We start from the raw sequence: 57,671 nt of genomic DNA on the forward strand, positions 1-57,671 counted from the left end.
CGCCAGCGTTCAATCTGAGCCATGATCAAACTCTTCAATTAAAGTTTTTTGAGACTAAGTCTCGGCTCAATGAATTCTGATTACATTATGCAGACTCGGAAGAATCTACATCCTGTTTGTTACATATTGCTATGAACACTCATCGTTACATTGATAATAATTTTGATTGCCACATTCTTTACAAGAAAGAATGTCAGCAATTTCGATTAACTCAACACCTGTGAGTGTCCACACAGATTTACTTGTTTGATTGTTAAAGAGCGTTGACCGTGTTGGTCAGGGATGCGTATTCTACACTTCCCGTTGTCAGCGTCAAGTGTTTTTTCAAACTTCTTTTCGCCGTTGATTTAAGGTGGTTAAAACCGCTTCAAATCAAGCTGAATCAGTGTTGGCTAGTGCCTGTTGCCGTGTCAGTGGATGCGCATTATAGGGAGATTATGAAACCGTGCAAGGGCTTTTTTAAACTTTTATGACAAATGGGGTTTAAGCGTTTATTAATTAACCACTATGATTTAATTATCTTCAATTTTGCAGTTTAAAGGCCTAGTTTGCCTCTTTCTATTACGAAATAGAAAACGGTTTTTATAATCTAGTTCCCTTTCTATAAGGCTATCTTTACGCTTTTATGGTCAAGTATATTGATTTAGCTATTGGTTTTATCAGTCAATTAGCCTATTTTATTTTGATTAAAGGATTTTAGGCTCCACCATCTAGGAATGTTTATGCTTAGTTTACGTTTGCTGTATTTAGTTTCGTTTGTTTGTTTTTCGCAGTCAGCTTTAGCAACTGTTATTTATACTTGGGTAGATAAAGACGGTGTTTCTCATTATAGCCAGCAACCACCAGCAGATGTTGACTCTAAAAAAGTATACAGCGAGGACATTGAGCCCGCTCAAGTCGGTTATGTGCCCGTAAAATCTGTCAGTTCTTCTTCACAGTCTAGTACTAGTGAAATGGATTTAGCTCAAAAAGCTGCATTAATCAAAGAGCGAGATGCTGAACAAGCGGCTTCAATTTGTGAAAGTGCCAAACACAGCTTAAATGTATTAAACACATATCAACACTTACATCGCAAAGATGCTGATACAGGTGAAGAGATAGTCATAACTGAAGAAGAACGCTTGGCTCAAATTGAAAAGAACGAAGAACGTAAGCAGCTTTTTTGTCAATAATATATCAAGTTTATTAGCTGCAATAATAAAAGGAGCCAATGGCTCCTTTTTAATTAACTATTCATGACACCTAATCAAGGTATATATCATCTCTACCTGCTGCACTAGTTCAGTTTACGTGAGCAGGTTATTCTGCTTTACCAACTGTATACATCGATTTAAACGTGCCACTATTACATGTCTCAGTTCCTGACTTCCAACCATTATCAAATGCATCAATGCCATCAAGTGTTTTATCCTTCATGGACTCGAGTGTCTCATTTGATTTCTTTTGTGCTAATGCGCTGGTGCAACCTGTGTTGTAGCCAAAGTGGTATAAGCTATTATATTCAACATTACCGACTTCGATAATTTCACCTTCTTGTTTTTCTGGTGAACTAGAACATCCGGTTGCAGCTATTGAGAGTAAAGCAAAGCCTAATACGACTGATTTATTCATGTTATATCCTTCTACTTGAAATCAGGTTGCTATTCATAAGGGAACATATTGAAGTTAGTAGATCAATTCACTTGTCGCAAGCTTATGGGTTCAATGCCTACTGTAAAGTTATAATCCAATAAAAAAGGAATGGTATTTACCATTCCTTTTATTACTGTCGCTGACTATTTATTGGGTAAACGTCAGTAGTCCATCGTTGACATCAATCATAATCGGTTTACCTGGGAGTAGTTCACCTTTTAATAAGTGTTGTGCTAATGGGTTTTCAATTTCTTGTTGCAGTGCTCGTTTAAGCGGTCTTGCACCATACGTTGGATCAAAGCCAGCTTCGGCAATTAACGCCAATGCATTTTTAGAGATTTCCATGGTGAAATCCTTTTCAGCCAAGCGTTGTTTCAAGTTCTGCAACTGTATCTCTGCAATATGCGCTATATGCTCTGCAGCTAACGGATGGAATACCACGGTCTCATCAATACGGTTTAAAAACTCTGGTCTAAAGCTCTGCGTCACCACATTCATTACGGCCGATTTCATCTGCATATAGTCTTGAGAGGCTGAACCTTCCTGAATAATGTCAGAACCCAAATTAGACGTCATGATGATAACGGTATTTCTAAAATCAACAGTACGGCCTTGGCCATCCGTTAAGCGACCATCATCTAGCACTTGCAGCAAAATGTTGAATACATCAGGGTGCGCTTTTTCTACTTCATCTAACAAGATGACTGAGTAGGGTTTACGGCGAACAGCCTCAGTTAAGTATCCACCTTCTTCGTACCCCACGTAGCCAGGAGGTGCGCCGACTAATCTTGAGACAGTATGCTTTTCCATAAACTCTGACATATCGATGCGAACCATTGCTGATTCGGTATCAAATAAGAAGTTAGCTAATGATTTACACAGTTCAGTTTTACCCACACCGGTTGGCCCTAAGAATAGGAATGAACCAATAGGGCGATTCGGATCGGCAAGTCCAGCTCGGCTACGTCTTATTGCATTTGATACCGCTTCTACAGCTTCATTTTGACCTATCACTCGCTGATGTAGTGCATCTTCCATTTGCAGTAACTTATCACGCTCACCTTCTAGCATCTTAGAAACAGGTATTCCTGTTGCCTTTGAAAGTACTTCGGCGATTTCTATATCTGTGACCTTGTTACGCAATAACGTCATATCTTGCATTTCTGCTTGCGAAGCCAAATCGAGCTGCTTTTCTAACTCAGGAATACGGCCGTATTGTAATTCTGACATGCGAGTTAAATCTCCCGCACGTTTTGCGACTTCCATATCCATACGAGATTGCTCTAAATCAGCTTTAATATGTTGCGTACCAGCTAAGGCTGCTTTTTCTGTATGCCAAATTTCATTCAGTTCGCTGGCTTTTTCTTCAACTTGCTTCAGCTCAACTTGTAAATGCGTTAATCGTTTACGACTTGCTTCATCTTCTTCTTTGGCAAGTGCTTGCTCTTCAAGCTTAAGCTGGATAGCACGGCGATCTAATCTGTCTAACGCTTCAGGTTTTGAATCTATTTGCATTCTGATACTTGATGCCGCTTCATCGATCAAGTCGATAGCTTTATCTGGTAGCTTTCTATCAGAGATATAACGATGCGACATACTTGCGGCGGCAACAATGGCAGGATCGGTTATCTCTACATGGTGATGTAATTCATAACGCTCTTTTAATCCACGTAAAATTGCAATGGTATCTTCAACGTTAGGCTCTTCCACCAGCACTTTTTGAAAACGACGTTCAAGTGCTGCATCTTTTTCAATATATTGGCGGTACTCATCTAACGTTGTTGCGCCAACACAATGTAAATCACCACGAGCAAGTGCAGGTTTTAACATGTTACCTGCACCCATTGCTCCTTCGCCTTTACCTGCACCAACCATGGTATGCAGCTCATCGATGAACAGAATGACTTGGCCTTCTTCTTGAGCTAACTCATTTAATACCGCTTTTAATCGCTCTTCAAACTCACCACGATATTTAGCACCAGCAATTAACGCGCCCATATCTAATGACAGTACACGCTTATTCTTAATGCCTTCAGGAACCTCACCATTAACAATTCGTTGAGCTAAACCTTCAACAATGGCGGTTTTACCGACGCCTGGCTCACCAATGAGCACTGGGTTATTTTTACTACGACGCTGTAACACTTGAATTGTGCGACGAATTTCTTCATCACGACCAATCACGGGATCGAGTTTGCCTTGCTCGGCACGCTCAGTAAGATCCACTGTATATTTATTTAAGGCTTGGCGTTGATCTTCCGCATTAGGATCATCAACTTTTTGTCCACCACGAATTTGTTCAATGGTGGTTTCCAATAGCTCTTTACTGGCGCCTGCATCTTTCAAGCACTTGGTTAATGCATCACTTCCTTCAAGCGCGGCCATTACAAATAGTTCAGATGAGATATATTTGTCTTTACGTTTTTGAGCTAGCTTGTCACAAAGGTTAAGTAAACGAATTAGGCCCTGAGATAACTGAACATCTCCCCCAGTACCTTCCACTTGTGGCAATTTTTCTAACTCTTGGCTCAAAGAAGAACGCAGCGCACTAACATTTATACCCGCTTGCGTTAGTAAAGGGTGAATTGAGCCAGAATCTTGGTTTAATAACGCCATCATCAAATGAGTAGGTTCAATGAACTGATGATCACGCCCTAATGCTAATGATTGCGCATCTGAAATAGCGATTTGAAATTTGTTGGTCATACGATCAAGTCTCATACGTCCTCCTAATCAGTTTAATAAAAACGAAAGATTTGATAATTAAAATATGGGGATGTTTATGAAATTTTCAATCGTGGGAATAAAATTCTGCAGATTTAGTGTTAGATTAATTGATTAAGATCAAATCGATAAAACAGATTAAGATTTTAACCAAATAAAAGAAGCCATTCGTCCTGTTTGTTGATCTCGGCGGTAGGAGAAATAATCAGGGTTAGTAAAAGTACACACATTTGCACTATAAATGTGTTTAATTCCTTGTTTAGATAAACGCATGGTTGCAAGCCCACATAAATCGGCTAAGTATTTCACGCCATGTGGTTTAAACCATTGCTGAGCTTCAATATCTTGTTCAACAAATTGTTGCTTTACCTCTGCACCCACTTCAAAAGCATTTGGACCAATTGCTGGTCCCAAATAAGCAATTATGTCACAAGCTTCTGCATTAAAGCGCTTTATTGCAGACTCGATAACCCCATCACACAATCCACGCCACCCTGCATGCACAGCAGCAATTTCAGTTCCTGCTTTATTACATAGCAACACAGGCAAACAGTCGGCGGTCATGACGGCTAATGCCACTTTGGCATGATCAACATAGCTTCCGTCAGCTTTGGGAGGAATAGACTGAGGTGAAATATTGGCAGGACTTACTGTTGAGTAATCGATAATAGTAGTGCCATGAACTTGATCTAACCAAGTGACTGGCACATTAATCGCTAAGGTTTGCTGAATTAAAGCTCTATTAGCCAAGACATCTTGAGGGGCATCGCCTACATGTAAGCCTAAATTTAAGCTATCAAAAGGCGATTGACTTACACCGCCATGACGGCCTGTCATGGCGATGCCGATATTGTCAGGTATTGGCCAATTTACGTGAAACACGCTATCCCCTTCGCAGCGAATACTTATAAATACTCGATTGGGTTTTCTTCAGTATCTTGACGTAACGCTCTGGTCAGCATTTGCATATCTTCAGGGATAGGCGCTTGCCATGACATGATTTCATGGGTAAATGGATGAGCAAGCTCCAAACGTACTGCATGTAGCGCCTGACGTTCAAAGTTTTTCAAAATATCAAAAAACTCTGGGCTAGCTTTTTTAGGCGGACGAGGGCGACCACCGTATACAGGATCGCCAACCAACACATGACCTATGTATGACATGTGAACACGAATTTGGTGAGTACGCCCCGTTTCTAAGCGCAATCTTAAACGCGTATGAGCACGGAATTTTTCAGCAACACGATAATGAGTAACAGAAGGACGACCGCCATAACAACTGCCATTTGTGTACGGCGCGTTTCATGACGATCAATCGGTTCGTCTACTGTTCCGCCAGCGGTCATCATCCCAATCACAATCGCTTCGTATTCACGTACAATATCGCGCGCCTGAAGTGCTGCAACTAAATGGGTTTGCGCTTCAACCGTTTTAGCAACCACCATTAAACCAGTGGTGTCTTTATCTAAACGATGCACAATACCAGCACGTGGAACATGTTCAATCTCAGGGCAATGATGTAATAGCGCATTTAATAATGTGCCATCAGCATTACCAGCACCAGGGTGAACAACCAAGCCAGCTTGCTTATTTACCACTAAAATATGATCGTCTTCGTAGACAATATTTAGGTCAATTTTTTGTGCTTTGTCTTTTACTTCTTCTTCGAGCGTTGCTTCTACCGCAATTAACTGCGATTCTAGTACTTTCTCACGAGGCTTATCGACAACAACGCCATCGACTGAAACTGCACCAGATAGGATCCATTCTTTGATGCGTGTACGGGAATAATCAGGGAACAATTCAGCCAAAGCTTGGTCTAATCTTAAACCGGTTTGGATTGCTGTGATCTCGCTTTTTAGGTTAATCTCTTGTGTCATAGGAACCGTACCCCTTTTTTGGGGTCCAAAGTGAATGTGCTATCTGTTACAATCGGATTGTTTTCTATTTTACAGTGAAATGGAAAAATTCTTAACAACAACTTATAAAAGAATTGAATTTACATATGTATAAATTAGCCAAAGGCGCCGCCCTAGTATTGTTTTCATTAGCTTTAACAGCATGTAGTACCTCTAAAGGTTTTGAAGATGAAGACCTCAGTGGCAAGTCTCCAGAGGGACTTTATGCTCAATCTAGAACCTCAATGGAGCTAGGAAACTACTCTAAAGCAGTTAGAACACTTGAAGCATTAGACTCTCGTTACCCATTTGGCCCACATAAAACTCAAGTTCAATTGGACATGATTTTTGCTTATTACAAAATGGATGACGTCGCATCAGGTATTGCAAATATCGATCGTTTTATTCGTTTAAACCCAACGCATCCAGATATTGATTATGTCTATTATATGCGTGGTTTAACTAATATGCAGGCAGATAATTACCTATTTCACGATATGATGAATATCGATCGAACTGATCGTGACCCTAAAAATGCACAAGACGCCTTTAAAGATTTTGATCGTTTAATCAAAAGCTATCCAAACAGTAAGTATACGGCTGATGCTCAGCAACGTATGCAATACCTTAAAAACCGTTTAGCACAATACTCGATTAAAGTGGCTGAGTATTATATCAAAATGGAAGCATGGAGTGCTGCAGCTGTTCGTGCACAATCTGTGATGGAGCAGTTCCCTGGCACACCAGCAACCGAGCAAGCTTTAGAAATTATGGCGCAAGCTTATGGTGAATTAGGCCAAGAGCAACTTCAACAGAATACATTAACGGTTATCGCTGCTAACTATCCAGATAGTGACTTACTCAAATAACAGTCAAGAATCATATTGCTGATTCTACGTTAATATAAAAAGCCTGCTATATATCGCAGGCTTTTTTGTTTTGAAGATTACACATGATGATAAACAAAACCGCCATAAAGGTATTTAGTGGCTTCGGCACCGAGTACCGCCACCTTGTCACCTGCTTTTAATCGTCCTGAATGAATCAACCTCGATAAACTGACCCAAATAGCGGCTGAACCTAAATTACCAAGATGCTTGGCGTCATTGATCACTCGCTCTGGTGAAATACCTAATGCTTTTGCCATAAGCACATCAATATGTCCATTGGCCTGATGAGGCAAAATATATGCAAAATCATCTAGCTGATAGCCTCGGCTTTGCAATGCTTGCCAACCTAACTCAAACAACTGACTACCTTGCTCTCTCACAGCTTGGGTGTTGTGATGGAATCGAGCCATTTGTTTTGTCCCGACATCATTAGCCCCGCCATCAAGATAAAACCCTGGTGGTTTTTGATGTCCAATTTGACCTAAATAAATATCAGATATTTTGGCAGCCTGTTCATCTTGAGGCCCTAGTACTACTGCAGCTGCACCATCCCCCATTTGTACATAATTAACCAATTGTTCGGTATCGATAAAGTCGTTATCCATATCAAAATAAACCGAGCCTGTTTCTACCCCTACTATTGAAACGGGTTGCTGATTCACAGCGCAAAAGGCCGACGCAATTTGTAATCCGTTAGCAAATCCCGTACAAGCCTGTCTAAGTTCTAAATAGGGACCATGAAATGCCATTGCATCTGCAAGCCATGCTGCATTAGGGGGGACTTGTGTATGAGGTGTGCATGTGTGGCTGAGTAAATAATCTAACGCTTCAATATCAAGGTTTGCATTCACTAAAGCTTGAGTCAGTACTTGCTGACTAAGCTCAATACTCGAAGGAGATGTTGAACTGGTTGGGGTCGATAGATCTCTGACTAAATGGCGCCCCTCAATACCCAAACGCTTCGCAATGGTTTTAGCTTTTCGCGCTGTAAGTCTACCGCACTGTTGAGACAAGGCATTTAGTAGCGCTTCATTATTGATATTTGCATTAGGCAATTGATGAGAAATGCCTAATAGTGATAGGTCATGCTGCGCAAATTTTACTGCCATTTTTCCTCCAATTTATGTTGGATAGCATCTAAGCAAACCCCCATATTTTCAAATGAGTGATGTTGGCTGGTGAGTAATTGAAAAAGCTCATGTGTGATTAAAGATTGTTGCTGATAAAAGTCGTCATTTGTCGCCCCTAATTCGATGGCATGATGACGGCTAATGTATACATGCTTGGCTTCGTCTTTTTTAATCAAGCCACATAACACACTAAAAGGGTGCTCTCCTCCAAGTTTGCTGGTTTCGAATGCTTGCATAATTTGGGTGACACATGTATCTAAAATAGCAATACGAACAAAGTGTTGACTGTAATCATTTACTCGACCTAAACCACTATAAAACCTTTTTGCCAACCGTTGAACTTGGCGGGTATCTTCTATGTATGGAAGCTTATCCGATACTGTTTGCAAGGCTATATCGTGACGACACTCGTCAGACTCGACTTCCATTAGTGAAGTCACTATCTTGCCATTCCTTTGTGATATGTCTGTTGATAACGTTTTATCTAAGTCTTGAACATGTAATCTAATAATTTCTTGATTAAAGACCAACTGAGCCGACTGTTCACCACACAGTAATAGGGGTAATAAACGTGCCATTGATTCCGTTTGGTTATCAGAAAATAAAAGTGGGGTTTGAGCCTGAAGATTTATCCAATCTTGAAGCCTAAGTGCATTATTACCTTGAGTAACCTTTGGCAAAGCTTGCTTGCCAAAACAACGTTTAATCTTAATTGTCATTAATGCTTTGTCTCCGCAGTTGATAAATAACAGGCAATACGAAAACATCAAAGATCCATGCCAATAGAATCACCATACAAGACAACAAACTTAGCTGTGCAATAGGCGCAAAATCTGACGCTAATCCAATGCCAAAACCCAGTACTAAAGTTAAACTGGTAAAACAAATCACCGGAATAACGCCCGCATAATGCATCCAAAAAAATTGCAGATAAGTTGCACGACTTTCGATATCAGATGTTTGTGGCTCAGGTAACTTCAACAGCAAATGCAAAGTATCATCAACAATAATCCCAAGCATGATGCCTAATACGACCGCACTGCCAATACTGATATACCCACCAACCAGTTGCCAAATAGCGAACACCCAAAGCAAGGGCAAAAAGTTAACCATTAACCCCACCAAAGCAAAGTATGGGCTTTTTTTCAAAAAGCCTAACACTAGGCTTAGGGCCACTAACGCAATACCAAATGACCACAACATACTGTTTGCGTTATGAATGGATAAATGAGCGAACAATAAACTACTGCCTAATGCTGGGCTTACTGATAAAGCGGTTTTATTTGCAGCAAGCCATGCAGTTGTTTTGGCTTCGAACGCTAACATTTGCTGCGCAGTGAGGGAGGTTAAATAAACGGTGATTAAACTCGATTGATATTGTGATGAGATTTCTGCTTCAAGCCCGATATCACTGACGCTATGTTGTGTCATGATCCGTTTAAGCTGACTTTGCGATAATCCGGCACTTTTTACCCAATCACCAATATGGGTGACATGGTTAACTTCTGGCTGTTGTTGCAAAAAGCGAGCAAATTGGAATAAAAAGCCCAGATATTGCTTGTCATACATAGGAACAGAACCAGTCCCCACCTCAAAATACAATAGATTTATGCCAAAAAAATCTTGCTGCATAGTGAGTTTAGATTGAGTAAAGGGGTTATCGTCAGGAAAGTAATTAAGCGGATCATCATTAAGCTCAAGTTTACTGGCACTTAATAAGGCCAATACTGAAACGAGTCCTACCACCATGAGAATTGACTTTGGCAATAACGCCGCTCGTTTGGCTAGCGTCACCACAGGATTAACAAAGACATGTAACTTGCCATCAGAATAGTTCTGATTAGCCTTGCTCACGATAGTCACCAATAAACTGTGACAAAGTAGATAATGGCAAGCCACGGCAATGGCCACTAATATCCCAAAAACTTGTATCGGTGGTGAAGGACTAAAAGCGAGTAAGCCAAAACCCAATATGGTCGTCAGTGTTGCGTACAGTAGGGGTTGTTTATTATGTGAGAAGCTAAAAATTAGCGGATTATTGTCACCCGCTTTTATTCCAGCTTGCCAGCCAAGGTATAAATGCGCGGAGTAAGCCAGTGATAAGGTTATAATTATCACTGGTATAAATGCACTTATCGCTGCAATAGTAAGGTTAAACCAACCTGCGACTCCAAGTACTATAGCTAAGGTCACTGCACAGTTAAGTGCGATAGCAAAAAGCCATAATCTAGCTTGAATAAAAAATAATGCCATTAGACCGATAATGACAAATAGGCTGGGTGCAAACCAACTTAGGTCATGGCGTAACACCTTGGCATATTGCCAATTGAGCGCCTGTTCACCTGACAACAAAACCTTTACAGCACTTTGAGCTTGATTGAATTTAGGCACTAGACTCGCTGTCGCTGCCTTTGCTGACCAAAATGACTCAGAGATAACTTGCAAACGATCAATACTTTCCAAGCGCCACAGTGCCTCTGTTGAATATTGCTGCATATCGTTTTGACTAAACTCAATACTCAAGATAATAGCTTTACCATTGTCAGATAACACCAAAGGTAAGCGAGGATGTTGTTTATAACTTAAAAGCAGACTATCGCTTATTGATTGATTTTGACTTGAAGATTGCGAGTGAGTTAATGATTGAGTGAGTGCTTGCTTCTGCCCCGTAACCACAGAAGACTCGTTTACAAGTGGCAGACGTTCAATAAATGCAGCATACCCCCCTATCGCGCTGATATGCTGATCAGATTGTAAATATTCAATAAAATCAAGTAATCAACTTTGCTGCTCAGGTTGTCGCCAGTCTTGCTCATTTTCCAATAAAAACAGTAAACCATCTTCGCGGACAAATGTTTGCTGAAGTTGATTTAGTCCAACAAATCCTGCGTCATCATGGGCAAAATAGTCGTAAAAATTGACATCAAGATCAATCTTCGTTGCCCCAATGATACTGAGCAGCACCAATAGCAATACGGTAGCCCACACCCCCAAAGGGTGTTTTTGCGAGCCAGCGATTAATGACAATTGCCAATTCAAATGACTATTTCCTCATACTGCTATTAAGTTTTCTATTCAGTTACCTTAATAGACCTTATAATCTTGTTTTATTGTTCAGCAAGTTACAAAAAAGTTAATAGTTAATGCGATAAACTGATATTTCCAAACATGCTAGCAGGAGTATTCAGTACCAATCCCTTAACGCTAGTCAGCATAAAGCCTCGATACTCTCCCTAATGAACCCATACGTAGCGTTTTCCCAGATAGACTTATTCATAGATGCTTTATTAACAAATAGCTTATGATTTAGGCCTTTTGTGGAAATCTTGCTCAAACAAGCCAAAAAAAACAGTTATCAATAAAAAAAAGTTGACTCCAGACCGCAAAAAACGTTTAATTGCGTCCGTCGCCCGAATAGCTCAGTCGGTAGAGCAGAGGATTGAAAATCCTCGTGTCCCTGGTTCGATTCCGGGTTCGGGCACCATATTTAGATTTGGTGGCGAAAGCGACCAAATAACAAAAAAGCCTCGCAATGCGAGGCTTTTTGGTATCTGTTATTAATTGCAGTAAAACTGACAACTACCCTCGCCGGCTTTAGTCATAATAACCCTAGGCAACCATTAAGCTGCCTACAGTTTGGTGATGAGTGAGTTAATCATCTACTCACCTAACACTTTAGGTGCGTGAAACAAGCTCGTCTTTGTTGAGATTCTCTGTTAGCGAATTACCTGTTAGAAACGTCTTGTTAGAGTGCTTCTTAATAACTGGTTGTTAGCTATGCAGGTTCAATATAATCAACCAACATCTGCACAGTTTGGTTTCCCCTAAACTCATTTACATCCAATTTATACGCAACTCTGGCGTGCTTAATTGTGGCGTCAGGCCAAGTTTGTAAATCAACATTGAATGCAATAGCATCCATCATTACTGAGCCGCACTCGGTTTCTAACACCAATTTTAAATGTTTCTCCCCCACGATACGTTGTTGAATCACGCTGAAATAACCATCAAATAATGGCTCTTCAAAAGACTGTCCCCAAGGACCAGATTCTCGTAGTAAGAAAGCCGTTTCTAGGTTCATCAACGCTATCGGCAACTCACCATCAGATAAGATCTCACCCGTTAATTGTTCAGGCTTTAACAACTCACGTACGGCTTTATCGTATGCTGACTGAAATAATTCAAATGCATCAGCACGTAGTGATAACCCCGCCGCCATCGCATGACCACCAAACTTGATAATCATCCCAGGGTGGCGGCTATTAATAAGCTCTAACAGGTCTCGCATATGCAAGCCTTTTATTGAACGTGCAGAGCCTTTAATTTCACCCTCGCCAGCATCAGCAAATGCAATCACAGGGCGATGATATTTATCTTTGATTCTTGAAGCTAAAATACCAATCACACCTTGATGCCAGTCATCCTGAAACAAAGCAAGTCCCCAAGGTAAATCTGATTCATCAAGGCTTAATGTTTGCAGACTTTTTAACGCTTCTTGTTGCATTCCCGCTTCAAGCTCGCGACGCTCACCATTTAAGCCATCAAGCTCATCAGCCATTCGCCTTGCTAACATCATGTCTTCACATAACAACGTCTCAACACCCAGCGCCATCTCATCTAAACGACCGGCAGCGTTTAATCTTGGCCCGACAGCAAATCCAAAATCTGATGCAACAATACGTTGTGGGCTTCTTTTTGCGACTTCCAGTAATGCTGTAATACCAACACGACAACGCCCCGCCTTAACTCGTTGTAAACCCGCTTGCACCAAAATACGATTGTTACTGTCAAGCGACACCACATCAGCAACCGTGCCCAAAGCAACAATATCAAGTAAGGAGCCAAGGTTAGGCTCAGCAATGTGTTGCTGCTGATACCAGTCTCTTTGGCGCAGCTCTTTTCTAAGCACTGACATCAAATAAAACGCAACGCCAACCCCAGCAATAGACTTACTGGCAAATTCACAACCGTTTTGGTTAGGATTAACTATCGCATCAGCATCGGGGAGGGTTTGTCCAGGTAAATGGTGATCAGTTACAACCACCTGCATACCTAATTGTTTCGCGGCTGCAACACCTTCAATGGATGAGATGCCGTTATCGACCGTAATCAATAACTGCGCCCCTTTAGACTGAGCAACGGCAACAATTTCAGGACTTAATCCATAACCATAATCAAAGCGATTTGGAATAAGGTAGTCAACATGCTTGGCTCCCATCATTCTTAATGCAATCAAACACACACTGGTCGATGTTGCGCCATCAGCATCAAAATCTCCCACTATCAAAATCGACTTATCAGCAGCTATCGCATCAGCAATGATCTTCGCCGCAGTGTCAATGCCGAGCATGGTTTCAGGTCTAAGTAACTTCGACAAACTCAGTTCGCAGCCTGCTAAATCGACTCCACGTCGAGCATATAACTGTTTTAGTAATGGATGCATAGATTGCGGTAAATGACTGTCATCTACCTGAGTTCGGCGAACAATTTTGTGGGCCACAAACACACCTTATTTTAGTGGAGTAATCGACACGTTAAGATAACAAAAAAAGGCGAGCCAATGGCTCACCTTTTTCGGTTAAAACGATTATTCTAAACCTGTCGGTATTAGAGATTAGTTTTAATGGTATTTAATAATGCTGACGGTGGTTGGTAACCCGGCACTAACACCCCGTTTTCTAAAACGATTGCAGGTGTTCCATTGATACCAAATGCTTGACCGAGGCGGTATTGCTCCTCAATGTTTGCATCGCAGCTTGCAGCTTTTACATTGCCACCCGTTTTAGCATCAGTCATAGCTTGTAGCGGATCTTTAGCACACCATACCGCTTCCATTTCTTGGGCATTTGCTGATGGAATACCTGCACGAGGGTAAGCTAAATAACGAGCTGTAATGCCTAAATCGTTATAACCGTCCATTTCTTGGTGTAACTTACGACAATAACCACAATCCACATCAGTAAAGATGGTTACGACATGTTTTTCATTTTTCGCTTTGTACACCAACATGTCGTCTTCAAATGGCTTGAGCATATCAACACGAGGGCCCGCTAATGCAGCCTCGGTTAAGTTTTGCATACCATTCTTTAAATCATACATATTGCCATGTAGTAACTTAGTACCATCTGGAGAAACGTACAAAATGCCACGGTCAGTCAAGGCTTGATACAATCCGTCAATCGGTGATGATTGAATTTTCAATACATTAACGCCAAGCACATCAGAAACCTGCTGTTTCAGCTCTGCTTCATTGGGAATATCTGAGGCTGATGCGGCATGTAATAGTGGCGCAACAGCAAGGGTCATAGCAAAAGAGAATGCTTTTGTTAACTTCATTAAAAAATCCTATTTGATAAAACTGATGAGTCAGCTAATTACATAGACCAGAGTTTGACGGCAAAAGTTACAGAGAATGTCATATTAAAGCAACTATATCCCGCTCATTGCTGGCGATATGTATCAATTTTTATGTAACAAGAGACATCATGCACAACGCATTAGCCCCTTGGATGATGCTCACTATGTAACTGCTGTAGTCGAGCCTTGGCAACGTGGGTGTATATTTGCGTGGTAGATAAGTCGCTGTGTCCTAATAACAACTGAACTACCCGTAAGTCAGCGCCATGATTGAGTAAATGGGTAGCAAATGCGTGCCTTAGGGTATGCGGAGATAAATGACTATTGATGCCAGCTCGCACTGCATAACGTTTAATACGATGCCAAAAAGTCTGTCTTGTCATCATTTGTCCACGTTTGGAAGGAAACAAAACATCGCTTTGTTTATTGTTCAGTAACGTAGGGCGTGCAGCTAGCAAATACTGCTCTATTTCGGAAATGGCTAATTCACCAAGCGGCACTAAACGTTCTTTGCCGCCCTTACCGACAATGCGCACTAAACCTTGTCTAAGGCTAATTTGCTCTAAGGTTAAGCTGACCAGTTCAGTAACCCGAAGGCCTGTGGCATACAATAACTCCAGCATGGCTTTATCACGGCACTCTATTGGGTCGTCAATATCGGGCTCTGCGAGTAAAGCATCTATTTGGGTTTCGCTTAATGCATCAGGTAGTTTACGCGCTAACTTAGGTGACTCAATTAAGCTAGTTGGGTCGATATCAATCAGTTGTTTTACTATCAAATAACCATAAAATCGCCGTAAACTGCTCAGCAATCTTGCCGTTGAGGTTTTAGCAAAATTTTCAGCCACTCGATAAGCTAAATAATCTCGAATCACTAACTGATCAACATTAATGAGTTGATGTTGCTGACTTAACACATATCGCTCAAAATGACGTAAGTCAGTTCGATAAGAGCCTAACGTGTTATCACTTAACCCTTTAGCCGACCAAAGGTCATCTAAAAATGCATCAATAAGGGGATCTGCTTGGTAATTATCAGTCACAAAAATTCCTAAAAAAACGGCGCCACTTCACCTGAAGTAACGCCGCTCTAGTGTAACTAAATTTAGTTTACAAAGACAAAACTAAGCTCATAGGGATAATCTAATCATCACCATAAAGATTTGTCTGTCACCTTTATTAGCTTGTTGCTGCCGTTGCGTTTTTCGCTGGGACAAATAAACACGCAACCATGGCAATACCAACTGGCAGTAACCAAGCCATACCTTCGCTATGCAGTGGCATAAAGCTTAAAAAGTCAGTGTTCATTCCTGCCGCTTTTAAACCATCGAAAATACCAAAGAATAGTGCAACGGATAACACAAGACGATGCGAAAATTCTGGGCGAGCAAAACGTTCAGTTAAAAAGGTGATTGCCACTAATGCAATTGCCACAGGGTAGATGGTCATCAACACAGGAATACTGATGTTAATTAGCTGAGTGAGTCCCACGTTCGCAACGGTTGCACATACGACACTGAAAAAGATAACGAAAGCTTTGTAAGACACTTTAGGCATGAGTTCGTTAAAGTATTCAGAACACGCTGTAATTAGACCAACTGCAGTGGTTAAACAAGCGATACTGACTACCGCTGCTAATAATACTGTACCCATAGTGCCAAACTCATGGGTCACATAATTTGTCAGAATTTGGCCACCGTTTTCAGCGCCTTTAGCAATATCACCCGCTGTAGCACCTAAATAAAATAGTGAAATATACACAAACGCTAACCCTGATGCTGCAATGATAGCTGCACGCACAAGATAGCGAGTCTGGGCTTTAGATTCTGTGACACCTTTCTTACGTAAAATATCAATAATCAACATACCAAAGATCACTGAGGCAAGTGTATCCATGGTGTTGTAACCTTCTAAAATGCCTTTAGAAAGTGGGCTGTCAATATAGTCACCAGTAGCAGCACCGATCGCAGCGCTTGGCGTAGCAATCACAGAAACGGCTAAACCAACAAGTAAAAAGATTAAGATTGGGGTTAACACTTTACCGACACTATCGAGTAATTTACCAGGGTAAAGTGATAGCACCATTGCGATGACAAAAAAGGCTACAGTATAGAGCAACTGCGCTTTGTTCAGTGTCAATGCACCTAGCTGGATCATCGCATCGGCATTATCTAAAAATGGGCGAGCACCAATTTCAAATGCAACTAAACCTGTGCGAGGAGCGGCAAACGCAGGGCCAATGATAATGTAAATTGAGACAGCAAGTGCTGTAGCAGCAAAAGCAGGTAGCATCGCCATGACTTTACCATTCGCTTTAGCGACAGCGATAAGACCTGCTAGAGGTAAACCTACAGCAGTGACCAGAAACCCAATCATCGCTAGCGTCATATTCTCGCCAGCTAACATGCCTGCAAAAGGTGGAAAAATTAAGTTACCTGCACCTAAGAAAAATGCGAATGTCATAAAGCCTAAGCCTAATGTATCGCCAATACTCATATTATTGTTTTGCACTAAACGCCCCATCTTGTTGTTTTGTTTTTTAACAAACTTAAGTGATTCACTGCTAATTAGCTACTGCTAATCAAAAACGACCTGTAAGAATGTAAACTTATAAATACACTTCATCTCATTAAAAACTACTCACAAATGGTTATAAAAAAGCCATTTTTCAATTTTTCGAATACCCATTTGTGAGTCGTATTTCATTTTTTGCCATTTAAACGCGTTAAACACGACTAAACGGGTAGGAACTAATAGCAAAACATCTATCGATAAACAAGCGCAAACCCAGCAGAATAGCAAATTAGCTGTTATCAGAAACGAAGCGTAAAGCCCACAAAACATTCCCGCTACAGAGTAACCACATCAAGCTAAAAGCACAACAAAAAAGCAACACCAATAAAATTGGGAAAAAACCGTAAAACCGTTACCATAAGCCGTCAGCCATATAAGCGAAGTATTCATGCCTTTTACATTTAAACAGTTTCATATTGATGATAGTCATTGTGGTATGCCCGTTAGCACAGATGGGGTCATATTAGGTGCTTGGGCTGCATTGCCTGATACGCAAAAAATACCTGCAGCACAACTATTAGATATTGGTGCAGGGAGTGGCTTGCTCAGCTTAATGCTCGCTCAGCGTATGAATAACCAAGATTGTAAAATCAGCGCGGTAGAGTTAGAAGATGGCGCTGCTGTTGATTGCAAGCAAAACTTTAGTCAAAGCCCTTGGTCAGAGCAGCTTTCGTTACATCACATGAGTATCCAGCAATTTTTGCTTGAACATCAGCAAAAGCGCTGCGCTCTTTTCGATACAATTATTTGTAACCCGCCTTACTTTGAACATGGGCCTCAATCAGACTCAAGTCAGCGTGCTACAGCAAGGCACACAAACCGGCTCAGTTTTAAAACCTTGCTCAGCCATATTCAACAATTAATGACACCATCTGGACAAGCGAGCTTGATTATTCCTCAGCAAAGCAAGGCTGGGTTTATGCAAGCGTTAGATGACACACAGCTGTCGCTGTCAAAGCGAACGACTATTCGCACCGTTGAAAACAAAAGTCCTAGCCGAATTTTATTGCAACTTAGCCACCAAGCTAGTTTGCATCGCTTAATTCACTCTGATTTGATTATTGCGGATAAACAAGGTCTGTACACTCCAGAGATGAGCCAGTTGTGTCGCGACTTTTATCTGAAACTTTAGCGAGAGTTTCATCATATAAAAGTCATTTAAAACCGATTCCTTGCTCGCTGAGATCCAGAACTTAGGTTATAATGTCCGGCTATCAATCAGTGAGACCCAAAGCGCATGCTATTTGAAGATTTTGATCTAGACCCACGCCTATTAGACTCTCTAAAGGCTATGGGACATTTAAGCCCTACTACCGTTCAACAACAAACATTGCCAATGGCGATGGAACAACGGGATATTTTAGCTAAAGCGCCTACAGGTACAGGTAAAACGGCAAGCTTTTTATTGCCGGCATTACAACACTTGATTGACTTCCCTCGCCGCTTTAACGGTCAAGCTAGAATTTTAATTCTGACGCCTACTCGAGAGCTGGCCAGCCAAATTCATCGTTATGCGTCTCATTTAGCGACCGATCTTGATTTAGATATCGGTATTATTACCGGCGGCGTACCTTACGGTCCTCAAGAAGAGCAACTTGAAGAGAATATCGATCTATTAATTGCGACGCCTGGTCGCTTGATGGAATATTTAGATAAAGGTCAATTCGAAGCGACAGAAGTTGAAATGCTCATCATTGATGAAGCAGGCCGTATGCTTGATATGGGCTTTTCATCAGTGGTTGAAACCATTGCTATTGAAGCGCAGGGCCGCAAGCAAAACATGCTGTTCTCCGCCACGCTTGAAGGCAGTGGTGTTGCTCGTTTTGCACATGTTTTACTTGAAGATCCTGTAACCATTGATGTTGATTCACCTCGCAGTGAAAAAGCGAAAATTCATCAATGGATACATTTAGCGGATAACAACGCCCACAAGTTTGCCTTGTTGTGTAATTTGCTCCAACAAGAGTCCGTTAAGCGCACCATCGTATTTGTTAAAACCCGTGAAGTTGTTGCTAGCTTAGAAGGCTTGCTATTAAAAGCAGGTATCCCTTGCGCTTTCTTACGTGGTGATATGGAACAAAAGAAACGTTTCCAAGCGTTAAGTAAGTTCAGTAAAGGTGACGTGAATATTCTTCTTGCGACTGACGTTGCAGCACGGGGAATCGATATTGACGGTATCACTCATGTAATTAACTTCGATATGCCTCGCTCTGCTGATGCTTACGTACACCGAATTGGTCGTACAGCACGTGCAGGCGCAAAAGGTACAGCTATTTCGTTAGTTGAAGCCCACGACATGCGTATTGTGAGTAAAATTGAACGTTATATCGAACAACCGTTAAAACGTCGCTTTATTGATGGCTTAAGACCTACCCATAAAGAGGCCAAAGTACCAGGCAAGAAAAAAGACAAAAATAAGTCTGCAGCGAAGAAATCTAAAAAGCCTAAAAAGAAGAAAAAATAAATTTTAATTAACGAAGCCTTAATGCTAAAGCCCTGAATATTTTCTATATTCAGGGCTTTTTTATGGCAAAAAATCCATTTGATAGCGCATTAAACTAGCCTCAAAGTGAAATAAACTTTATGAAACATTTAATTTACATCTAACACTTTTTCTCTACTGGTAACTCTGTTAATTTAGAGCCTATAGCACTCTAATAACTCACAAAAATCTCTTTTTAAAATGACTGTTCGAGATTGAGTTATATAAAGTCACCATTTTCGATAGATAAGTATGGATACGCCCATCAATGAAAAGACTGTTAAGAATTCTTTCTCCATTCATCATTTTATTTGTTTTTATTGGCCTCGCCGTTGTTTTATTCAGTACTCGTCAGGCTCCTGAGCAAAAAGAAGATCAACAAAAAATCCCTGTCGTCGATGTGCTCACTGTTGAACAAAAGACCGTGTCTCTCAACTTGCCTTCCTATGGTGTTGTTAGCCCCAAATATAAAACCCAACTCGTCACTGAAGTACAAGGTCGATTAATCAGCCTTGATCCCAGTTTTGTTGCTGGCGGCATTGTTAGACAAGGTCAAGCTTTAGCACAAATAGAACCTTCAGATTATCAAGCAGACTTTATTCAAGCTGAAGCCACATTGGCACAAGCTAACGCTGCGCTAAATGAAGAAATCGCTCGTGGTGAAGTAGCAAAAATTGAATTTAAAGATTTTGATAACGGTTTACCGCCTGAGTTAGGTTTACGTATCCCGCAATTGAAAAAAGAACAAGCAAATGTCAAATATGCTAAAGCCGCATTAGCTCGAGCTCAGCGCAATTTAGAAAGAACCGTTATTCGCGCACCATTTGATGGCATTATCAAAGCGCGTAACGTTGATTTAGGCCAATATGTTTCTCTAGGTACTAATTTAGGCGAGCTCTACGATATCAGTATCGCAGAAGTGCGTTTGCCGCTAACCAATAATGATTTAGCTTACTTAGAGTCGGTTGATAACCCTGACACGTTAGTGACGTTAAGCGCGTCACTTGCGGGTAAATCTTTTGAATGGCAAGGTAATATTGTCAGAAGCGAAAACGTGATTGACGAGCAAAATCGAATGGTTTATCTCGTCACAGAAGTGAAAGATCCATACCTGCGAAATAACCAATCTTCCGATGAACTCCCACTCAAATACGGCAGTTTCGTCACCGCAATTATCAAAGGCAGAACAGTAGACGGCATTGTTAAACTGCCGCGTTATGTTGTTCGCCAAGATCAAGTTGCCATTGTCAAATCGGACAACACCATTGAAATTAGAAAAGTAAACATTGTACGAACTGATATCGAAAATGTGTTTATTAAAGATAGTCTTGCAACTGGTGAGCGTGTTTCGATTACTGACATTAGTAACCTAGTGTCTGGCCAAAAAGTAAAACTACTTGGTGAAAACTCAGATAGTGATGACCTTGCGCCACAAGATGCACCTGACAATATTGATGAAATATCATTAGCAGGTGAGCAAAATGGATAATAAAAAAGGAATTATTTCTTGGTTTGCCCGCAACAGTGTTGCCGCCAACCTATTGATGTTTGCCTTACTTATTGGCGGTTTATTCAGCTCTTTTTTGATCAACAAAGAGGTATTCCCTAGTTTTGAGCTTAATCTTCTCAATATCTCTGTAGCCTACCCTGGCGCAGCTCCTCAAGAAATTGAAGAAGGGATTAACATCAAGATTGAAGAGGCCATTCAAGATATTAGTGGTATCAAAAAAGTCACTTCAGTTGCCAGCGATAGCGTTGGAACGGTAACCATTGAAGTCGATGATGGCTACGAAGTGCAGCAAGTACTTGATGAAGCTAAGTTGCGTCTTGATGCAATTGCCACATTTCCAGATAACATTGAAAAACCTAACATTTATCAAATAAAGCCTGAAAACAACGTCATATGGGTGTCAGTTTATGGTGATATCAGTCTTCATGAAATGAAGGAAATGGCTAAAGTTATTCGAGATGACATCACAGGCTTACCTGCTGTTACACGTGCCCAAGTGACAGGGGTTCGTGATTACGAAATTGGCATTGAACTGTCAGAAAACAAATTACGAGAATATGGTTTAACTTTCTCTCAAGTTGCGCAGGCGGTTCAAAACTCATCGATTGATTTGCCTGGGGGCTCAATACGAGCACAAGATGGTGACATCCTGTTGCGAACTAAAGGCCAAGCTTATACTGGCGAAGACTTTTCTCAGATTGTAGTGACCACACGACCTGACGGCAGCAGAATTATGCTTCCAGAGGTTGCTACGATTAAAGATGATTTTGAAGAGCGATTAGAATACACCCGCTTTAATGGTAAGCCCGCAGCCATTATTGAAATTACCAGTATTGACGATCAAAATGCTTTGGCTATTTCAGAGCAAGTCAAAACCTATATTGCCGAGCGTAAAGAAACCTTACCCGCTAACATCAAATTAGATACATGGGGAGATTTAACCCATTACCTCGAAGGCCGATTAAACATGATGCTATCAAACATGTTTTATGGTGCCTTATTGGTATTTCTCATTTTAGCGTTATTTTTAGATCTTAAACTGGCGTTTTGGGTCATGCTCGGTTTACCCGTTTGTTTCTTAGGTACGATACTGCTCATGCCAATTGAGCCGTTTAATATGTCGATTAACATGCTCACCTTATTTGCCTTTATTTTGGTGCTGGGCATTGTGGTTGATGATGCCATTGTCATCGGCGAAAGTGCCTATACTGAAATCGAAAAGCATGGTCAGTCACTTGATAATGTCATTACTGGCGTGCAGCGCGTAGCAATGCCAGCAACCTTTGGCGTTTTAACCACCATAGCGGCATTTATTCCTATGATTATGGTGTCGGGTCCAATGGGAGTGATATGGAAGTCCATTGGCATGGTGGTTATTTTGGCTTTGGCTTTTTCTTTAGTGGAATCTAAATTGATTTTGCCTGCGCATTTGGCTCACATGAAAGTAAAAAAGAAGCGCCCTCCCACCAATTTCCTGTCTAAATTTAAAGTCAGCCTTAACGAAAAGCTGCAGTACTTTATTCAACATAAATACCGTCACTTTTTAGGCCGCTGTATTGAGCAGCGTTATAACGTGGTAGCGGTATTTATTGGGGTACTTATTTTGTCATTAGCTTTGCTTGCTAGTGGTAAAGTACGCTGGGTTTTCTTCCCCGATTTACCGTCAGATTTCATTCAAGTACAGCTTGAAATGGAAGAAGGCAGCTCAGAACTCAATACCCTTGATGTCGTGCAAAAAGTGGAAGAAGCCTTGTACGCCATGAATGATAAATATGCCCGAGAAACGGGTGAAGATGTGGTTAAACACAGTTTTATCAATATGAGTTCTCGAAGCTCAGCTTTTATCTTTGCTGAGTTATCTAAAGGGGAAGACCGAGAAATCGATGGCGTTACCATTGCAGAAGAGTGGCGCAAACAGCTGCCAGAGCTATTGTCTGTCAAAAAACTCAATATTGCTGCGAGCACGAACGAGTCAGGTGGTGACATTTCATTTAGATTAACCTCAAATGACTTAGCTCAGCTCTCTGAAGCCTCGAAAGAGCTCAAGCAAGAGCTCGCAACATATGAAGGTGTCTATGATATTTCAGACAATTTCTCATCTGGTAGCCAAGAAATACGCTTGAATATTCGCCCTGAAGCAGAAGCTCAAGGACTGACGCTTTCTGATTTAGCTCGCCAAGTTCGTTATGGATTTTATGGCTATGAAGCCCAACGTATCTTGCGAAATAAAGAAGAAGTTAAAGTGATGGTGCGCTATCCATTAGAGCAACGTCGCACCATTGGCCATCTTGAAAACATGCTGATTCGTACCCCTCAAGGTGTCGCTGTCCCCTTCTCTACTGTTGCAGATATTGAATTAGGGCAATCTTTTGCTTCTATTACCCGTGTTGATGGAAAACGAGCCATCACCATCAGTGCTAATGTGAATAAAAACACTGTCGAGCCATCAAAAGTGGTGGGCGAGATCCAAGGGGAGTTTTTACCTGAGTTAACCGAGAAATATCGAGATGTGAATGCATCACTCGATGGCGGAAGCCAGGATGAGCAAGATGCTATGTTAGGTCTAGTACAAGGCTTCTTTTTTGCGATGTTTACCATTTATGCCCTAATGGCAATTCCGCTTAAATCATACACCCAACCGATGATCATTATGTCAGTGATCCCCTTTGGTATGATTGGCGCCTTATTCGGGCATTTCATTTTAGGCATCTCAATGAGTGTATTGAGTCTGTGCGGTATCGTGGCACTGGCGGGGGTTGTGGTCAATGACTCATTGATTTTAGTCGACTTTGTTAACCGCTCTCGTAAAGAAGGCTATTCATTACTTGAATCAGCAATAAACTCAGGGTGCTATCGATTTAGGGCCATCATTTTAACCTCTATGACGACCTTTGTCGGCTTAGTGCCTATTTTGCTTGAACGAAGCTTACAGGCACAAATTGTTATCCCAATGGCCGCATCACTAGCATTCGGGATTTTATTCTCGACCGTGGTCACGCTAATTTTAGTACCCGTGCTTTACATTATTCTTGATGATGCGAAATGTTTAGTTAGACGCATTTTCAATTGGTGGTGGCAACCTAAAAACGACGATGATGAAGCTTATAATTAACTGTTATCGGTAAGACTTAGTTACATTTAAAAGGGAGCTTTGCTCCCTTTTCATCATTACATTAATACAGAACAAAAGTCCGCATCTATACTAAATTAGCATTACAGATGTAAATTTTTAGGTATTGCCCAACTTACGGTTTTCAATTTCCCTTGCCAATTTTCTATCGTTAACCAAGCTCTATGATCTGCTTGAATTACTTTAGGTGCAATAGCATGTACTTCTTGTCCATGCTGACTTCCGTGCAAAATCCCTGCGTCAGCATCCTGCATATCAGTAAGTGATAAGGGTGCTGCACCAATATTAAAATAAGCCTGTCGAATATCGGCAACTTCACCCTGACTAAATATTAATAAAAAGTCTTTAGTGTACGTCCCGTCATGCATATAAGGTGAATCAAGGTTATATGGCATTGGCGTGACTTCGAATGAACCTATCGACTTCGTGCTCCAAGCATCTGGAAACTGTGGGAATAAGTTTTTATACAAGAAAAAACAACTTAAAATAAGCACAAGCCCGTTTACTTTATACTTGTAGCGATCCCACATACTGTTCGATAAACGAGCCATTATTTTCCATCCTGTTGAACTAAATGAGTTGCAGGTACTTTAGAGAAAATAGACCTTTGATTATCAGTATCTTTAGCGGCTTTCACTGTTCGACCACCCCAGATTAAAAAACCTGTTATGGACATCCCTGTTAATAAGGCGCCAAATATAAACCAAATAATTTTTGTCCACAGTCCACCTATATTGCCATAATGTAAAGGGTTGGCGATATGGGATAAGGTTTGTAACGCATTCATTTTCTCAGGGGATCTTTCGCTCTCAACCTTGCCATTCCAAGGATTGACTGTCACTCCATAAGAATACTGATCATAAAAGATTCCATCACCTTCACCATAAACTTTATATGTATCCCTAAAGTGCTCAGGTAGCATAATGTAAGTGCTTTTGAAGTTCGGAAATTTCTGTTCTGCAATGTTAACCGCGTCAGCTAAACTGTACGGCCTAACTGGAGTATCAGCTACACCATATGGAAGTTGACTAACTTCAACTACAGGGGCATGAGCTTCAATTTCAATATCATTTTGCCACATAATGGCTTGGGCTAAATACCATAAGCCCGTGATGCTCATGAGTATTAAAAACCACATCGACCACACTCCCGCTAACCGATGTAAATCAGCTAAAAACGTTTTCTTTCCTTGATGTATTCGTAACTTAGGTTGGGTGTACGATCGCCAAAACTTTTTATAAATCATTAGGCCAGAAACCAGTGCCCCCAACATAACAAACGCCATGAAACAAACAAGGTAATAGCCAATGCTATAACCATTTTGCCATGGAAAAAAAAGCCAAGCATGCAACGAGCGCATAAAAGATTTAAAAGTAAGACCTTGGATAACCTCTTGAATTTCACCTGTATATTGATTTACATAAGCGATGGCGTAAGGTTTATCGCTATCGGTAAATATAACCGTATTGGCTATATAAGATTCAAAACTCATTACCGTAGAGATACTGGCTGTCGGATATGCTTTTTGAACAATATCAACCAGTTGAGATTTAGGCTTTTCAGCTAATTGTTGAGGATTACTTGCACGCGAGTCAGGATTAGTTAACCAAGTCAATTCATGACTAATGACTGATATCGTTCCGGTTAGGCAAACGAAACAGAATATTATCCAAATGGGTAAAGAGAACAAACCATGAAGCTTGAACCAAAATCGATTACTAAGTTTTGCCATGTTAATTCCGAAATTTATGCAACTAAACACTTAACAGTCAAAGTACAAAGCCTGACGGGAAATTCCACGCCAGACTTTGATTATCAAGAGCGACTTGCTCATTTACCACATATACTTAATGCTACCAACGATGCTACGTGATTCACCGTAATAGCAGTACCAATTACAAGCCGATATGTATTCATCATCAAGTACATTATTCACGGTGAGTTGTGCACGCCAGCTAGTATTGATGTCGTATTGGAGCGATGCATCCCATATCCAATAAGCCGGTACCTTGATGGTTTCAGTTGTCACGGTTGAGTCTTCAGAATCATAAGATGAACCAACGTATCGAACCCCTGTAGCAACACGTACTTGGGGCAACATTTGGTAATCGAGATACACTGATGCCTGATGACGTGGGATCATCGGAGAACGCTTCTCGCCTGTATCGTCATTATTATCGATGTGAGAATCTGTATAAGTGTATGATGTATTAACTTTAAGTTCGTCAGTAACTTGTACTACAGCTTCAAACTCAATACCTTGCGAGACCATTTCACCTGTTTGAGTAGCACCAAATAACCAATTCCCATCAGGATCTTGAGCGCTTGTACTCACAAGGGCATTGGTTTGCTTTAAGTTATACCAAGCCAGATTAAAATAACCATCCATATAATCAGGTGTATATTTAAAACCAACTTCTGTTTGCTTACCCTCTAACGGCTTATAAAGTTCGCCTGTTATTTGATCAACCGTACTGATCACTTCAAATGACTCAGCGTAACTCACATAGGGAGTGACACCAAAATCACTGCGATACATTAATCCTGCATTAAATGAAAACTCGTTATCGACACGGTCATATTGCTTATTGTTGGTCAAATCTTCGTTCTGAGTATCTACATAATCATAGCGTCCACCCACAATACCAATCCAGCGGTCATCTAGTACAAGTTGATACTGACCATAAGCACTCAACTGATTCTTATCAATACGGCGCTCTAGGGCATCACTTGTGTCTAATGGATCAGAATTCCCCGGAGTGAAGTTGAATGGATCAATAATGTCATAGGCATAATTGTCCAACTCTTTACCTTCATTTTGGTGGCTTTGAACATCGAGTCCTAATAGCAAGGTTTGTTCTGTGCGATCTCCAGACCAGTTACCAATAAATCGATTATCGAGAGTGATGCTTTGTAACGTTCCCTCACGATATGTCACTCCTCTAGCATAAGTATCGCCAGAAGGATCTCCCCAGTAAGGCGTCGACATAATGTAAGTACTATTTAACAGCAAGTCGTTATAAGCGTAATTGAAATTTTGCTCAAAATCCCAAGTATCATTAATGATATGCTCTAGCTGAAAACCAGCAGTCACTTGGGTTCTGCGGCTGACATCATAATCTGGCTCGCCAAAATTAGTTGTTGGATCAATTTCACCACGAGTGTCATCCACTTGCGTACCAATCGCAGGAAAGAAACCATTCGTAGGCGTGCCATCATCATGAATGGCAGATGCTAATAAAGTTAACGTCGTGTCTTCCGACAAGTCCATTTCTAAACTTGGCGCGATGTAATAACGAGTATTCTCAGTATCATTAAGTTCACCGTCTGCCTGACTAAACTTACCCACGACACGAAAACGCTTATCGTCACTAATCTCATCCGAAACATCGAAAGCAACACGAGCAGTATCTTTATTACCTATTTGAACATCCACTTCTCCTGCGGGTTCAAGTTTAGGCTTCTTTTGCACTGCATTCACAACGCCACCAGGAGGTGCTTCGCCGTATAAAATTGAAGCTGGACCTTTGAGTATTTCAACTTGCTCTAATCCATAAGGTTCGAGCATCCATACATAGAAGCCATCTTTAAATAAACGGCTACCATCAAGGTAAGTAGCGGCCTCGAAACCGCGAACAGTTAACCAGTCTGTATCGTTATCAGCTCCATAAGGCGAAGACAACACACCTGAGGTATAGCGAAAACTTTCATCCAGCTTATTAACATTACGAATTTCAAGATCATCTCGTTCCACAACAGACACAGATACAGGTGTCTCGGCCATTGGTGTACGGATTTTCAGGGCTGAAGCTGTAACTTGAATTTTTTCCATTTCAGGCAGATCTTGTTCAGCGTAAGCTGAATTACTGCTAAATAGAGCGAGGGATAATGCTAAATACACAGGAGAAAGTTTCTCTGCTTTGACTGGTAACATGATAGAGGTATCTCATAAATCACTACGATAATTTTGAGAAGCATTATCATTAAGATTTATAATCATAACAAGGCGATTTTTGAGGCGGCGTTCACAGAAAACGAACAATATCTCAAAAACAACGTCAATTAATAATTTTACGTTAACTAGTGTAATAACTGACAATAAATTTTAGTAATCATATACAGCTTTTAGTTGACCTTTCACAGCTCAGTCTTCGCAGAATTAATGACCACAGTTTGTTCCCAAATCTGCTCCATAGGCTAATAAAAATTGCTTAAATTGCGAGTTAATAAACGGATATCCCTTTAAAAACGCTTTAAAATACCAAATTGGCTTTTGTTTTAGGTTTTAACTTACATGCACAACTCAGCAAAAAATCATAAACTTACTGTAGATCCAACGTCTATTTCTACAGTAACAGAACCAAATCATCACTCATCAACATTGGTTTATGACATCCGCGATAGCCGCTACCTCAATATCACTGGTCGCTGTACATTACGATGTCAATTTTGCCCTAAGCATAATGGTTCAAAGCAAGTTCATCAGTATGAGTTGTCGCTTAGTGCACAAGTGAAGCCAGAAGACATCATCCCTTTGCTTGGTAAGGTAACGTCCTTTGATGAATATGTGTTTTGTGGCTACGGTGAACCCACCCTTAATTTGCACACCTTAATTGTTGTCGCAACCCATATCAAAGCCGCAGGCGGTAACGTTAGAGCGAACACCGATGGATTAGGTAACTTATTTCATCGCAGAAATATTTTGCCTGAGCTTGCTCACTGTGTTGATAGTTTATCAATCTCGCTGAATGCCAACACTGAAGCCCTGTATATTCAACACTGTAAGCCTAAACTAAAAGGGGCTTATGAAGCATTACTGGAATTTATTAGCCTAGCACCAGATTACATTGGACAAGTGCAAGTATCTGCAATTAATGGGCTTGAAAATGTCAATATTGAGCAATGCAGGCAACTTGTTGAACAACGAGGTTGTGAGTTCAAACAACGTGAGTTAGATGTCGTCGGTTAGTGCTGATTTATGTTAGTAATAAATTAGTTAAAAAAGCTTTACTGAGGTCAACCTATTCACGCTTTCGTGATAACATCACCTTATCAAGATTGTGAACCTAAGTAAGCGAATGTTTAAAAGACAAACCAACAAAAATGTCTCAAAATTTCTGCTCATTTCTGCGCAAGATATTCAATGGAGTCGTCAACAAGTACTGGCATTATTAAGCCAAGTTTCTGTGATGCTCATTAGTATTGTCATTTTTACCACTCTGTTATTAAGTTTAGGTGAACGCAGACTACAAGAAGATTGGGCAGCTAAGCGCTACAGCGAACTGCAAACCGTTGGAACACTCGCCTCTGATAAAGTTAACTTCCTGCAGTTTCGCACCCAAGCATTTTCTAAAGCTGAATTGATGAATCAGTATTTGAGTAACCCTTCTGAGCTACAAAAAGAAAAGTTACTTAAAAACTGGGATGGCTTATTGACCCATATTCCAGAATTATTGGGGTTAAGCTTATTTGATCCACAAGGCAATCCAAGACTTAAAACCACTAATGCTTTTGATAATGTTGCCTTACCTACAGTGGTAGTTAGCCATGATAAAACCATGGGCGGCAACGACATTTATTCGTCACAAATTCAATTTGTGTCAATCAATGGCAAGCTAATTCCCTACGTTTACCAACTCGCTTGGATTGAAAACCCAGACCAAAGTATTCGAGGGTATTTGGTCACTTATAACTCCATCTCTGAAGTATTACAGACAATTAAACCAGCCTTTTTTAATCATCATTCACCGTTGTTATTATTTGGCTCACAAGGCATGTTATATGCGGGTGCATCACAAGAGCAGCCCCTCAAAAAAATTCCCACAACCTTAGGCAGTAGCATACAACAAACCTACCCAGAACTGTGGCAACAAATGGCCAATACCAATTTTGGCCAATATCATAACGAACTGGGTACTTTCGTATTCTTAAAAGTGGAATTAGCAGCAAATAATTCAGCGATTAGAGAATACTATTTAATGTCATATATTCGCCACGAAGACATTGCCGCTAGGTTTGAACAATGGCGTTATATATTAATCTTTTTCGGCGTCCTGATAGGCTCGCTTGCCACTGCGCTGTTATATACAAGACATCGATACCAGCTAGAGAAAAATGCCAATGTGAATAGCATTAATTTAGCCAGTAGTTTATTTAGAAACCAGCAAAGCTGCTTAATTGTTAATAGTAGCGGCCGAGTATTAAAAGCAAACCGTCAGGCAGCAAAAACGCTATCTGTTGAAATTGAAGCATTATTAGAAAGACGTTTACAACGAGTACTACAACTTGAAGATGATGTTTATCAATCCCTCACTGACGCCATGGAAAATGGTAAGCATTGGCAAGAAATCGTTAGCATTGATGAAGATAGTTGTACTATTACCGTGTCGGCTCAACCAGGTAAAACCCAATTAAAAAGCGAGCGCTACTGGGTTGTAACCTTTGAAAATATTACCGAACTAACCTCAGCTAAACAGCAAGGCTATTTTTATCAACTGCTATCAGAAAGTAATGTCGCGACAGCATTAACTGATACCAACGGTCAGTTGCTCAAGTTTAATCACAAGTTCAAAAAACTATTAGATATCGAAGCCGACAGTCAAGACAATGTGATGGAACTACTCGGAAAAGAGTTCTCTCAGCAATGGGCCGATATCAACAGCCGATTAAGTTTACAAGGTAAATGGAAGGGGCAAATATTTGCTGATGCTGATACTCGCTTTGCCAATAGTTTGAAAGCCAGTATTCAAGCTGAGCATAATCTTGATGGCGAGATTGAATATTTAGTGGTGACACTGCAAATACTCAAATTACAAAAATCATTACAACAACTTCCTAGCCAGCAAGCGCCGTTAAGTTCGATGGTGGTGCCATTATCTGAACTCGAAGTGCATTTTAGTACGTTAACAGAGCCCAATAGAGAGCAAACCTGTTTACTGATTATGGATATCAACCCTGAAGGGTTAATCAGCCACATTAGCGATATCGATCATCTTGAAAAGCGTCAAAAAGATATTGAAATGCAATTATTGATTGATTTACCAATAGGATTTCAAATCGCCCATTGGCGTTTAGGTTCGTTGGTCATACTGTTAACATCGAGTGACTCTGTTCAAGCCCATAAATATGCAATGAGCATCATGGACAGGTTAGAGCAAAATGAGCTCAATGAAGGCATAAACATTGGCATCGCAGGCTACCCTGAGCCTCAGTCGTTTGAACATTACTTGAGTAATGCTGAAGTCGCGTTAAAAAGAGCAAAGCAAACTGGTAATCAGAACATTTGCCAAGCGTTTACTCGAAAAGCATAAAACAAAAAAGCGGGATAAATGACAAGATTTATCCCGCTTTTTTATACTATTTATAAAGCCTGCTTTCTTCGCTTAATCACCCATTTCAAGTAAATCGCCGGGTAATTTGCTGCGAGTAATTTCAATAATATTAGAGCGGCTCATCACCACCTTATAACGCGCATATTCTAGCGGGCCTTTACCATCTTTAAGCACAGCGACTAGGTTGACTTGATAACGCCGCTCTACAGATTCATTACTCACCTTTCCGTCTTGTTCTTTATAAATTTTAGCTTTACCACGCTCTAAATGACGCGCAAATGGAACCAAGCTAAAGTTAACCTGTTCTTGTATTTGTGAGTAACCAGCCTCGAACTCTTTATTGGTCACCTTAGTCGCAATTCGATAATGCAATACTTCTGCATCCACCTTATTTTGACTATGCCGCTGCTTCATTATTTCTGCCACAGCTTTAGGAATATCTTGAGGATGAGTGAAATCTAGCCAGACAAGCTGTTTAGCAATGACCGTTTGTGTAGTGGTATCTTTTAGTACTCGGCTCCAGCGAGGTCGGCCTCTTTGTATAAATCGCCATAGTGCATTACGAACATCTTCTTTAAAAATTTCCCTAAAGCCATAAATAATGGCCAAGGTAACAATAAGGCTCATGGTTAAACCACTGAATACCCCCTGTGCCTTAATAATCAATGCCGATACCACAAGCATCACTAAAGTCGTTGCTAAACCTGTCACAAACTTTTTAAGCCCTATACCAAGAGGTTTTAATTCCTCTTTAAGGACGACCCCTTGCTGAATCAGGCGGCGAAGTAACAACATTTTATTAGAGATACGATTGGCATCTTGTTTAGTTCCAGCAGAGTTGTATTTACGCTCTTCTTCGCGATAATGATGCTCTGCTCGGCATAAGGCAATAATCTGCTCTTTTTCTTCTTTATAAGCCGCATTCCTTGGGCGATAAGCTAAGGTTTTCAGTAATTGCTGCTCGCAAAACCACGAAAGATAATTATCGGCATTAGCAAAGTAAGATTGCCATTTTTCTTCACTCGGTTCATTACGACGAAACTTTTTTAATAGCTGCGCAACCGACTGACCAAGTTCGGTTAAGGCGGGGTAAAACTCTTCTGCTTCGGTAAGTTGGCGAACTTCTTTGGCATCGGTTTCAATCGCAACGGCAAATTGATATGCGAACAAATTAAGATAAAAACGAAACTCTTCTTTGGTGCGTTTATTGATACTCACAAAGCGGTTTTGAACTAAAGGTAAATGTAGACCTTTCGAGTAATAAGAGCGCCTACCTAACATCGCACTGTGGTAGTACTCTTCTTCATCTAAGGTTTTTTCACCAACCCCCATTTCAGTGGGGAGGTAAAAGAATAAATCAAACGTGCGTTGATGCCCAACCTCCATTTGGTGGCTGAACTTAATTGATAATGCTTCTTCTTGTTTTACTTTGACTTTTGCCACTGAGGAGAACTCAACAACGAGGGAATTACCATACTATAGCGAATTTAAATAACAAAGCGAAAGCCCGACCTTATCAAATCAAACTTTATTCGTGTAATCGGCAGATCCATGAACTACTATTTGGAGTAAATTTAATAGAAATATAGTTTTTATTCATACTCATTTCTAACACTTTTACAGTGACATTAACCTGACTGCCTATCGACAAGTTAGCCTGAGGCTCGTCAAGCTCTTTTGCAAGATACGTTTTTAAATAAGAATTATCGTTTTCAAATTGTACGTCAGTGACCGCTAAATCTAATTGGTAACTTACGCTTCCCACTTCTAACTCTTTCAGTTCGCCCGTTAACGAAATAAACTCTCTATCGGACGGTTTATCAGCATTGTAATAATCTAAGCGGATCTGTCCATCTTCAACTGTGAGTGATAAGAATAATTCGCCTTCATCAATCTCTTTTGGCTCGGCACTTGTCGTTTCAAAACGATAGACATCACTTTGACAATCAAATGACCACACCTCTCTGGTGTCGGCAAAACGTTCTAATGTCAAAATAACAAGGCAAAATATGCTCATTGAAATAAACAAAAAAACGATACGTCCAAATGTTGTCGATAAAAATTTAGTGAGTTTATTCACCACAGATTCGCACCTTTTTAAGCCACGCGGTGGAGACAAATAAAAGTTCAGGATTATCACGCAACACTTTTATGTTATGGAATCGCACACCTTTATCGACTTGTTTTTTCAGCAAGATACTCACCGAATTATCACCCTTGGCTAATGTGGCAGATATTGAATCCCACAAAATCGTGTCACACTGTTTTAACGCTGAGATACTTGTATCCGCGACCTCAGAAAAATCACGTTCACTTTTGTCGTCACCATAGAGTTTAAAAACGACACTAGCACCACTTTGCGATTCAAAAGTACGGCTCACATCCGGAATGACAAACTCAGGAGCGCTGAGATTTGAATAAACAAAATTACACGCCAACAACGTCATTAGAATAATCAGTATGTAATGGGCATTTGAAATCGCTTTATTGGGAGTATCGAGTAAACTGCTGTGATGACCGACGACTCTGTTGTATAAAATCACCCCTTGATCAGCAATCAGCTCAATTAAGCCTCGATGCGAATCGCCAAAATAATCTTTAAAGTTTTCAACCAACTGCTCCATCTCATCGACGGATAACTTTTGATGGCACCCTTGTTCTTCTTCAAGAAATGCTAAGGTTTCAATAGGCACGACTTGACCACGATGTTTAGCTAAAATGCTTAACACCCAATACTCACTATGGTTGAGTTGCCATTTAGTAGCAGTAGATTGGTTGATAAGCACCTTACGCTCATCATCAAACCAACAACAACCGATTTGCATGCCTTTTTCGTCTCTTCTGTCAATATGGGAAATCATTATACGCTAGGCAAAAGGGTATAATTGTGATCAAAATAACTGATAAAGTCTCGGCATCTAAATTCGTGAGCTATACCCCGAAATTTCAATATTTAGGCTTAATAAAACACACCAAAAAGTTACACCTGTTACGTAAATGTTTATTTTTATTTGGGTAATCGATTAAACAAACATCACTATTTACGCCCTAGCGAACCTATGACATAAAAACAAGTTCATTTTTAAGCTGAATTAACATGAGAAAATGTAACATTGGTAACAGTCATAAAGTTGAGATACCCATGCTTAAAATGATTACTTTAGACACAAAAAAGCCGAGCATAGCTCGGCTTTAAACCCAATTGACTAACAATTAAAATGCGTAGAGAAGTGTCATGTTGGTTTCAGTATCAGTGCTCTTAAAGTCTTCTAACGGCTCGCTGTTATAACGAACAATTACAGCAAACTTCATTGCTAAAGCGCCAATAATATTTGCTGTCAAAGCAGACTCTGAACGCCCTTCTAAAGAATCACCATAATCTGCAACAAACAGCTGAGTGAACTTAGAGCTTTCAGTAATTTCATATGAAAAGTTTAACGCACCGTGAGCAACAACACTGTCCTCAGTGTCATAACCTAAGGCCAAAGACTGCTCGTCATCTAATTTTTTATAAATATAACCAGGACCGATTTCAGCACTTAAAAATGTACGGCCATTATCAATAAATTTATGACCATAACCTGCTGAACCAACCGCTTTATAATCAAAACCAGTAAAAGGATCGACTTCATAGTTTGCTGTAACATACATGTAGTTCTTTTCGTCGAACTTGTAGTCACCTTGAATACCAGCGTAGTAACGCTTTGCAGTATTCTCACCAGAATCTTCTTTGTATAAGCCTTCTAGTAAGTATGCGTTTTCCCAGTTACCTAGTTCTTGTTTAAGGCCTAGACGGGCTTTAAAAGAAGAAGTATCCGTGTTACCTGTGGTCAGTGTTGCACCCAATTCTGCTTCACCAGCAAAGGTCTTATCGCCTTCAACAAAGTCCGCACCCGCTTGAGCAGCAAATGGCATGGCAAGCGTAACAGCTGCAGTCAGTAGCAGTTTTTTCATGTCATCAAATCCTTTATTTACAATAAAATCAAAATCACCCCAGAAATTGAACCGCATACTAACACTTTGGTAGCAAAATTGAAAAAACAACTGCATTTTTACAGCTTAAACCCACTAAAAAGTATATTTAGGCAAGAATTAGACTCTTTGTCCGCCAACGCCCACTTCGCCAACGCCATAACATTGTTAAACCTCGAGTCCATTCATCAATCGCTAACGCACACCAAACCCCTACTAACCCCATATCCCAATGAATACCGAATAGATAAGCTAACGGCACAGCAATACACCACATAGAAATCATGCCAGCAAAAAATGGGAACCGAGCGTCACCACTTGCACGTAGCGCATTAATCACAACAAGATTAAATGTTCTACCGGGTTCCATCAGTAAAGTTAATAAGAATAACTGGCCTACCATCAACAAGATATCTTCATCTTGAGTAAAAAAGGCCACTAACTTTTCGCCAAATATCGCCGCTAAAGCTGCTACAATCGTCGTTAAAATTAAGCCAATTTTTAATGCACGATACATCTGTGTTTCTGCTGATTTAAATTGTTTGGCACCAATCATGTGACCAATCATAATTTCGTTACCAATCCCTATGGATAAACCGAACAATAATATGAACATACAGATTTGAAAATATAAGGATTGGGCAGCAAGCGCTTTATCACCCATTAAGCCAACGAATGCAGTCACAACCATAAACTGCAACATCCAAGAAACGTTCTCGCCAGCAGCCGGTAAACCGATATGGAAAACCTTAGCAAGTAAGTGCTTTTTCGGTTTAATGATTTCAGACAACTTAATTGGAATATGGGTGTACTTAACAAACAAGTATGCCATTAATGTCATCCCGATTAAGCGCCCAACAACCGTACTAATGGCAACACCTGCCACCCCCATTTGCGGGATTCCGAACCAACCATAAAGTAACAACAAATTACCTGCGAATGTGATGACATTCATGAGTAAAGTCACCCACATCGCTTGTTGGGTAAATCCATGGGCACGCATCCCTGCAGCTAAACACATTGCCATTGCTTCAGGAATTAAACAGATACCAACAATTTGAAGGTATAGCTTTGCATCAGGAATTAGCTCTACGGGTAAATTCATTAGGTGCAAAATCAAACCTGCCCCAAAAAACACACCCAAAGCCGCAGCCACGCCAACCATGAGGTTAAAACCAATAGAAGAGTAAACCACGTCACTCGCAGTGGCTCTATTCTTGGCGCCCAAATATTGCGTTATCACCACACTCGCGCCGATACTGACGAAACTAAATAGCGTAATTGAAAGCTCAAATACCATGTTACCGACCGATAGTGCAGCAACACCCTGGTAAGATACTCGGCTAATCATTAGTGTATTTAATGCGGCTGTTAAAAAGTGCAGCGCAAAATCAAAAAAGAGTGGCCAAGTCAGTGAGAAAAGCGATAAGGGAGCAGTGTTTTTTACGTGCATTGCACTACTTCAATAATGGTTAAAGGTGACATATTCCATTACAAGCATAACGGCCAAGAATGACATTAATGGGTCAAGTAGCGCCGCCAAGTTCATCTGAACTCAAATTTAAGGGCGGGGATAATGCGGCATAAAACGCTTATGCACAAGTCATTTTATTGAAAATAATCCAATAAAAAAGCCAGCAAATTCTGCTGGCTTTATCGAAGCTTTAACAATCAATTAGTTATGATGACTATAACGTATAGCTTTTTGGCCATCATCATAGAATTGACCTAGGACAAATCAAGCTTTAGTTGATTTGTGGGTCTAATTCACCTGATTGGTACGCTTTATACATAGCTTGAAGTGACTTAGGCTTAATTTTAGAACCCATGCCAGCACAACCAAATGCTTCATAACGTGTCGTACAAATGTCAGCCATTGCTTCCATTGACGCTTTTAAGAATTTACGAGGGTCAAACTCTGAAGGGTTTTCAGCAAGGAACTTACGAACAGCACCTGTTGACGCTAAGCGTAAATCGGTATCGATGTTAACTTTACGTACACCATGCTTAATACCTTCAACGATTTCTTCTAATGGTACACCGTAAGTTTCAGGGATTGCGCCGCCGTATTGGTTAATCACTTCTAACCACTCTTGTGGTACAGAAGATGAACCGTGCATCACTAAGTGGGTGTTAGGAATACGTGCGTGGATCTCTTTGATGCGATCGATACGTAAAACGTCACCGGTAGGTTTGCGGCTAAACTTGTAAGCACCATGGCTGGTACCGATTGCAATTGCTAATGCATCAACATGGGTATCAGCAACAAAACGTGCCGCTTCTTCCGGAGTCGTTAGCATTTGATCCATGCTTAAAGTACCTACGGCACCAATACCATCTTCTTCGCCTGCTTGGCCAGTTTCTAAACTGCCTAAACAACCGATTTCACCTTCAACTGATACACCACAAGCATGAGCGAAAGCAACAGTACGACGAGTCACATCAACGTTATACTCGTATGACGCAGGTGTTTTACCGTCAGCCATTAATGAGCCGTCCATCATAACTGATGACATACCTAATTGAATTGAACGTTGACAAATATCAGGGTCAGTACCGTGATCTTGATGAATACAAACTGGAATATCTGGGTACTGCTCTAGTGCCGCTGCCATCAGGTACTTAAGAAACTGTGGACGAGCATATTTACGTGCTCCCGCAGATGCCTGAACAATTACAGGGCTGTCAGTAGCTTCAGCAGCTTGCATAATTGCACGCATTTGCTCAAGGTTATTGACGTTGAATGCAGGTACACCATAATCGTGTTCTGCAGCATGATCTAACATTTGACGTAGAGATATTAAGGCCATTTTTTACTCCAAAAATAGGGTGATTTCTCACCTAGGTCGCTATCGCTTTGGATTGATTTTTATACCCTATGCACATAATTCTTAGCCTTGATAACAAAGTAGCTCAGCTAAAATTTATAAACATGGGCGGTTTTTTTCTAATAATTATATTTTTCTTATTGCAATTCTTACTCACTTCAGCGCGTCTTCACAGCGTTAACTCTTTGGTTTTAAGCTGTGAGACGTTCGCTAAAGGGTCTAACTTAATCGTTAATTTGACGATTATGCGCCACGCTTTTCAAGCATCGCGACAGCAGGTAACTCTTTTCCTTCAAGGAACTCAAGGAAAGCACCGCCACCTGTCGAAATATAAGAAACGTTATCTGCGATATCGTATTTATCTACAGCAGCTAATGTATCTCCGCCACCGGCGATTGAAAATGCACTTGAATCAGCAATCGCTTGAGCGATACGTTTGGTGCCAGCACCAAATTGATCAAATTCAAATACGCCTACTGGACCATTCCAAACAACAGTCCCTGCAGCTTCAATGATTTTTGCTAATGCTTCTGCACTGTCAGGACCAATATCAAAAATCATATCGGTATCAGCAACGTCACTAACAGGCTTTAATGTCGCTTCCGCGGTTGGGCTAAACTCCCCAGCAACAACAACATCAGTTGGAACAGGGATATCTCCACCACGGCTTTGGGCGTTAGCGACTAAACGTTTAGCCTCATCAACTAAATCTGCTTCAAACAAAGATTTACCCACTTGATGGCCAGCTGCAGCGATAAAGGTATTCGCAATACCACCACCAACAACTAGTTGGTCAACTTTAGTAGATAAGCTTTCTAGTACGGTTAATTTAGTTGAAACCTTTGAACCACCGACAATCGCTACCATTGGGCGAGCAGGATTATCTAAAGCTTTACCCAGAGCAGATAATTCACCTGCTAATAAAGGCCCAGCACAAGCAACTGCAGCATGCATACCTACACCGTGTGTAGAAGCTTGAGCACGGTGCGCAGTACCAAATGCATCCATCACGTATACATCACATAAAGCAGCCAGTTTTTTAGCTAATACTTCATCGTTTTTCTTCTCGCCAACGTTAAAGCGAACGTTTTCAAATACAACCACTTCGCCTACATTAGCGTTAACACCATCTAGGTAATCAGAAGCTAAAGTGACTGGACAATCTAGCGCATCGTTTAAGTAATTCACCACTGGCTGCATTGAAAACTCAGCATTAAACTCACCTTCAGTTGGGTGGCCTAGGTGAGACATCACCATCACTGCAGCCCCTTTTTCAAGGGCAAGTTTAATTGTCGGTAGAGCTGCACGCAGTCTTGCATCACTGGTGACGACGCCGTCACTGACGGGAACGTTTAGATCTTCACGAATAAGCACACGCTTATTGGTTAAATCTAACTCACTCATATTGATAATAGCCATTGAGACCTTCCTTTTAATTTAAAAACAAAACTGCTTTTGCTATAGAGCGCTTTACCCAATGAAGGTAAAGCGCTCTATAGACGTAAATTAGTGACCAGAATCTTTAGCGTGAATCATCGCTAAACTGGTGTCGAGCATTCGATTTGCGAAGCCCCATTCATTATCGCACCAGAGTAAGAGCTTAACGAGATGCCCGTCGCTTACTCTGGTTTGTGTGCCATCAACAATACTGGAACGAGGGTCATGGTTAAAATCACATGACACCAATGGTGCATCAGTATAGCCCAACACAGCATTAAATAGGCCGCTCGCAGCATGCTCTAATACATTATTTATTTTTTCAATATCAACCCGTTCATTAACTGTTACCGATAAATCTATGGCGGTAACATTAATCGTTGGCACACGCACTGATATCGCTTCAAACTTATCTTTCATGTGCGGCAGAATGCGCTCAATGCCCCGTGCAAGCTTAGTATCGACAGGAATAATTGACTGACCAGCTGCACGTGTTCTGCGTAAATCATCATGGTAGGCATCAATCACTTGTTGATCATTCATCGAAGAATGTATCGTCGTGATTGCGCCACTTTTAACCCCAAAATGATTATCTAGTACATCAATGACAGGCACAATACAGTTAGTGGTACACGATGCATTCGATACCACGGTATGATCAGCTTTAAGTAAACTGTCATTGACGCCATACACTATGGTGGCATCCACATCAGCTGAAGAAGGATGGCTTATCAGAACTTGTTTCGCGCCAGCCTGAATATGCGCTTCACAAGCATCTCGCTCTATTAGGCTGCCACTACATTCATAGACAATATCGATATCAAGCTCAGCCCAAGGAAGCTTAGTCGCATCAGCTTGATGTAATAGTTGAATAACATCATCACCAATAACTAACTGATCATCCTTCAGCTTAACTGTATTTTGGAATCGACCATGAGTTGTATCATATTGAGTGAGATGGCTAATTGCTGCAGGCTTGGCAAGTTCATTGATTGCCACAATCTGGATTTGCTGACGTTTACCCGACTCGTAAAGTGCACGAAGGATAGATCGACCTATACGGCCATAACCATTAATAGCGACTCGGATCATTGAGGGTTAAGCTTCCTCTTAACAGTACTCAGTAAAAAGCAGATAAAAAAACGGCCTGCAAGTGATTGCAGGCCGCCATTATACAGACTTCATGGGTAAAAGTTTACCCTTTTAATTGCGTCCGTTTTGGATTAACCCAGTGAATTTACTGTTTTAACCACATTTTCAACGGTAAAGCCGAAGTACTTAAGTAGCTCGCCACCTGGTGCAGACTCACCAAATGTGCTCATACCAACGACACCGCCGCTAAAGCCAACATACTTATGCCAGAAATCAACATGCGCCGCTTCAATCGCCACACGTTTTGTTACTGAGGCAGGTAATACAGACTCTTTATAAGCTGCATCTTGCTTATCAAATACATTCGTAGAAGGCATAGATACAACACGAACCTTTTGACCTTGCTCAGTTAACGCTGCAGCAGAATCAAGAGCTAATTGCACTTCACTACCTGTTGCAATCAAAATAACATCAGGTGTACCTGCACAATCAGACAGTACGTAACCACCTTTAGCCACATTTGCTAATTGCTCAGCATTACGAGACTGGGCTTTTAAGCCTTGGCGGCTGAAAATTAATGACGTTGGCGCTTTGCTGTTTTCAATCGCGGCTTTCCAAGCAACGGCTGTTTCAGCAGCATCACAAGGACGCCATACTGTCATGTTTGGTGTCATACGTAAGTTAGCTAATTGCTCTACTGGTTGGTGAGTTGGACCATCTTCACCTTGACCGATTGAGTCGTGGGTATAAACAAAGATATTTTGAATACCCATTAGCGCCGACATACGTACAGCATTACGCGCATATTCCATGAACATCATGAAAGTCGCACCGTAGTTAATGAAACCACCATGAAGCGAGATACCATTCATGATACCGCTCATACCAAATTCACGAACACCGTGGAAGATATAGTTACCCGCTGGGTCGTCTTGAATACCTTTAGAGCCAGACCATAATGTTAAGTTAGAACCTGCAAGGTCAGCACTACCGCCTAATAACTCTGGTAACATTTCACCGAAGAAGCCAATCGCATTTTGAGAAGCTTTACGACTTGCAATGCCTTCTGCTTTATCTTGGCACTCTTGAATAAATGCATTCGCTTTTGCTTCAAATTCTGCAGGCAATTCACCGGTTAATACACGACGTGTAAATTCAGCTGCTTCTGCTGGGAATGCTGCTTGATAAGCTGCAAATTTCTTATCCCATGCAGATTCGTTGTTTGCACCAGCATCTTTAGCATCCCAACCTTGATAAACGGTTTCAGGGATTTCAAATGCCGCGTGTTCCCAACCAAGGAACTCACGAGCTGCTGCAATTTCAGCATCACCTAATGGTGCACCATGACAATCATGGCTGCCTGATTTGTTTGGAGAACCAAAACCAATAGTGGTTTTACAACAAATCATCGTAGGCTTATCTGTCACTGATTTTGCTTCTTCAATTGCAGCGCGGATAGCATCGCTATCGTGACCATCAACATTTGCAATAACATGCCAGCCGTATGATTCAAAACGCTTAGGCGTATCATCAGTGAACCAGCCTTCAACATGACCATCGATAGAAATACCGTTGTCATCCCAAAATGCCACTAATTTGCCTAGGCCTAATGTACCCGCTAAAGAACAAGCTTCATGCGAAATACCTTCCATTAAACAGCCATCACCTAAGAAACAGTAAGTGAAGTGATCTACGATATCGTGACCAGGCTTATTAAATTGTGCTGCTAAGGTTTTCTCAGCAATAGCCATACCCACAGCATTACTGATACCAGCACCTAAAGGACCGGTTGTGGTTTCAACACCTGGGGTGTAACCGTATTCAGGATGGCCCGGTGTTTTAGAATGTAATTGGCGGAAGTTTTTGATTTCTTCAATTGGCAGCGCGTAGCCTGACAGGTGAAGTAAAGAGTAAATCAGCATTGAGCCATGACCGTTTGATAAAATGAAACGATCGCGATCAACCCACTCTGGGTTAGTTGGATTATGCTTTAGGAAGTCATTCCATAGCACTTCGGCAATATCTGCCATCCCCATTGGTGCACCTGGGTGTCCAGAATTGGCTTTTTGAACGGCATCCATAGTTAATGCGCGGATAGCGTTTGCGAGTTCTTTACGAGATGACATGCTCTCTCCTGCTTGTTTGTGAGGTCTAGCGGGCAATTGTGGGGGCATATTTTCCCCTACTAGGCGATGTGACGCAAATTTTTATTAGCGGTATTAGCCACTTTTTTTCATCTAACAATCTATTGCAAACTAAACGCGTAGATTAATTAGCCAACTTTATACCATGTTACCGATAACATTTATATAACTTTTTCCCACTAAGCTATTACATTTTCTATTTTAAATTGCCCTAAGACATTTTTTGTCACATTAAAAGTACCGTGAATATTTGTTGCCACCGGCGAATAAAAAAACCAACAAAGTGATAAACATCAACTAAAGTTATTGTTTTATTTTTAACCTTAGCATCCCTACCCAATACAGTATAAAGGCAAGAATTAGCATAAAATTCATAAGATTAATTTAATAAATTTATAAAACAGAGCAATTACAGTTTTTATAAATCTTTGAATGGTTGCACAATTTTTAACTTATATTGATTCTAAGGGGTGTTATCAAACCTAATTTGAATTATTATAGACGTCTAGATGTAGATGCTTCTACACGTTCAAATTCCAAAAGACGAGATTTACCAACTATGGCAAACCACTTGTTCACCTCTGAGTCAGTCTCAGAAGGTCATCCAGATAAAATCGCCGATCAGATTTCTGATGCGGTACTAGACGCAATTTTAGAGCAAGATCCAAAAGCGCGTGTTGCATGTGAAACTTACGTTAAAACTGGCATGGTATTAGTCGGTGGTGAAGTTACGACTTCAGCTTGGGTTGATATCGAAGAAATCACACGTAAAACAGTACGTGAAATTGGCTACACCCATTCAGATATGGGTTTTGATGCTGACTCTTGTGCGATTTTAAATGCGATTGGTAAACAGTCTCCAGATATTAACCAAGGTGTTGATCGTAGCGATCCTGCTGAGCAAGGCGCGGGTGACCAAGGATTAATGTTTGGTTATGCAAGCAATGAAACTGATGTATTAATGCCTGCACCTATTACTTACGCACACAAGCTGGTTAAACGTCAGTCTGAAGTCCGTAAAGACGGTACATTACCTTGGCTACGTCCTGATGCCAAAAGTCAGGTTACTTTTGCCTATGAAAATGGTCAAATCAAAGGTATTGACGCCATCGTCCTGTCGACTCAACATCGTGAAGATGTGACGCAAGAAGACTTAATCGAAGGCGTGATGGAAACCATCATTAAGCCTGTTTTACCATCACAATGGTTAAACAAAGACACTAAGTACTTCATTAACCCAACTGGCCGTTTTGTTATTGGTGGTCCAGTAGGTGATTGTGGTCTAACCGGTCGTAAAATTATCGTAGATACCTACGGCGGTATGGCACGTCACGGTGGCGGTGCTTTCTCAGGTAAAGACCCATCAAAAGTGGATCGTAGTGCTGCTTATGCTGCACGTTACGTTGCTAAAAACATCGTTGCAGCAGGTCTTGCTGATCGCTGTGAAATCCAAGTGTCTTACGCTATTGGTGTTGCAGAGCCAACGTCAATCAGTATTGAAACATTTGGTACAGGTAAAGTTTCTGAAGACGTACTTATCAAGCTAGTTCGCCAGCACTTTGAATTACGTCCATATGGCTTAACCGCTATGTTAGATTTGGCTCGTCCAATTTACCAAGGTACAGCTGCATACGGTCACTTCGGTCGTAATGAGTTCCCTTGGGAAGCGACTGATAAAGCTGAAATCTTACGTGCAGATGCAGGCTTATAAGTTTTCAACATAGCCTAGCACATAAAGTAGAATCAAAAAAACCGTCTTATGACGGTTTTTTTATGGGTAAAATTCACTAAAACGGCTAAGAGAACGTACGATAAAAAAGATAAATAATAATAGCGCCTACAGAGAGCACTGAAGGATAAAATGTCAAACTAAACCCTAACGCTCTTGTGGCGGAGCCTTTTTCATAACCACTGATAAATATAATTCTGCCGATAAAAAAGACTATCGATAATAGCGCAATCAGTGACATGAACTCAGCAGGCATAATAAAGGTCCATAAAAAATACACGCTCAAAACAATACAAAATTGCTCTAAGGTATTTTGTAAAACATTTTGCAAATGCCTGGTTTTTTCCGACTCCTCAAAAGCCGAGCGAATATGAGTTTGTGTGGTATTGAATCGTCTAAGTAGCACACGCCCTGCAGCAAATATAAATGCCAATGCAGGCAAGATTAAGCCATAAGCATATATTGTTAGCCTTTCGACCAAAGATTGTGGCTCTGTGTATTCAAGCGGATTGGCTAAAGCACCATAGGCAACAACTAAAAAAGAGACGATTACCCCTATCACGACGCTCAAAGAGACATCGCTTTGTTTTGATGATAGTTTATTTTTAAATTGTTCTAAAAGTGGCATTATCTCTCCCTGTACTTAATGCTCATCAGTAGATTTTCTTACCCTAAGGGTGTGAATTAAATAGTCCTTTTATTTAACTCGTTTACATCGCTTTATTCGCGCATCAATTGTACTTTATCCCTCGTTAAACAATAGTCACTGCCAGCCATTCTGCCAATGGCATCAAGTTGATCTGCATCTATTTTAAAATTATCTATCGCGTCATCGTTAACATGAACAGCAACGACGTCCCCTAATATCAAATGCCCTGCTAATGGCTGATTACCTAAATCGACAATTTGATTGAGTCGACATTCAAAACTGACCACAGCTTGCTTAACGCGACTTGGTTTCACAATCGTTGAGTCTAAGGTTTCTATTCCAGCATATTCAAACTCATTTTGTTCTGGCGGTAATGAATGGCACGTTTGATTCATTACCGATAAATCTTGATAACTGACAGTGTTGATCACAAATTCTTGCTGCTCACGTATATTAACTAGCGTGTCTTTTTCTGCGCCTTTATCGGTACTCATTGGGTTAAAGCACAACACTGGAGGATTAGCACTTGCCACTGTAAAAAATGAAAATGGTGCTAAATTAGGTACTCCTTTTGCCGATACCGTAGACACCCAAGCGATTGGTCTTGGGGTGATACCACCAATCAATAATTTATACATTTGCTGAGCGGTTAACGTATGCGGCAAAAATTCCATCGAAATCTCAAACTTGCTTTCAACGTTTAGTTAACATACCTATTCAAACAAAACCGATACAAATAATAGTATGAAAATCATAAACTAAATAAGATAGTTATTAAGCTATCACCGTATAATTATTCAAACAAGCCCTAACCAGCAAACAACTTGTTAACATTCACAAATAAGCACTTTAAAGACTCAAAGTGGATAGAATTTCTACAATGACACTTTCAATATGTGAAAATAAGGAAGCAGCTAAGAAACAAATAATATAACAACCGTTAAACTGGCAATGAAACGAGCATAGAAACCAGCATAGAAACCAGCATAGAAACCAGCATAGAAACGTCCTAAAAATGAGCAATAATTTACCAATTGGAAATAAGGTGATAAGTCGAACCCATTGAAGCAATAGGCTATGATCTGAATGCTCAATATGATGTTAAGCCATACCGACTTTGGCTAACAGGCTCAGGCTGCGATGCTTAGGTTGCGAGGCTTAGGTTGCTAGGCTTAGGCAAAGAGACTCAATGATAAAACTCAGGAAAATGAATGCACTCCTATTATATGTTCAAAGCAAGTAAATCTGACTTTTCTAGCCTGTCATCAGTGCCTTTGCCAGTCAGAGCGTCGGACAATATTCAGGGCGAGTACTACCAAACGACTTTGAGCGAGCAGCAACAATTATGGTCCGTAATCAAACTTTTCTATCGCCAACACTTGCCCTACTCCAAGCCAACGTTTAAAGACACTGTCATCCTCTGCTGCCAAGAAAAAGCTGATGATAAGCCAATAGCTAACCACACGAACCAGCTTCAAATCGATAATATATTAGCTGCTGTGAGGATAAAAAAAATTGGCGAGGTTCAATTAGTCACAGGGTTAGTCGTTAAAAAAAGTGCTAGAGGCCAAGGAATCGCTCATCAATTGATGTCTGTTATTCAATCAAATTTGCTTGAATCTGAGTGTTATGTTTTTGCAATAGCTGCGCTCACCGATTTCTATCAGCAGCACGGTTTTATTAAGCCCCATGAGGTAGACAATAATATAAATCAGTTATTTAAAAAGCATAACAATCAAAATAGACCTTTGGCATTACTTAAGTCGAGTTAAGTTAAGTTGAGTTAAGTTGAGTTAGAAACAGTAAAAAAATTTAGAGTAATACGTATCAGCAGTGATCAAAGTGCGCCGTTTCGACGCACATAAACGCCACTTGTTGCATATTCAACACTGGTACAGTCAGCTCTCTTGCAGAGCTTAGATCTATGTCTTGCAGCGCATCGATTAATTGAATAGTTTCCTGATAGCCATTAGCTCGGCCACAACCAATATTGCCGAAGTCAGTTTCAACAAGATAGTGGCCATGTTGGCTTACAGCTTGCTCAGTATCTAACTGCGCTGAACTTACACACTCAACCACACGATATGTTTTATTTTGTGATGCTAATACTGCCACCACAATTTTGGCATTATCATAGGCGGACAAACGTAAATGCAGATACGGCTGAAATAACTGTTCAAATTGATTTAGCGAGTTTTCAACACTCATCATTTACCTCTTGTTATGCCATACATTAAATTCTTCAGTTAACCACTTCATTAATAACCTTGTCCATACCCGCTGTCACTATTAATTTTTCATTAGCAGCAAATAGTAATCACGCTGCTGAAAACTAAAGTAATCCACTACTTCCATGGCAGATTTACCAGTATGAGCGGCGAAAGAAGCTTGATTTTCTTCTGCGATAAAAGTCACCATATAAGGGTATTTTTTGGCCACATTACAACTAAGCTTTTCAACTAACTTCGCAAATATCCCTAGGCCACGAAAATCAGGATGAATCCAAATGGGGCCATATTGACAACTATTTTTCGCCGTTATCTTACTAAACCCCGCTTCTATATCAGATAGTTTTCGCATAACAAGTGCGTATATACCCCATGATTTAAACCATGACCAAGGCCCAGCAATCACATAACCAATAATACTTGCCTGACTTTGTGCTGCACTCGTTTGTTTTTCACTGATCTCAGCTAACATAATCCAACCGAGGCGAATTAACTCGCTAATATCGGTCTTTGAAAAACACTGCCCTGACATACTTTCTGCGGGTGATGACAGCTCATCATTCATGTAGCTCTTTTCAAGTCGAGCCAGTTCCGCTGAGTCTTCTTGTGTTGCTAATCGGTATTGGATTTTCATTCAGTTTTATTATCACTTTCTTGTTTTACTTGGGACTGCGGCTGCTTTTGTGCCCAATCGAAAACTAATGCAACAGGATAAGGCGCCATAATTAAAAGCCCAATACCAATCAGACTCGCCACTAATAACATGCCATTTATTTCGTTGGCCATGTCTGTCAATAAATAGAAATATGCGCCACAGCCAACCATAAATAATCCGACCAGATGCATGACTTTAAATATTTTACTCATTAAATAGCTCTTATTAACTGAATGACATATCAAGATGTCTATTTTTACGACAACCTTAACTAATGCACTGACTTTAAAGAATGAATAACAATTAAATCTACTTCATCATGAAAATTTAGCTGAAACACAGTATATACTATGATGATTATCGATCTCATTGGAAACCATCATGATAAAACCCGCTATTACCGCTTGTTTGGTTATTTTCGGTCTTAGTGCTTGTCAAAGCAACAGCCACCAGGCTGAAGAAATTAACTTGTTAGGTAGCTGGTATATTGAATCTGCTCTTTCTGAAGCTGTAATTAATCATAGTCCAGCACAAATTACGTTTGCAGAAGACGGTAAATTATCGGGTAATAATAGTTGTAATCAGTTCTTTGGAGAGTATCAGCAAGACGACACACAACTTACCCTTTCCCCTGCTGGTACAAGTATGATGGCCTGTGTTGAAGTATTAATGAAACAAGAAGCTAGAGTCATGAAAGCCATGCCAATGGTCACAAATGTGGCTTTATCAAAATCGGGAAAATTACTGCTAAAATCAGAACAAGGTGCTAATTTATTAGTATTGAGCCAGCAGCAAGACTAGTTGCTATCCGCTAATGCACCATAACTTGGCTAATTAAGCTGAGTCCATACAAAAAGAGTGAAGCCATGGCTTCACTCTTTTTTATTTCAATAAACTCAAATAATGACTTAAGAATTGCTTTTCACATTTTCAGCAACTTTTTGCTGAATATCGACTTCGTTATGCTGAGCAATAAGAGCTGATTGCTCCATATCCGCATTGTAATGCTCAACGTCTAGCTCATCTTCTGAGCGAGCAATCACCGTCGTAGCAACTAAATCGCCTGATACATTCACTACTGTACGAGCCATATCTAAAATACGGTCAATACCCGCAATAATAGCAACGCCTTCTAACGGTAAGCCCACAGTGGTCAGTACTAAAGTTAACATCACTAGACCTGCACCTGGAACACCTGCTGTGCCAATCGATGCAAGGGTAGCAGTTAGCACAATAGTAATGTAATCCACCCAAGTTAAATCAATACCAAAAGCCTGTGCCACAAATAACGCCGTGACCCCTTGGTAAAGCGCGGTGCCATCCATGTTAATGGTCGTTCCTAGTGGTAATACAAAGCTAGAAATCTTCTTATTAACCCCTAAGTTTTCACTGGCACATTTCATACTTGCTGGTAGGGTGCCGGCTGAGCTTGACGTTGTAAATGCAACCGCCATTGCATTGCCAATTCCTTTAAAGAACTGCATCGGATTTAGCTTACCAAACACAGTCAGTACTACACTGTAAAAACCAAGAATATGTAACGCACAGCCGATATAAACCGCCACAATGACTTTTATCAAAGGCAATAACATATCTAAGCCATACTCACCTGCGACCCAAGCCATTAAACCAAATACACCGTAAGGCGCTAACTTCATCACCATATCAGTGAGTTTGTACATTGCTTCAGCTAGACTTTCAAAAACACGAATAGCGGGTTTACCGTGCTCACCTATAAGCACTAACGAAATACCGAGTGCCACAGCAAACACAATCACTTGCAAAATTTGACCGCTGGCTAATGCCGCCACTGGGTTGGTAGGTACGATATTAATTAACGTATCCATCAATGTCGGCGCTTCTTTTACTTCGCTGACAATTTTTGCACCTTCAAGTCCAAGACCTGCGCCAGGTTGCATGACGTAGCCGACAAGTAAACCAATGCTTATCGCAATTGACGTAGTGCCTAGGTAAAAGCCAAATGATTTAAAGCCAATACGGCCCATTTTTGCCGTGTCTTGCATTGATGTAACACCTACAATCAATGAGCAAAACACCAAAGGAACGATAAGCATTTTAATGGTATTAACAAACAAGGTACCAATAGGTTTTAGGTAACTAGCATCATCCCCTAAGGTGATCCCTGCAATAATACCTAGAACCATACCGATGAGGATTTGTAACCATAAAGGAACTGACATCCAACGAGACCAAACTCGACTTGGAAATGACGGTGCATGTTTTGACATGGAGTAAACCTTGCTTGTTTGCGATTGATGTAACTGACTAGTAGTCACGATGTATGAATATCTAGATGATGTCGTTATCAACGTTAAACAATGACACCATCAATAAACTCGGCCGACAAAATTCGGCGCCGCATACTAGCATACCTATTTAGGTTTAATAGATGATCTAGGTCAGTTTACACTGAGCTTCTATTCAAAATTCACTATTAGGCTTCAAATATAAATGTCGTTTCTTTATTGCCGATTTTGACAGGATATAAAGCTGCAGGGGGACATTCCCGTTCGATTAAATAACTCCAATAGTCATCATCAAAACCTGCAAGCCAGTTTGACTCCTCGCCTCTCGACTTTAAAATCAGCCACCACCACACCATTGCCCATAAGCCTAAAGTGGCTAAGGTTAGCAGGAAGTGTAACGGATGGTTAATATTGGGCTGTGCAGCCCCATTGACTGTAGTAGGATAAACACTATGACAAGGATTATTGACTCGATTAATTCGACTGGGATGTTTGATATATCGGTAAACTCTGAATTGATATTTTGACTTTATCATCACAACCTCTTGCACTGTCACATTGAATAATAAGCATAGCAGCTTAGACTTTAGTCGAATAAAAAATCAGCAACATTTTTACGATTCCCGATATAGGAAGGACAATGATAATAAGAAAAGGCCAAGCATCAGATTTAGCAGCATTAGTTGATTTTAACCAAGCGATGGCATTGGAAACCGAAAACCTCACATTAGATAATGAACGTCTTACAAAAGGCGTGAGCACGATGCTTAATAGCCCAGAAAAAGGCTTTTATCTTGTCGCTGAAGTTGATGGTCAAATAGCGGGATCATTAATGGTCACCCTTGAATGGAGTGATTGGCGCGCAACTAACTACTGCTGGATCCAAAGTGTGTATATTCGCCCGCAAAATCGCCGCCAAGGAATTTATGCCAAGCTTTATCAAGCTGTAAAATCACTTGCAGAGGAAATAGGCGGCGCTGCGAGTTTTAGATTGTATGTTGAGCACGACAACCACATTGCCCAAAAAACCTATCAATCACTAGGTATGGAGCAAAGCCATTATCTGATGTATGAAGAGATTGCAGAAGGTGCTGCAGAGTAGAGTTCTCAACACGCTGTTGTCAATGTGTACAGAATACAAAAAAGGCTTTCGTAAGAAAGCCTTTTAATCAAACCCGATTAAGCACACAAATTGGTGACTTTTATTGCAAGACCACCTTGGCTGGTTTCACGATATTTCACATGCATGTCTTTACCCGTTTCATACATAGTCGCAATCACTTTATCTAAGCTCACTCTTGGTTCAGAATTACGACGTAATGCCATACGTGACGAATTAATCGCTTTAACCGATGCGATTGCATTTCGTTCAATACAAGGGACTTGAACTTGGCCCGCTACGGGATCGCAAGTTAAGCCTAAGTTATGTTCCATACCAATTTCAGCAGCCATACAAACTTGCGCAGGTGAACCGCCCATTAACTCAGCTAAACCCGCAGCCGCCATAGAACAAGCGACCCCCACTTCACCCTGACAGCCAACTTCCGCCCCAGATATCGAAGCATTCCGTTTGTATAGCGATCCCACAGCAGCTGCGGCTAAAAAGTAACGGCTACATTCTTTTTCACCGACCTTCTGTATGAATTTGTCATAGTAGGCCAACACCGCAGGAATAATCCCTGCTGCACCATTGGTTGGCGAGGTCACAACACGACCACCAGCAGCATTTTCTTCACTAACAGCCAACGCAAATAAATTGACCCAATCAATGATTTCCATAGGATCGGTACTGGTTCGCTCACAGCGAAGTAATTCACGGTGCAAGGCTGGCGCACGACGTGACACTTTTAATGGGCCAGATAACACGCCTTCTGTATGACAACCTTTTACAATCGCATCTTGCATGGTTTTCCATACAAGATTAAACCCACTATACATAGCTTCTTCCGAACGGAAGCACAGCTCGTTTTGCTTCATTAATCCGCTGATGCTTAAACCTGAATCTTTGCAGTGTGCCACTAGCTCATCAGCATAATTAAAGTGATAAGGCACCTTAACGCCACTGGAATGACTTTGAGTAAACTCACTTTCCTCAACGATGAAACCACCGCCGATAGAGTAATAAGTATTGGAATAAACACACTCATCGCCAATCCAAGCATGTAAGGTCATGCCATTTTCGTGCAATGGTAAGGTTGAGCGATGGAAAACCAAGGCATCACGAGGAAAATCAACATGGTGAATCGCATCACCTATAATGATTTCTTGAGTTTTCTCAACTTGGGCAATAAAAGGCTCAATACTATCAATATCAACCGTTTCAGGTTCATTACCCGCCAATCCCATGATGATCGCAATATCAGTATGATGACCCTTACCCGTTAATGATAATGATCCGTACACATCAACCGTGAATTTAGTAATTTGAGTTAGCTTGCCTTGCTCAATCAAGTCATCAATAAAACAATTTGCCGCTTTCATCGGCCCAACGGTATGTGAACTCGACGGACCAATACCAATCTTAAAGATTTCAAATGCACTAAACATATAATTTGCCTCAACGTTTACTGACCCTATCAGTAAACTAAAAACCGTAAGAAAGAGGAACCGTTATTGTTCCTCTAACCATGCTACACAACAGCCTTAATTATCAGAGTGTTAGCTCATTAGGCCGAATAAAATGGCTGTCATTGCCAATAAACCAGCAATCACAACAAACACATTACTGATGCGGCCACGGTAAGCTTTTAATGCAGGAACTTTATAAACGGCATACATTGGCATTAGGTATAAAATCGCCGCAATAATAGGGCCGCCCAACGCTTCAATCATGCCAAGAATGCTTGGGTTAATAACCGCAACAATCCAAATACTGAAAAACATAAAGCCAAGAATAAATTTGTTGAGTTTGGCGTCTGATACTTCTTTATTGCTACTACGAAGTTGCTTAGTGATCATGCCTTTTAAGCCTTCAGTTGCCCCTAAGTAATGACCAAAGAATGAAGAAATAATCGCAATGAACGCAATAATAGGGCCAAAGTAACTGACAAATCCGCTTGAGTGAACGTTAGCAAGGTAAGACAGAATCGCTAAGTTTTGATCTTTTGCTTCAGCTAATTGAGCAGGGCTTAAAGACAATACGCACGAGAATACAAATAACATCACGAACCCAACCAGCATCATGGAGGTGTTACGTAAAATCACATCCGCTTTTTTCGAGGCGTTATTGCCATGCTCACGTTTCAATGAAACAGAGAACTGTGAAATAGCAGGAGAATGGTTAAATGCAAACACTAATACAGGAATCGTTAGCCAAACAGTCCCTAAGAACTCACCGGTAGAAGGCACAACTTGCAGTGCGTCCATCTTCCAATCTGGCATCAAGTAAAATGACATGAAAGCTAAAATAGCAACTAACGGGTAAACCAAAAACTGAGTCACTTTCAGCATGAATTTTTCACCCGCAACCATCACAGACATCATGCCAATAATTAACACTGCAGATAAAAGAATACGTGGCGGTGAAGCAAAGCCAAGTTGATTAACAATAAAACTATCAACAGTGTTGGTAATGCCAACACCATAAATAAGCACAATAGGGAAAATAGCAAAGAAATAAAGCACTGTGATCGCTTTACCTGCACTCACACCGAAATGTTCTTCAACCACTTGGGTGATATCACTACCTGGATTTTTAGAAGAACATACAAAACGAGATAAACCACGATGAGCAAGGTACGTCATTGGGCCAATGATAATCGCCATTAACACTAAAGGCCAAAATCCACCCATACCTGCATTGATAGGCAAAAATAAAATGCCTGCGCCAACCGCGGTACCAAACAAGCTAAGCATCCAAGTCGTATCTTGGCGTGTCCAGCCTTTTACTGAAGTTTGCTCATCGTGAGCTGAAACTGCAACGTCCTGCGCATTGATTGAATCTCTTTGCATAATAATGACCCTATTAGGTATCTAATTTCACAGCGGAGAATATAGAATTCTAAATTGTGAAATATGATCTAGGTCATTTTTTACCCCGACTCACAAAAATTTTAACGCTATTTGAGAGCAAAGTACGCAACTGGTACGATCAGTCATTCTAACTGGTAACACTTTAAGATAAATTGCTCAACAAAACACCTAATACAATAACACCTAATAAACCAGCAGCTCACACACAAGCAGGGCTTAGGCTATACAATCAATAACCCATATAACGATTGCCATGCTTAACATAATGCCTCAACTATCATCTCTCAAAGAAAGGAAATGACGACTACCCTGTCCTAAGAGCCAGAATCTCAGTTAAATTGATAGGTTCATCATATTGGCTAAATTCAGTATTTTTTTGATCGATAGCGTAAATGGACATGCGATCAGCCAGTTCATTACCTTCAATACCGATATGAGCAGCCACATGAGCAATATCAATCTGTCCTTTAATTGCATCATATAATTCGTGTGCTTGTTGTATCACTTCAAGGTTAGCAATATCACCAGCAACTTTTCGCTTCCAACCTTTGTCTTTCCAACCATAGGCCCAGTTGGTAATACAATTAATGGAATATTGCGAGTCACTCAATATTTTAACGGTTTGCTTATCGCTTAAGGTTTTTTCAGCCACCAATAACGCTTGATACAAGGCATTTAGCTCTGCACTATTGTTAGTGCCATTAGGATTAAATAACCCATACCAAAGCTCACTCACTTCACCTTGACGATAAACGGCCATTCCTGAACCCGCCTTACCAGGGTTTGGCTCACAACCACCATCAGTAAAAACCATGACATCATGGCTGAAAAGATCAATATTCGTCGTCTTAATTGACTCTACTTTACTGGTACTTTGGCTGATACTTTTACCGCTCGCTTTTTTGCTAGCTGGCTTTCCAATACTACTTGAGGCTGCCCCTGCAAATGCCGCTTTAGCTTGCGCCTCAGTGGGAAACGACTTGTATTTGGCTTGAGGAAACTTATCCACCAACTTCTTGGTGTAATCCCAACTGGTAAAAATACCTGTCTCTCGACCTGACCAGACAACATAAAACTTCTTTGCCATGATGACTCTCTGTAAAATAGCGTAAGATACTTAATGCGCATCAGTGTAGCTTATGCCGCTACTAAAATAACTAATTGAATATAAAACTATGTCAAATCCTACTCAGCTTGAAACGCAGCCTCTGCATGATAAAAAATCAATTGGCGAGCAAACAATTGCACAACTGACCATTATTGTTGGTTCTAAAAATCCAGTAAAAGTGAATGCCGCCAAAGTCGCCTTCAGCCAATATTTCCCCCATCACCAAATACATTGCATTGGCAAACATGCTCCCTCTCTTGTTGCAGATCAACCCATGACCGAGCAAGAAACAAAACAGGGGGCAATTAATCGTGTTCAATTTTGCCAGTCTGAAGACTTAGCAAACACAATGGCAGAAACAAAAGCCGACTTTTACATCGCTATGGAAGGCGGGGTTGAGCATTTTGATCATGGCCCAGCCACCTTTGCCTATATGGCCATCATTCATCAGCAGCAAATATCTATTGGACGCAGTGCACTACTGCCATTACCAGCTCAAGTGTATCAATCATTACAACAAGGTGAAGAGCTTGGCCATGTGATGGATCGTTTATTTAATACTGACAACATCAAGCAAAAAGGTGGTGCAATTGGTCTGCTAACACAAGGGTTAGCAACACGAGAAAGTATTTATACCCAAGCCATTATTTTAGCAATGGCCCCCTTTATAAATGCCGAGATATTCAACAGTTAATTTGCTAACGGAATATCAAGCTTTTGTTTAACGCAAAAGCTTGATAACTTCAAAGTAACTGCATTCCATAGGAGAAATAAATGGAATATCAACGCATTCCTCATACCAGTCTTGATGTCAGTAAAATTTGCCTAGGCACAATGACCTGGGGAGAACAGAACTCACAACAAGATGCTTTTGAACAACTCGATTACGCCCTAAGTCGCGGTATTAACTTTATTGATACTGCCGAAATGTATCCCGTTCCGCCAAAAGCTGAATCTCAAGGCGAAACTGAACGAATTATTGGCCAATATTTATCTCAGCGTGGTAACCGCGATAACCTAGTGATTGCCACAAAAGTGTCTGCAGCCGGTGTTAAAAGCGACTTTATCCGCCCTAATATGGCGTTAGATTGGGTAAATATTCATCAAGCAGTTGATGCATCGCTTGAGCGATTACAGGTCGATACAATTGATTTGTATCAAGTACATTGGCCAGATAGAAATTGTAACTATTTCGGCGAGCTTTTATATAACCATGATGAAGAAGAACATCAAACGCCCATTCTTGAAACATTAGAAGCGTTAGCTGAAGTCGTTCGCCAAGGAAAAGTGCGTTATATCGGAGTATCAAATGAGACGCCTTGGGGGCTGATGCAATACCTTCGCCTTGCAGAGAAACACGACTTACCTCGAATCGTTAGCGTGCAAAATCCTTATAATTTACTGAATCGTAGTTTTGAAGTAGGAATGTCTGAAATTAGTCACCGAGAAGAGCTGCCTTTACTGGCATATTCACCGCTCGCTTTTGGTGCGCTAACCGGTAAATATGAAAATAACCAGTGGCCAGAAAAAGCCAGGCTGACCTTGTTCAAGCGATTTGCTCGCTACAATGCCACCCCAATGGCACTTGAAGCAACCCAAGCTTATATTGAGTTAGCTCGAGAGTTCAATCTAAGCCCAACAAAAATGTCACTGGCTTTTGTAAATAGTCGACGCTTTGTTGCCTCTAATATTATTGGCGCAACAACGCTAGATCAGCTTAAAGAAAACATCGACAGTCTTGATGTAACCCTTAGCCCTGAATTATTGGCAAGAATTGATGAATTGTCTTTATGCTACCGAATGCCTTGCCCTTAATAAACTGCTTAATCGTTCATGCTAGACTTGCAATAAGCGCCACTTTCTATGAAGATCGTGGCGTTTCTATTTAGGGCTTAGCCCAATTTCTATTTATCGACAATGCTTGAATCCGCGC

At 40.7% G+C, this 57,671-nt stretch carries 47 protein-coding genes, 1 tRNA gene, 1 rRNA gene and 1 pseudogene (1 of these 50 cut by a window edge); 15 read left to right on the forward strand and 35 right to left on the reverse strand.

The genetic code is table 11. The features are described from left to right. A 16S ribosomal RNA gene (locus SJ2017_RS16980) occupies positions 1-41 on the reverse strand; it reaches 1,505 nt to the left of the window's first position. A gap of 681 nt (positions 42-722) precedes the next feature. On the opposite strand from SJ2017_RS16980, the gene SJ2017_RS16990 reads away from it, so the two are divergent. Further along, complete coding sequence (locus SJ2017_RS16990; protein ID WP_080916554.1) at positions 723-1,172, forward strand: DUF4124 domain-containing protein; 450 nt, start codon at positions 723-725, stop codon at positions 1,170-1,172. A 127-nt stretch (positions 1,173-1,299) separates the two neighbouring features. On the opposite strand, the gene SJ2017_RS16995 is transcribed toward SJ2017_RS16990, so the two are convergent. From SJ2017_RS16995 to rluD, 4 genes and pseudogenes are all read right to left on the reverse strand, one after another. Beyond that, positions 1,300-1,611, reverse strand: coding sequence for a hypothetical protein (locus tag SJ2017_RS16995; RefSeq protein WP_055025185.1), 312 nt, complete (start codon positions 1,609-1,611; stop codon positions 1,300-1,302). Between the two features lie 168 nt (positions 1,612-1,779). Next, positions 1,780-4,353: an ATP-dependent chaperone ClpB gene (gene clpB / locus SJ2017_RS17000; protein WP_080916556.1), complete on the reverse strand. Its 2,574-nt coding sequence runs from the start codon at positions 4,351-4,353 to the stop codon at positions 1,780-1,782. Between the two features lie 141 nt (positions 4,354-4,494). Continuing rightward, complete coding sequence (pgeF, locus tag SJ2017_RS17005) at positions 4,495-5,238, reverse strand: peptidoglycan editing factor PgeF (RefSeq protein WP_080916558.1); 744 nt, start codon at positions 5,236-5,238, stop codon at positions 4,495-4,497. Positions 5,239-5,261: 23 nt separating this feature from the next. After that, a pseudogene (rluD, locus tag SJ2017_RS17010) lies at positions 5,262-6,235 on the reverse strand (23S rRNA pseudouridine(1911/1915/1917) synthase RluD). Positions 6,236-6,360: 125 nt separating this feature from the next. Here rluD and SJ2017_RS17015 point away from each other — a divergent pair. Continuing rightward, positions 6,361-7,122, forward strand: coding sequence for an outer membrane protein assembly factor BamD (locus tag SJ2017_RS17015; protein WP_055025181.1), 762 nt, complete (start codon positions 6,361-6,363; stop codon positions 7,120-7,122). Between the two features lie 77 nt (positions 7,123-7,199). Here the strand turns inward: SJ2017_RS17015 and SJ2017_RS17020 are convergent, their stop codons facing one another. The 4 genes from SJ2017_RS17020 to SJ2017_RS17035 form a co-directional block, all read right to left on the reverse strand. Further along, complete coding sequence (locus SJ2017_RS17020) at positions 7,200-8,252, reverse strand: 3-oxoacyl-ACP synthase III family protein (protein WP_080916559.1); 1,053 nt, start codon at positions 8,250-8,252, stop codon at positions 7,200-7,202. Next, complete coding sequence (locus SJ2017_RS17025; protein ID WP_080916561.1) at positions 8,243-8,992, reverse strand: hypothetical protein; 750 nt, start codon at positions 8,990-8,992, stop codon at positions 8,243-8,245. The genes SJ2017_RS17020 and SJ2017_RS17025 overlap by 10 nt, the downstream gene beginning before the upstream one ends. Then, positions 8,982-10,949 (reverse strand): efflux RND transporter permease subunit, encoded by a 1,968-nt coding sequence (locus SJ2017_RS17030; RefSeq protein ID WP_080916562.1) that lies wholly within the window; start codon positions 10,947-10,949, stop codon positions 8,982-8,984. The genes SJ2017_RS17025 and SJ2017_RS17030 overlap by 11 nt, the downstream gene beginning before the upstream one ends. A gap of 102 nt (positions 10,950-11,051) precedes the next feature. Further along, positions 11,052-11,312: a hypothetical protein gene (locus SJ2017_RS17035; protein ID WP_080916564.1), complete on the reverse strand. Its 261-nt coding sequence runs from the start codon at positions 11,310-11,312 to the stop codon at positions 11,052-11,054. A 369-nt stretch (positions 11,313-11,681) separates the two neighbouring features. On the opposite strand from SJ2017_RS17035, the gene SJ2017_RS17040 reads away from it, so the two are divergent. After that, positions 11,682-11,757: transfer RNA gene (locus SJ2017_RS17040), tRNA-Phe, on the forward strand. 291 nt (positions 11,758-12,048) lie between these two features. Here SJ2017_RS17040 and recJ read toward each other — a convergent pair. From recJ to brnQ, 4 genes are all read right to left on the reverse strand, one after another. Further along, positions 12,049-13,773: a single-stranded-DNA-specific exonuclease RecJ gene (gene recJ, locus SJ2017_RS17045; RefSeq protein ID WP_080916565.1), complete on the reverse strand. Its 1,725-nt coding sequence runs from the start codon at positions 13,771-13,773 to the stop codon at positions 12,049-12,051. Positions 13,774-13,880: 107 nt separating this feature from the next. After that, entirely contained in the window at positions 13,881-14,609 is a 729-nt protein-coding gene (dsbC, locus tag SJ2017_RS17050) for a bifunctional protein-disulfide isomerase/oxidoreductase DsbC (protein WP_080916567.1), read from the reverse strand. Positions 14,610-14,770: 161 nt separating this feature from the next. Beyond that, positions 14,771-15,673 carry a site-specific tyrosine recombinase XerD gene (gene xerD / locus SJ2017_RS17055; RefSeq protein WP_080916568.1) on the reverse strand — a complete coding sequence of 301 codons (903 nt, stop codon included), beginning with the start codon at positions 15,671-15,673 and terminating at the stop codon, positions 14,771-14,773. Between the two features lie 136 nt (positions 15,674-15,809). Next, on the reverse strand, positions 15,810-17,153 hold the full coding sequence (brnQ, locus tag SJ2017_RS17060; RefSeq protein ID WP_055025174.1) for a branched-chain amino acid transport system II carrier protein: 1,344 nt from the start codon (positions 17,151-17,153) through the stop codon (positions 15,810-15,812). Positions 17,154-17,592: 439 nt separating this feature from the next. Here brnQ and SJ2017_RS17065 point away from each other — a divergent pair, with 439 nt between their 5' ends. The 4 genes from SJ2017_RS17065 to SJ2017_RS17080 all read left to right on the forward strand — a co-directional run bounded on the left by SJ2017_RS17065 (position 17,593) and on the right by SJ2017_RS17080 (position 24,308). Continuing rightward, positions 17,593-18,336 carry a tRNA1(Val) (adenine(37)-N6)-methyltransferase gene (locus SJ2017_RS17065; protein ID WP_080916570.1) on the forward strand — a complete coding sequence of 248 codons (744 nt, stop codon included), beginning with the start codon at positions 17,593-17,595 and terminating at the stop codon, positions 18,334-18,336. A gap of 105 nt (positions 18,337-18,441) precedes the next feature. Beyond that, positions 18,442-19,668 carry an ATP-dependent RNA helicase SrmB gene (gene srmB / locus SJ2017_RS17070; RefSeq protein WP_080916571.1) on the forward strand — a complete coding sequence of 409 codons (1,227 nt, stop codon included), beginning with the start codon at positions 18,442-18,444 and terminating at the stop codon, positions 19,666-19,668. Positions 19,669-19,954: 286 nt separating this feature from the next. Further along, entirely contained in the window at positions 19,955-21,175 is a 1,221-nt protein-coding gene (locus SJ2017_RS17075) for an efflux RND transporter periplasmic adaptor subunit (protein ID WP_080916573.1), read from the forward strand. Then, the gene (locus SJ2017_RS17080; protein ID WP_080916574.1) at positions 21,168-24,308 is read left to right on the forward strand and encodes an efflux RND transporter permease subunit; all 3,141 of its coding nucleotides are present in this window, start codon (positions 21,168-21,170) and stop codon (positions 24,306-24,308) included. Before SJ2017_RS17075 ends, SJ2017_RS17080 begins: the two co-directional genes overlap by 8 nt. 101 nt (positions 24,309-24,409) lie before the next feature. Here the strand turns inward: SJ2017_RS17080 and SJ2017_RS17085 are convergent, their stop codons facing one another. From SJ2017_RS17085 to SJ2017_RS17095, 3 genes are all read right to left on the reverse strand, one after another. Further along, entirely contained in the window at positions 24,410-24,877 is a 468-nt protein-coding gene (locus SJ2017_RS17085; protein ID WP_080916577.1) for a hypothetical protein, read from the reverse strand. After that, positions 24,877-26,058, reverse strand: coding sequence for a PepSY-associated TM helix domain-containing protein (locus tag SJ2017_RS17090; protein ID WP_080916579.1), 1,182 nt, complete (start codon positions 26,056-26,058; stop codon positions 24,877-24,879). The genes SJ2017_RS17085 and SJ2017_RS17090 overlap by 1 nt, the downstream gene beginning before the upstream one ends. A gap of 102 nt (positions 26,059-26,160) precedes the next feature. After that, the gene (locus tag SJ2017_RS17095) at positions 26,161-28,260 is read right to left on the reverse strand and encodes a TonB-dependent siderophore receptor (RefSeq protein WP_080916581.1); all 2,100 of its coding nucleotides are present in this window, start codon (positions 28,258-28,260) and stop codon (positions 26,161-26,163) included. Positions 28,261-28,620: 360 nt separating this feature from the next. Between SJ2017_RS17095 and SJ2017_RS17100 the strand changes: the two genes are divergently transcribed. Beyond that, positions 28,621-29,295 (forward strand): TatD family nuclease-associated radical SAM protein, encoded by a 675-nt coding sequence (locus SJ2017_RS17100; RefSeq protein ID WP_080916583.1) that lies wholly within the window; start codon positions 28,621-28,623, stop codon positions 29,293-29,295. A 109-nt stretch (positions 29,296-29,404) separates the two neighbouring features. Beyond that, the gene (locus SJ2017_RS17105; RefSeq protein ID WP_080916585.1) at positions 29,405-31,636 is read left to right on the forward strand and encodes a PAS domain-containing protein; all 2,232 of its coding nucleotides are present in this window, start codon (positions 29,405-29,407) and stop codon (positions 31,634-31,636) included. Between the two features lie 72 nt (positions 31,637-31,708). Here the strand turns inward: SJ2017_RS17105 and SJ2017_RS17110 are convergent, their stop codons facing one another. The 9 genes from SJ2017_RS17110 to tkt form a co-directional block, all read right to left on the reverse strand. Beyond that, entirely contained in the window at positions 31,709-33,100 is a 1,392-nt protein-coding gene (locus SJ2017_RS17110) for a hypothetical protein (RefSeq protein WP_080916587.1), read from the reverse strand. An 85-nt stretch (positions 33,101-33,185) separates the two neighbouring features. Then, positions 33,186-33,740 carry a hypothetical protein gene (locus SJ2017_RS17115; protein WP_080916590.1) on the reverse strand — a complete coding sequence of 185 codons (555 nt, stop codon included), beginning with the start codon at positions 33,738-33,740 and terminating at the stop codon, positions 33,186-33,188. After that, positions 33,730-34,518: a hypothetical protein gene (locus tag SJ2017_RS17120; RefSeq protein WP_156003334.1), complete on the reverse strand. Its 789-nt coding sequence runs from the start codon at positions 34,516-34,518 to the stop codon at positions 33,730-33,732. Before SJ2017_RS17120 ends, SJ2017_RS17115 begins: the two co-directional genes overlap by 11 nt. Before the next feature lie 352 nt (positions 34,519-34,870). Then, positions 34,871-35,611 (reverse strand): DUF481 domain-containing protein, encoded by a 741-nt coding sequence (locus SJ2017_RS17125; RefSeq protein WP_065109597.1) that lies wholly within the window; start codon positions 35,609-35,611, stop codon positions 34,871-34,873. A gap of 127 nt (positions 35,612-35,738) precedes the next feature. Further along, entirely contained in the window at positions 35,739-37,082 is a 1,344-nt protein-coding gene (locus tag SJ2017_RS17130; protein ID WP_080916594.1) for an MATE family efflux transporter, read from the reverse strand. Between the two features lie 292 nt (positions 37,083-37,374). Beyond that, positions 37,375-38,439, reverse strand: a complete 1,065-nt coding sequence (gene fba, locus SJ2017_RS17135) for a class II fructose-bisphosphate aldolase (protein WP_055025163.1) — start codon at positions 38,437-38,439, stop codon at positions 37,375-37,377. Positions 38,440-38,700: 261 nt separating this feature from the next. Then, positions 38,701-39,876: a phosphoglycerate kinase gene (locus SJ2017_RS17140; RefSeq protein ID WP_080916596.1), complete on the reverse strand. Its 1,176-nt coding sequence runs from the start codon at positions 39,874-39,876 to the stop codon at positions 38,701-38,703. 87 nt (positions 39,877-39,963) lie between these two features. Next, positions 39,964-40,986: an erythrose-4-phosphate dehydrogenase gene (epd, locus tag SJ2017_RS17145; protein WP_080916597.1), complete on the reverse strand. Its 1,023-nt coding sequence runs from the start codon at positions 40,984-40,986 to the stop codon at positions 39,964-39,966. A 131-nt stretch (positions 40,987-41,117) separates the two neighbouring features. Next, on the reverse strand, positions 41,118-43,112 hold the full coding sequence (gene tkt / locus SJ2017_RS17150) for a transketolase (RefSeq protein ID WP_055025160.1): 1,995 nt from the start codon (positions 43,110-43,112) through the stop codon (positions 41,118-41,120). A 577-nt stretch (positions 43,113-43,689) separates the two neighbouring features. Here tkt and metK point away from each other — a divergent pair. Beyond that, positions 43,690-44,841: a methionine adenosyltransferase gene (gene metK / locus SJ2017_RS17155; protein ID WP_055025159.1), complete on the forward strand. Its 1,152-nt coding sequence runs from the start codon at positions 43,690-43,692 to the stop codon at positions 44,839-44,841. A gap of 85 nt (positions 44,842-44,926) precedes the next feature. On the opposite strand, the gene SJ2017_RS17160 is transcribed toward metK, so the two are convergent. Further along, a complete protein-coding gene (locus tag SJ2017_RS17160; protein ID WP_055025158.1) occupies positions 44,927-45,487 on the reverse strand; it encodes an MAPEG family protein in 561 nt (186 codons plus the stop codon). A 92-nt stretch (positions 45,488-45,579) separates the two neighbouring features. After that, positions 45,580-46,182: a flavin reductase family protein gene (locus tag SJ2017_RS17165; protein ID WP_055025157.1), complete on the reverse strand. Its 603-nt coding sequence runs from the start codon at positions 46,180-46,182 to the stop codon at positions 45,580-45,582. 537 nt (positions 46,183-46,719) lie between these two features. On the opposite strand from SJ2017_RS17165, the gene SJ2017_RS17170 reads away from it, so the two are divergent. Beyond that, positions 46,720-47,280: a GNAT family N-acetyltransferase gene (locus SJ2017_RS17170; protein ID WP_080916599.1), complete on the forward strand. Its 561-nt coding sequence runs from the start codon at positions 46,720-46,722 to the stop codon at positions 47,278-47,280. A gap of 55 nt (positions 47,281-47,335) precedes the next feature. Here SJ2017_RS17170 and SJ2017_RS17175 read toward each other — a convergent pair whose 3' ends face one another. From SJ2017_RS17175 to SJ2017_RS17185, 3 genes are all read right to left on the reverse strand, one after another. Then, on the reverse strand, positions 47,336-47,719 hold the full coding sequence (locus SJ2017_RS17175) for a hypothetical protein (RefSeq protein WP_244899718.1): 384 nt from the start codon (positions 47,717-47,719) through the stop codon (positions 47,336-47,338). A 78-nt stretch (positions 47,720-47,797) separates the two neighbouring features. Beyond that, the gene (locus SJ2017_RS17180) at positions 47,798-48,370 is read right to left on the reverse strand and encodes a GNAT family N-acetyltransferase (protein ID WP_244899719.1); all 573 of its coding nucleotides are present in this window, start codon (positions 48,368-48,370) and stop codon (positions 47,798-47,800) included. Then, positions 48,367-48,603 carry a hypothetical protein gene (locus SJ2017_RS17185; protein ID WP_055025153.1) on the reverse strand — a complete coding sequence of 79 codons (237 nt, stop codon included), beginning with the start codon at positions 48,601-48,603 and terminating at the stop codon, positions 48,367-48,369. The genes SJ2017_RS17180 and SJ2017_RS17185 overlap by 4 nt, the downstream gene beginning before the upstream one ends. A gap of 169 nt (positions 48,604-48,772) precedes the next feature. Between SJ2017_RS17185 and SJ2017_RS17190 the strand changes: the two genes are divergently transcribed. Next, on the forward strand, positions 48,773-49,192 hold the full coding sequence (locus tag SJ2017_RS17190; protein ID WP_055025152.1) for an META domain-containing protein: 420 nt from the start codon (positions 48,773-48,775) through the stop codon (positions 49,190-49,192). Between the two features lie 107 nt (positions 49,193-49,299). Here SJ2017_RS17190 and SJ2017_RS17195 read toward each other — a convergent pair whose 3' ends face one another. Beyond that, the gene (locus SJ2017_RS17195) at positions 49,300-50,640 is read right to left on the reverse strand and encodes a dicarboxylate/amino acid:cation symporter (RefSeq protein ID WP_055025151.1); all 1,341 of its coding nucleotides are present in this window, start codon (positions 50,638-50,640) and stop codon (positions 49,300-49,302) included. A 206-nt stretch (positions 50,641-50,846) separates the two neighbouring features. Then, complete coding sequence (locus SJ2017_RS21620) at positions 50,847-51,194, reverse strand: hypothetical protein (RefSeq protein ID WP_174567610.1); 348 nt, start codon at positions 51,192-51,194, stop codon at positions 50,847-50,849. A gap of 104 nt (positions 51,195-51,298) precedes the next feature. On the opposite strand from SJ2017_RS21620, the gene SJ2017_RS17205 reads away from it, so the two are divergent. Further along, positions 51,299-51,760 carry a GNAT family N-acetyltransferase gene (locus SJ2017_RS17205; RefSeq protein WP_080916603.1) on the forward strand — a complete coding sequence of 154 codons (462 nt, stop codon included), beginning with the start codon at positions 51,299-51,301 and terminating at the stop codon, positions 51,758-51,760. Positions 51,761-51,837: 77 nt separating this feature from the next. On the opposite strand, the gene SJ2017_RS17210 is transcribed toward SJ2017_RS17205, so the two are convergent. From SJ2017_RS17210 to SJ2017_RS17220, 3 genes are all read right to left on the reverse strand, one after another. Further along, the gene (locus tag SJ2017_RS17210; RefSeq protein WP_080916605.1) at positions 51,838-53,205 is read right to left on the reverse strand and encodes an L-serine ammonia-lyase; all 1,368 of its coding nucleotides are present in this window, start codon (positions 53,203-53,205) and stop codon (positions 51,838-51,840) included. Positions 53,206-53,316: 111 nt separating this feature from the next. Continuing rightward, positions 53,317-54,609, reverse strand: coding sequence for a serine/threonine transporter (locus SJ2017_RS17215; RefSeq protein ID WP_055025148.1), 1,293 nt, complete (start codon positions 54,607-54,609; stop codon positions 53,317-53,319). Between the two features lie 325 nt (positions 54,610-54,934). Beyond that, on the reverse strand, positions 54,935-55,717 hold the full coding sequence (locus SJ2017_RS17220) for a ribonuclease H family protein (RefSeq protein WP_080916606.1): 783 nt from the start codon (positions 55,715-55,717) through the stop codon (positions 54,935-54,937). An 88-nt stretch (positions 55,718-55,805) separates the two neighbouring features. Between SJ2017_RS17220 and yjjX the strand changes: the two genes are divergently transcribed. Then, on the forward strand, positions 55,806-56,432 hold the full coding sequence (yjjX, locus tag SJ2017_RS17225) for an inosine/xanthosine triphosphatase (protein ID WP_080916608.1): 627 nt from the start codon (positions 55,806-55,808) through the stop codon (positions 56,430-56,432). 80 nt (positions 56,433-56,512) lie between these two features. Beyond that, positions 56,513-57,553, forward strand: a complete 1,041-nt coding sequence (locus SJ2017_RS17230) for an NADP(H)-dependent aldo-keto reductase (RefSeq protein ID WP_080916609.1) — start codon at positions 56,513-56,515, stop codon at positions 57,551-57,553. Positions 57,554-57,671: the final 118 nt, after the last annotated feature.

It is taken from the genome of Shewanella japonica (genome assembly GCF_002075795.1).
GTDB classification, from domain to species: domain Bacteria; phylum Pseudomonadota; class Gammaproteobacteria; order Enterobacterales; family Shewanellaceae; genus Shewanella; species Shewanella japonica.

Coding starts and splice junctions, on each gene's coding strand:
- SJ2017_RS17220 (WP_080916606.1), bottom strand. CDS start 55,717: ATGGCAAAGAAGTTTTATGTTGTCTGGTCAGGTCGAGAGACAGGTATT.
- SJ2017_RS17125 (WP_065109597.1), bottom strand. CDS start 35,611: ATGAAAAAACTGCTACTGACTGCAGCTGTTACGCTTGCCATGCCATTT.
- dsbC (WP_080916567.1), bottom strand. CDS start 14,609: ATGAAGTTAACAAAAGCATTCTCTTTTGCTATGACCCTTGCTGTTGCG.
- SJ2017_RS17100 (WP_080916583.1), top strand. CDS start 28,621: ATGCACAACTCAGCAAAAAATCATAAACTTACTGTAGATCCAACGTCT.
- SJ2017_RS16990 (WP_080916554.1), top strand. CDS start 723: ATGCTTAGTTTACGTTTGCTGTATTTAGTTTCGTTTGTTTGTTTTTCG.
- SJ2017_RS17095 (WP_080916581.1), bottom strand. CDS start 28,260: ATGTTACCAGTCAAAGCAGAGAAACTTTCTCCTGTGTATTTAGCATTA.
- brnQ (WP_055025174.1), bottom strand. CDS start 17,153: ATGGGGCGTTTAGTGCAAAACAATAATATGAGTATTGGCGATACATTA.
- epd (WP_080916597.1), bottom strand. CDS start 40,986: ATGATCCGAGTCGCTATTAATGGTTATGGCCGTATAGGTCGATCTATC.
- SJ2017_RS17120 (WP_156003334.1), bottom strand. CDS start 34,518: ATGATTTCCCATATTGACAGAAGAGACGAAAAAGGCATGCAAATCGGT.
- SJ2017_RS17105 (WP_080916585.1), top strand. CDS start 29,405: ATGTTTAAAAGACAAACCAACAAAAATGTCTCAAAATTTCTGCTCATT.
- SJ2017_RS17195 (WP_055025151.1), bottom strand. CDS start 50,640: ATGTCAAAACATGCACCGTCATTTCCAAGTCGAGTTTGGTCTCGTTGG.
- fba (WP_055025163.1), bottom strand. CDS start 38,439: ATGGCCTTAATATCTCTACGTCAAATGTTAGATCATGCTGCAGAACAC.
- SJ2017_RS17085 (WP_080916577.1), bottom strand. CDS start 24,877: ATGGCTCGTTTATCGAACAGTATGTGGGATCGCTACAAGTATAAAGTA.
- SJ2017_RS17130 (WP_080916594.1), bottom strand. CDS start 37,082: ATGCACGTAAAAAACACTGCTCCCTTATCGCTTTTCTCACTGACTTGG.
- SJ2017_RS17065 (WP_080916570.1), top strand. CDS start 17,593: ATGCCTTTTACATTTAAACAGTTTCATATTGATGATAGTCATTGTGGT.
- SJ2017_RS16995 (WP_055025185.1), bottom strand. CDS start 1,611: ATGAATAAATCAGTCGTATTAGGCTTTGCTTTACTCTCAATAGCTGCA.
- SJ2017_RS17015 (WP_055025181.1), top strand. CDS start 6,361: ATGTATAAATTAGCCAAAGGCGCCGCCCTAGTATTGTTTTCATTAGCT.
- SJ2017_RS17190 (WP_055025152.1), top strand. CDS start 48,773: ATGATAAAACCCGCTATTACCGCTTGTTTGGTTATTTTCGGTCTTAGT.
- SJ2017_RS17230 (WP_080916609.1), top strand. CDS start 56,513: ATGGAATATCAACGCATTCCTCATACCAGTCTTGATGTCAGTAAAATT.
- srmB (WP_080916571.1), top strand. CDS start 18,442: ATGCTATTTGAAGATTTTGATCTAGACCCACGCCTATTAGACTCTCTA.
- SJ2017_RS17210 (WP_080916605.1), bottom strand. CDS start 53,205: ATGTTTAGTGCATTTGAAATCTTTAAGATTGGTATTGGTCCGTCGAGT.
- SJ2017_RS17090 (WP_080916579.1), bottom strand. CDS start 26,058: ATGGCAAAACTTAGTAATCGATTTTGGTTCAAGCTTCATGGTTTGTTC.
- SJ2017_RS17020 (WP_080916559.1), bottom strand. CDS start 8,252: ATGGCAGTAAAATTTGCGCAGCATGACCTATCACTATTAGGCATTTCT.
- SJ2017_RS21620 (WP_174567610.1), bottom strand. CDS start 51,194: ATGATAAAGTCAAAATATCAATTCAGAGTTTACCGATATATCAAACAT.
- SJ2017_RS17080 (WP_080916574.1), top strand. CDS start 21,168: ATGGATAATAAAAAAGGAATTATTTCTTGGTTTGCCCGCAACAGTGTT.
- tkt (WP_055025160.1), bottom strand. CDS start 43,112: ATGTCATCTCGTAAAGAACTCGCAAACGCTATCCGCGCATTAACTATG.
- SJ2017_RS17075 (WP_080916573.1), top strand. CDS start 19,955: ATGAAAAGACTGTTAAGAATTCTTTCTCCATTCATCATTTTATTTGTT.
- SJ2017_RS17165 (WP_055025157.1), bottom strand. CDS start 46,182: ATGGAATTTTTGCCGCATACGTTAACCGCTCAGCAAATGTATAAATTA.
- SJ2017_RS17185 (WP_055025153.1), bottom strand. CDS start 48,603: ATGAGTAAAATATTTAAAGTCATGCATCTGGTCGGATTATTTATGGTT.
- SJ2017_RS17140 (WP_080916596.1), bottom strand. CDS start 39,876: ATGGCTATTATCAATATGAGTGAGTTAGATTTAACCAATAAGCGTGTG.
- metK (WP_055025159.1), top strand. CDS start 43,690: ATGGCAAACCACTTGTTCACCTCTGAGTCAGTCTCAGAAGGTCATCCA.
- SJ2017_RS17160 (WP_055025158.1), bottom strand. CDS start 45,487: ATGCCACTTTTAGAACAATTTAAAAATAAACTATCATCAAAACAAAGC.
- clpB (WP_080916556.1), bottom strand. CDS start 4,353: ATGAGACTTGATCGTATGACCAACAAATTTCAAATCGCTATTTCAGAT.
- SJ2017_RS17180 (WP_244899719.1), bottom strand. CDS start 48,370: ATGAAAATCCAATACCGATTAGCAACACAAGAAGACTCAGCGGAACTG.
- SJ2017_RS17170 (WP_080916599.1), top strand. CDS start 46,720: ATGCACTCCTATTATATGTTCAAAGCAAGTAAATCTGACTTTTCTAGC.
- SJ2017_RS17215 (WP_055025148.1), bottom strand. CDS start 54,609: ATGCAAAGAGATTCAATCAATGCGCAGGACGTTGCAGTTTCAGCTCAC.
- yjjX (WP_080916608.1), top strand. CDS start 55,806: ATGTCAAATCCTACTCAGCTTGAAACGCAGCCTCTGCATGATAAAAAA.
- SJ2017_RS17175 (WP_244899718.1), bottom strand. CDS start 47,719: ATGATGAGTGTTGAAAACTCGCTAAATCAATTTGAACAGTTATTTCAG.
- SJ2017_RS17205 (WP_080916603.1), top strand. CDS start 51,299: ATGATAATAAGAAAAGGCCAAGCATCAGATTTAGCAGCATTAGTTGAT.
- SJ2017_RS17025 (WP_080916561.1), bottom strand. CDS start 8,992: ATGACAATTAAGATTAAACGTTGTTTTGGCAAGCAAGCTTTGCCAAAG.